Origin of the sequence: Rhodococcus sp. IEGM 1330 (assembly GCF_033142445.1) — a bacterium.
GTDB lineage: Bacteria > Actinomycetota > Actinomycetes > Mycobacteriales > Mycobacteriaceae > Rhodococcoides.
The window spans coordinates 225,249-282,919 of record NZ_JAWLSB010000004.1 but is presented as its reverse complement, the minus strand read 5'-3'; the positions used below and the strand labels follow the sequence as shown (position 1 = coordinate 282,919).

General features: G+C 65.5%; 51 protein-coding genes, 2 tRNA genes and 1 pseudogene (2 of these 54 cut by a window edge). 31 read left to right on the top strand and 23 right to left on the bottom strand.

Annotation, left to right across the window (positions count from 1 at the left end):
- Positions 1-1,542: the 5' portion of an aminopeptidase N gene (gene pepN, locus R4P57_RS12155; RefSeq protein ID WP_317803089.1), read on the bottom strand. Its footprint begins 1,032 nt before the window's first position; 1,542 of the gene's 2,574 nt are visible here — the first part of the coding sequence; the start codon lies at positions 1,540-1,542; its stop codon lies off the left edge, out of view.
- Positions 1,543-1,699: 157 nt separating this feature from the next.
- On the opposite strand from pepN, the gene R4P57_RS12150 reads away from it, so the two are divergent.
- On the top strand, positions 1,700-2,317 hold the full coding sequence (locus R4P57_RS12150; protein ID WP_317803088.1) for a DsbA family protein: 618 nt from the start codon (positions 1,700-1,702) through the stop codon (positions 2,315-2,317).
- A 76-nt stretch (positions 2,318-2,393) separates the two neighbouring features.
- Here R4P57_RS12150 and R4P57_RS12145 read toward each other — a convergent pair whose 3' ends face one another.
- Positions 2,394-3,056, bottom strand: coding sequence for a DUF429 domain-containing protein (locus R4P57_RS12145; RefSeq protein ID WP_317803087.1), 663 nt, complete (start codon positions 3,054-3,056; stop codon positions 2,394-2,396).
- A gap of 16 nt (positions 3,057-3,072) precedes the next feature.
- Here R4P57_RS12145 and R4P57_RS12140 point away from each other — a divergent pair, with 16 nt between their 5' ends.
- Both R4P57_RS12140 and R4P57_RS12135 read left to right on the top strand, forming a co-directional pair.
- Positions 3,073-3,552, top strand: a complete 480-nt coding sequence (locus tag R4P57_RS12140) for a ribose-5-phosphate isomerase (RefSeq protein ID WP_317803086.1) — start codon at positions 3,073-3,075, stop codon at positions 3,550-3,552.
- Positions 3,553-4,347, top strand: a complete 795-nt coding sequence (locus tag R4P57_RS12135; protein ID WP_317803085.1) for an Fpg/Nei family DNA glycosylase — start codon at positions 3,553-3,555, stop codon at positions 4,345-4,347.
- On the opposite strand, the gene R4P57_RS12130 is transcribed toward R4P57_RS12135, so the two are convergent.
- Both R4P57_RS12130 and R4P57_RS12125 read right to left on the bottom strand, forming a co-directional pair.
- On the bottom strand, positions 4,344-5,135 hold the full coding sequence (locus tag R4P57_RS12130) for a DUF1542 domain-containing protein (protein WP_317803084.1): 792 nt from the start codon (positions 5,133-5,135) through the stop codon (positions 4,344-4,346). The two genes, R4P57_RS12135 and R4P57_RS12130, sit on opposite strands and share 4 nt — an antisense overlap.
- Before the next feature lie 109 nt (positions 5,136-5,244).
- Positions 5,245-5,318: transfer RNA gene (locus tag R4P57_RS12125), tRNA-Gly, on the bottom strand.
- Between the two features lie 169 nt (positions 5,319-5,487).
- Here R4P57_RS12125 and R4P57_RS12120 point away from each other — a divergent pair.
- The 5 genes from R4P57_RS12120 (at position 5,488) to clpX (ending at position 10,052) form a co-directional block, all read left to right on the top strand.
- Positions 5,488-5,561 (top strand) — tRNA-Pro (locus R4P57_RS12120).
- Positions 5,562-5,673: 112 nt separating this feature from the next.
- Positions 5,674-7,053, top strand: coding sequence for a trigger factor (gene tig / locus R4P57_RS12115; protein WP_317803082.1), 1,380 nt, complete (start codon positions 5,674-5,676; stop codon positions 7,051-7,053).
- 100 nt (positions 7,054-7,153) lie between these two features.
- Positions 7,154-7,786 (top strand): ATP-dependent Clp protease proteolytic subunit, encoded by a 633-nt coding sequence (locus R4P57_RS12110; protein ID WP_032379221.1) that lies wholly within the window; start codon positions 7,154-7,156, stop codon positions 7,784-7,786.
- A gap of 46 nt (positions 7,787-7,832) precedes the next feature.
- Positions 7,833-8,474 carry an ATP-dependent Clp protease proteolytic subunit gene (locus R4P57_RS12105; protein WP_008715342.1) on the top strand — a complete coding sequence of 214 codons (642 nt, stop codon included), beginning with the start codon at positions 7,833-7,835 and terminating at the stop codon, positions 8,472-8,474.
- 297 nt (positions 8,475-8,771) lie between these two features.
- A complete protein-coding gene (gene clpX / locus R4P57_RS12100; protein WP_032379220.1) occupies positions 8,772-10,052 on the top strand; it encodes an ATP-dependent Clp protease ATP-binding subunit ClpX in 1,281 nt (426 codons plus the stop codon).
- A gap of 77 nt (positions 10,053-10,129) precedes the next feature.
- Here the strand turns inward: clpX and R4P57_RS12095 are convergent, their stop codons facing one another.
- The 3 genes from R4P57_RS12095 to R4P57_RS12085 all read right to left on the bottom strand — a co-directional run bounded on the left by R4P57_RS12095 (position 10,130) and on the right by R4P57_RS12085 (position 13,165).
- Positions 10,130-10,942, bottom strand: a complete 813-nt coding sequence (locus R4P57_RS12095) for an N-acyl homoserine lactonase family protein (RefSeq protein ID WP_317803081.1) — start codon at positions 10,940-10,942, stop codon at positions 10,130-10,132.
- 8 nt (positions 10,943-10,950) lie between these two features.
- Positions 10,951-12,309 (bottom strand): MFS transporter, encoded by a 1,359-nt coding sequence (locus tag R4P57_RS12090; protein ID WP_317803080.1) that lies wholly within the window; start codon positions 12,307-12,309, stop codon positions 10,951-10,953.
- A gap of 178 nt (positions 12,310-12,487) precedes the next feature.
- A complete protein-coding gene (locus tag R4P57_RS12085; protein WP_317803079.1) occupies positions 12,488-13,165 on the bottom strand; it encodes a TetR/AcrR family transcriptional regulator in 678 nt (225 codons plus the stop codon).
- Positions 13,166-13,275: 110 nt separating this feature from the next.
- Between R4P57_RS12085 and R4P57_RS12080 the strand changes: the two genes are divergently transcribed.
- Positions 13,276-14,163, top strand: a complete 888-nt coding sequence (locus R4P57_RS12080; protein ID WP_317803078.1) for a shikimate dehydrogenase — start codon at positions 13,276-13,278, stop codon at positions 14,161-14,163.
- Between the two features lie 56 nt (positions 14,164-14,219).
- Positions 14,220-16,049: a sugar phosphate isomerase/epimerase and 4-hydroxyphenylpyruvate domain-containing protein gene (locus R4P57_RS12075; RefSeq protein ID WP_317803249.1), complete on the top strand. Its 1,830-nt coding sequence runs from the start codon at positions 14,220-14,222 to the stop codon at positions 16,047-16,049.
- Positions 16,050-16,056: 7 nt separating this feature from the next.
- On the opposite strand, the gene R4P57_RS12070 is transcribed toward R4P57_RS12075, so the two are convergent.
- Genes R4P57_RS12070 through pcaH form a run of 6 tightly spaced genes read right to left on the bottom strand, consistent with a single transcriptional unit; the run spans position 16,057 to position 21,977 of the window.
- Entirely contained in the window at positions 16,057-17,268 is a 1,212-nt protein-coding gene (locus tag R4P57_RS12070) for an acetyl-CoA C-acetyltransferase (protein ID WP_317803077.1), read from the bottom strand.
- Positions 17,261-18,082: an IclR family transcriptional regulator gene (locus tag R4P57_RS12065; RefSeq protein ID WP_317803076.1), complete on the bottom strand. Its 822-nt coding sequence runs from the start codon at positions 18,080-18,082 to the stop codon at positions 17,261-17,263. The genes R4P57_RS12070 and R4P57_RS12065 overlap by 8 nt, the downstream gene beginning before the upstream one ends.
- Positions 18,079-19,260, bottom strand: coding sequence for a 3-oxoadipate enol-lactonase (gene pcaD, locus R4P57_RS12060; protein WP_317803075.1), 1,182 nt, complete (start codon positions 19,258-19,260; stop codon positions 18,079-18,081). Before pcaD ends, R4P57_RS12065 begins: the two co-directional genes overlap by 4 nt.
- A complete protein-coding gene (gene pcaB, locus R4P57_RS12055; protein ID WP_317803073.1) occupies positions 19,257-20,606 on the bottom strand; it encodes a 3-carboxy-cis,cis-muconate cycloisomerase in 1,350 nt (449 codons plus the stop codon). The genes pcaD and pcaB overlap by 4 nt, the downstream gene beginning before the upstream one ends.
- Positions 20,607-20,629: 23 nt before the next feature.
- Positions 20,630-21,268 (bottom strand): protocatechuate 3,4-dioxygenase subunit alpha, encoded by a 639-nt coding sequence (gene pcaG, locus R4P57_RS12050; protein WP_317803072.1) that lies wholly within the window; start codon positions 21,266-21,268, stop codon positions 20,630-20,632.
- Complete coding sequence (pcaH, locus tag R4P57_RS12045; RefSeq protein ID WP_317803071.1) at positions 21,261-21,977, bottom strand: protocatechuate 3,4-dioxygenase subunit beta; 717 nt, start codon at positions 21,975-21,977, stop codon at positions 21,261-21,263. Before pcaH ends, pcaG begins: the two co-directional genes overlap by 8 nt.
- Before the next feature lie 108 nt (positions 21,978-22,085).
- Here pcaH and R4P57_RS12040 point away from each other — a divergent pair, with 108 nt between their 5' ends.
- Together R4P57_RS12040 and R4P57_RS12035 are read left to right on the top strand one after the other, a co-directional pair.
- Positions 22,086-22,835: a CoA transferase subunit A gene (locus R4P57_RS12040; protein WP_183130118.1), complete on the top strand. Its 750-nt coding sequence runs from the start codon at positions 22,086-22,088 to the stop codon at positions 22,833-22,835.
- Positions 22,832-23,479 (top strand): CoA transferase subunit B, encoded by a 648-nt coding sequence (locus R4P57_RS12035; protein WP_317803070.1) that lies wholly within the window; start codon positions 22,832-22,834, stop codon positions 23,477-23,479. Before R4P57_RS12040 ends, R4P57_RS12035 begins: the two co-directional genes overlap by 4 nt.
- Here the strand turns inward: R4P57_RS12035 and fdhD are convergent.
- A complete protein-coding gene (gene fdhD / locus R4P57_RS12030) occupies positions 23,456-24,301 on the bottom strand; it encodes a formate dehydrogenase accessory sulfurtransferase FdhD (protein ID WP_317803069.1) in 846 nt (281 codons plus the stop codon). The two genes, R4P57_RS12035 and fdhD, sit on opposite strands and share 24 nt — an antisense overlap.
- 34 nt (positions 24,302-24,335) lie before the next feature.
- Complete coding sequence (gene malQ, locus R4P57_RS12025; protein ID WP_317803068.1) at positions 24,336-26,543, bottom strand: 4-alpha-glucanotransferase; 2,208 nt, start codon at positions 26,541-26,543, stop codon at positions 24,336-24,338.
- Positions 26,544-26,591: 48 nt separating this feature from the next.
- Between malQ and R4P57_RS12020 the strand changes: the two genes are divergently transcribed.
- The 13 genes from R4P57_RS12020 to proB all read left to right on the top strand — a co-directional run bounded on the left by R4P57_RS12020 (position 26,592) and on the right by proB (position 43,566).
- Positions 26,592-27,671 carry an FUSC family protein gene (locus tag R4P57_RS12020; RefSeq protein ID WP_317803067.1) on the top strand — a complete coding sequence of 360 codons (1,080 nt, stop codon included), beginning with the start codon at positions 26,592-26,594 and terminating at the stop codon, positions 27,669-27,671.
- Between the two features lie 101 nt (positions 27,672-27,772).
- The gene (locus R4P57_RS12015; RefSeq protein ID WP_317803066.1) at positions 27,773-28,204 is read left to right on the top strand and encodes an ATP-binding protein; all 432 of its coding nucleotides are present in this window, start codon (positions 27,773-27,775) and stop codon (positions 28,202-28,204) included.
- Positions 28,204-28,989, top strand: coding sequence for a SigB/SigF/SigG family RNA polymerase sigma factor (locus R4P57_RS12010; protein ID WP_037193137.1), 786 nt, complete (start codon positions 28,204-28,206; stop codon positions 28,987-28,989). The genes R4P57_RS12015 and R4P57_RS12010 overlap by 1 nt, the downstream gene beginning before the upstream one ends.
- A gap of 37 nt (positions 28,990-29,026) precedes the next feature.
- A complete protein-coding gene (locus R4P57_RS12005) occupies positions 29,027-31,018 on the top strand; it encodes an alpha/beta fold hydrolase (protein WP_317803065.1) in 1,992 nt (663 codons plus the stop codon).
- 9 nt (positions 31,019-31,027) lie between these two features.
- Positions 31,028-33,703 carry a valine--tRNA ligase gene (locus tag R4P57_RS12000; protein ID WP_317803064.1) on the top strand — a complete coding sequence of 892 codons (2,676 nt, stop codon included), beginning with the start codon at positions 31,028-31,030 and terminating at the stop codon, positions 33,701-33,703.
- Entirely contained in the window at positions 33,704-35,134 is a 1,431-nt protein-coding gene (gene folC / locus R4P57_RS11995; RefSeq protein ID WP_317803063.1) for a bifunctional tetrahydrofolate synthase/dihydrofolate synthase, read from the top strand.
- On the top strand, positions 35,131-35,520 hold the full coding sequence (locus tag R4P57_RS11990) for a DUF4233 domain-containing protein (protein WP_317803062.1): 390 nt from the start codon (positions 35,131-35,133) through the stop codon (positions 35,518-35,520). Before folC ends, R4P57_RS11990 begins: the two co-directional genes overlap by 4 nt.
- 69 nt (positions 35,521-35,589) lie before the next feature.
- The gene (gene ndk / locus R4P57_RS11985) at positions 35,590-36,003 is read left to right on the top strand and encodes a nucleoside-diphosphate kinase (RefSeq protein ID WP_032394582.1); all 414 of its coding nucleotides are present in this window, start codon (positions 35,590-35,592) and stop codon (positions 36,001-36,003) included.
- A 502-nt stretch (positions 36,004-36,505) separates the two neighbouring features.
- Positions 36,506-39,928 (top strand): translation initiation factor IF-2 N-terminal domain-containing protein, encoded by a 3,423-nt coding sequence (locus R4P57_RS11980; protein ID WP_411742352.1) that lies wholly within the window; start codon positions 36,506-36,508, stop codon positions 39,926-39,928.
- Positions 39,929-40,162: 234 nt separating this feature from the next.
- The gene (gene rplU, locus R4P57_RS11975) at positions 40,163-40,474 is read left to right on the top strand and encodes a 50S ribosomal protein L21 (RefSeq protein ID WP_032394581.1); all 312 of its coding nucleotides are present in this window, start codon (positions 40,163-40,165) and stop codon (positions 40,472-40,474) included.
- Between the two features lie 59 nt (positions 40,475-40,533).
- Positions 40,534-40,797: a 50S ribosomal protein L27 gene (rpmA, locus tag R4P57_RS11970; protein WP_032379202.1), complete on the top strand. Its 264-nt coding sequence runs from the start codon at positions 40,534-40,536 to the stop codon at positions 40,795-40,797.
- Positions 40,798-40,972: 175 nt separating this feature from the next.
- Positions 40,973-42,424: a GTPase ObgE gene (obgE, locus tag R4P57_RS11965; protein ID WP_317803060.1), complete on the top strand. Its 1,452-nt coding sequence runs from the start codon at positions 40,973-40,975 to the stop codon at positions 42,422-42,424.
- Positions 42,425-42,426: 2 nt separating this feature from the next.
- Complete coding sequence (gene proB / locus R4P57_RS11960) at positions 42,427-43,566, top strand: glutamate 5-kinase (protein ID WP_317803059.1); 1,140 nt, start codon at positions 42,427-42,429, stop codon at positions 43,564-43,566.
- Here proB and R4P57_RS11955 read toward each other — a convergent pair.
- The 5 genes and pseudogenes from R4P57_RS11955 to R4P57_RS11935 form a co-directional block, all read right to left on the bottom strand.
- Positions 43,539-44,405, bottom strand: a complete 867-nt coding sequence (locus R4P57_RS11955; protein WP_411742351.1) for a Sir2 family NAD-dependent protein deacetylase — start codon at positions 44,403-44,405, stop codon at positions 43,539-43,541. The genes proB and R4P57_RS11955 overlap by 28 nt on opposite strands.
- A 97-nt stretch (positions 44,406-44,502) precedes the next feature.
- Complete coding sequence (locus tag R4P57_RS11950; RefSeq protein ID WP_317803058.1) at positions 44,503-44,901, bottom strand: ectoine synthase; 399 nt, start codon at positions 44,899-44,901, stop codon at positions 44,503-44,505.
- Between the two features lie 40 nt (positions 44,902-44,941).
- A complete protein-coding gene (gene ectB, locus R4P57_RS11945) occupies positions 44,942-46,219 on the bottom strand; it encodes a diaminobutyrate--2-oxoglutarate transaminase (protein WP_317803247.1) in 1,278 nt (425 codons plus the stop codon).
- Between the two features lie 48 nt (positions 46,220-46,267).
- Positions 46,268-46,768: pseudogene (gene ectA / locus R4P57_RS11940) on the bottom strand (diaminobutyrate acetyltransferase); the annotation flags it as partial.
- 175 nt (positions 46,769-46,943) lie between these two features.
- Positions 46,944-49,061 carry a RecQ family ATP-dependent DNA helicase gene (locus tag R4P57_RS11935; protein WP_317803057.1) on the bottom strand — a complete coding sequence of 706 codons (2,118 nt, stop codon included), beginning with the start codon at positions 49,059-49,061 and terminating at the stop codon, positions 46,944-46,946.
- A gap of 107 nt (positions 49,062-49,168) precedes the next feature.
- On the opposite strand from R4P57_RS11935, the gene crcB (R4P57_RS11930) reads away from it, so the two are divergent.
- Positions 49,169-49,588, top strand: coding sequence for a fluoride efflux transporter CrcB (gene crcB / locus R4P57_RS11930; RefSeq protein WP_317803246.1), 420 nt, complete (start codon positions 49,169-49,171; stop codon positions 49,586-49,588).
- Complete coding sequence (crcB, locus tag R4P57_RS11925) at positions 49,585-49,959, top strand: fluoride efflux transporter CrcB (RefSeq protein WP_317803056.1); 375 nt, start codon at positions 49,585-49,587, stop codon at positions 49,957-49,959. The genes crcB (R4P57_RS11930) and crcB (R4P57_RS11925) overlap by 4 nt, the downstream gene beginning before the upstream one ends.
- Before the next feature lie 36 nt (positions 49,960-49,995).
- Here crcB (R4P57_RS11925) and R4P57_RS11920 read toward each other — a convergent pair whose 3' ends face one another.
- Genes R4P57_RS11920 through R4P57_RS11910 form a run of 3 tightly spaced genes read right to left on the bottom strand, consistent with a single transcriptional unit; the run spans position 49,996 to position 51,737 of the window.
- Positions 49,996-50,400: a VOC family protein gene (locus tag R4P57_RS11920; RefSeq protein ID WP_317803055.1), complete on the bottom strand. Its 405-nt coding sequence runs from the start codon at positions 50,398-50,400 to the stop codon at positions 49,996-49,998.
- Between the two features lie 9 nt (positions 50,401-50,409).
- On the bottom strand, positions 50,410-50,868 hold the full coding sequence (locus tag R4P57_RS11915; protein ID WP_317803054.1) for a helix-turn-helix transcriptional regulator: 459 nt from the start codon (positions 50,866-50,868) through the stop codon (positions 50,410-50,412).
- Positions 50,865-51,737 (bottom strand): ribokinase, encoded by an 873-nt coding sequence (locus tag R4P57_RS11910; protein ID WP_317803053.1) that lies wholly within the window; start codon positions 51,735-51,737, stop codon positions 50,865-50,867. The genes R4P57_RS11915 and R4P57_RS11910 overlap by 4 nt, the downstream gene beginning before the upstream one ends.
- Positions 51,738-51,831: 94 nt before the next feature.
- Here R4P57_RS11910 and R4P57_RS11905 point away from each other — a divergent pair, with 94 nt between their 5' ends.
- The 4 genes in view from R4P57_RS11905 to R4P57_RS11890 are tightly spaced (at most 15 nt apart) and all read left to right on the top strand, a layout consistent with a single transcriptional unit that may run on beyond the window.
- Complete coding sequence (locus R4P57_RS11905) at positions 51,832-53,097, top strand: aspartate aminotransferase family protein (RefSeq protein WP_317803052.1); 1,266 nt, start codon at positions 51,832-51,834, stop codon at positions 53,095-53,097.
- Positions 53,094-56,006, top strand: a complete 2,913-nt coding sequence (locus tag R4P57_RS11900) for an FAD-binding and (Fe-S)-binding domain-containing protein (RefSeq protein WP_317803051.1) — start codon at positions 53,094-53,096, stop codon at positions 56,004-56,006. Before R4P57_RS11905 ends, R4P57_RS11900 begins: the two co-directional genes overlap by 4 nt.
- A complete protein-coding gene (locus tag R4P57_RS11895; RefSeq protein ID WP_317803050.1) occupies positions 56,003-57,478 on the top strand; it encodes an NAD-dependent succinate-semialdehyde dehydrogenase in 1,476 nt (491 codons plus the stop codon). Before R4P57_RS11900 ends, R4P57_RS11895 begins: the two co-directional genes overlap by 4 nt.
- A 15-nt stretch (positions 57,479-57,493) precedes the next feature.
- Positions 57,494-57,671 carry the 5' end (the start) of a GntR family transcriptional regulator gene (locus R4P57_RS11890; protein WP_230596347.1) on the top strand. It continues 536 nt past the right edge of the window, so only the first 178 of its 714 coding nucleotides appear in the window; the start codon lies at positions 57,494-57,496; its stop codon lies off the right edge, out of view.

Below are 57,671 nucleotides of genomic sequence, written 5' to 3'. Positions count from 1 at the left end.
CTCGGCAGCGTCGAGGTCGAGTTCGACGCGGTCGGTGCGCACCAGCTTGCCGTCGACGTCGTCGTAGATGCCGACTGCGATGCGGTGCACGCGATGCTCGCCTGCACCCGGGGCCGCACCGGTCTGCAGCACCGAGAAGCGGGTGAACTTGCCGTCGGCGTCGACCTCGAAATCCGGGCTCAGCGTGTTCAGGCCGGTGGTGCGCAGCCACTGGGTGCCCCAGTCGGAGAGGTCGCGTCCCGACGACTTCTCCAGCGCGGCAAGCAGATCCGAGAACGTCGCGTTGGCGAAGGCATGATCGACGAAGTACGCCCGCAACCCGGCGAGGAAGTCCTCCTTGCCGACGTACGCCACCAGCTGCTTGAGCACACTCGCGCCCTTGGCGTAGGTGATGCCGTCGAAGTTGACCTCCACGGCCGCGAGATCGGGAATGTCGGCGGCGATGGGGTGCGTCGACGGCAACTGGTCCTGTCGGTAGGCCCAGGCCTTCTCGACGTTGGCGAAGGTGGTCCAAGCGTTGGTGTATTCGGTTGCCTCGGACTGGCACAGCACCGAGGCGAACGTGGCGAACGACTCGTTGAGCCACAGGTCGTCCCACCAGGTCATGGTCACCAGGTCGCCGAACCACATGTGCGCCATCTCGTGCAGCACGGTCTCGGCGCGACGCTCGTACGAGGCGCGGGTCACCTTGGACCGGAAGACGTAGTCCTCCAGGTACGTGACGGCACCGGCGTTCTCCATCGCACCCGCATTGAACTCGGGCACGAAGAGCTGGTCGTACTTGCCGAAGGCGTAGGGAGTGCCGAAGTTCTCGTGGTAGAAACCGAAGCCCTGCTTGGTCTCGGTGAACAGTCGTTCCTCGTCCATATGCTCGGCAAGCGATGCGCGGCAGTAGATTCCGAGCGGAATGGTGCCGTGGTCGTCGGTGTACGAGTCGGTCCACTCCGCGTACGGTCCGGCGATCAGCGCGACGAGGTAGGTGCTCATCAACGGTGTCGTGTCGAACACATGCTCGCCCGCTGCAGGCTCGGCACCGTGCGCGGCATTGGAGATGACGGTCCAGCTCTCCGGTGCGGTGACCTTCAGATCGAAGGTGGCCTTGAGGTCGGGCTGATCGAAGCAGGCGAACATGCGCTTGGCATCGGCGGTCTCGAACTGCGAGTAGAGGTAGACCGTGCCGTCCGACGGATCGACGAAGCGGTGCAGTCCTTCTCCGGTGTGCGAGTAGAGGCAATCCGCGTCGATGACGAGTTCGTTGTGCTCGGCCAGATTCTCGAGCGAGATGCCGGTCGACTCGTCGTAGCTCGCCGTATCCAACTCGGTGCCGTTGAGCGTCGCGGAGCGGATCGTGCTCGCGATGACGTCCACGAATGTCGACGCCCCGGCGGTGGCCGCGAACGTGATGGTGGTGAGCGAGCGGAACGTCTTCTCGCCCGGATTGCCCTCGCCGTCGGTGAGATCGAGAACGATCGCGTACTTCGTTTCCCCGATGATCGCCGAACGCTCGGAGGCTTGGTCACGCGTCAGGTTGGGAGCAACCACTTCAGTCGACACCTCTTCGTGTAGTTATGGATAGTGCCTTCCATCCCATCACGTCACGCGTACCCCGCGCTGGCCGACGGGCCGTGCGGAATGTCTGCGCGGTGGGCGGTTGTTACCCAATGAGAGACGTTGACCTCGACTTCCAAGGAGTAGGACAGTGGCCGGTTCAGGACAGAAAGACACTGCGGATTTTTGGTTCGACCCACTGTGCCCGTGGTGTTGGATCACCTCGCGGTGGATTCTCGAGGTGCAGCAGGTGCGAGACATCGATGTGAACTTCCACGTCATGAGCCTGGCAGTGCTCAACGAGGGCCGCGATCTGCCCGAGGAGTACGCCGCGATGATGAAGAAGGCCTGGGGGCCGGTTCGCGTCGCGATCGCCGCTGCCAAGCTGAAGGGTGACGAGATCCTCGACCCGCTGTACTCGGCCATGGGAACGCGAATTCACAACGAGGGCAACAAGGATTTCGACGTCGTGATCGCGGAGTCGTTGGCGGAACTCGACCTGCCCGGTGACCTTGCGAAGGCCGCCGAGAGCACCGACTACGACGAGGACCTGCGGACCAGTCATCACGCAGGTATGGACAAGGTCGGACCCGACGTCGGCACCCCGACCATCCACGTCAACGGTGTGGCCTTCTTCGGCCCTGTGCTCTCCCGAATCCCGCGTGGCGAAGAGGCAGGCAAGCTCTGGGACGCATCGGTGATCTTCGCGTCGTACCCGCACTTCTTCGAGCTCAAGCGCAGCCGAAACGAAGATCCGCAGTTCGACTGACAGCGCTACCCCTCGTGCGTGGAAATTCGTAGTAGCAGTCGAACTTTCACGCACGACGGGCGCTGGGTCGGTGCAGCTAGGCGACGATTCGATCCGACGGGTCGACGGTGCCGAACACTCGGTGCTCGCCGACGTGGAATCGCCTCGCCGACCACGCCGCTGCGGCCGCGTCGAGGAAGTCGTCGACGGCGGGCCCGGGCGGTAGATCCGCCAGGTCGACGTGTTCGCTCCAGCGCATCAGGGCGGCCAACCGCTGCCCGACGCCTCTGCCGGTCTTCTTCGACGCGAACGTCGTCGTCGGTGACATGGCGCGGAACGAGCATTCGGGATGTACCTCGACGTACCTGTCCCGGTCGAAGTCCGCATCCCGCCACGCCTTCACGGAAGGCAGGATATGCCACGTCTGCTTGCTGATCGCCTTGCCGGTGAGCTGCCGAGACACCGCACACGCGTCGGGATACGACTCGGCGGCGAGCACGTCGACGACCGGCGTGTGAAAGATGGAGCTTCGCGCACTACCGAGAAACGTCTTCGCCTCCAGTTCGCTGACCCGATAGCCGTGCTCGGGCAACGACAGCGGCATGTCGACACCCACCCGTGCGCAGTCCCGTGTCACCTCGAGCACCTCCGTCACCGACGCACACTCGGTCCATGTGAGGGTCGTCCCGGCAAAGAAGGCGACCACCCACGCGCCTTTCGCGCCGTCCACACCGGCGAATTTCTCGGCTTCGGAGTTCACCTGTCAGACTCTAGGCATGCGCGTATACCTGGGTGCCGACCACGCCGGCCTCGAGTTCAAGAATCAGATCATCGAACACCTGACGGCGACCGGGCACGAGCCCGTCGACTGCGGTGCCTTCGACTACGACCCCGTCGACGACTACCCGGCATTCTGCATCGACGCAGCACGCCGCGTCGTCGCCGACCCGGGTAGCCGCGGCCTGGTGCTCGGCGGTTCCGGAAACGGCGAGCAGATCGCAGCCAACAAGGTGCCGGGCGCTCGCTGCGCGCTGGCGTGGAGCGTCGAAACCGCCAAGTTGGCCCGCGAGCACAACGACGCCCAGCTCATCGGCATAGGTGGCCGCATGCACACCCTCCCCGAAGCCCTCGCCATCGTCGACGCCTTCCTCGGTACTCCGTTCTCGGGCGAGGAGCGCCACCAGCGCCGCATCGACATCCTGTCCGAGTACGAGCGCAGCGGCGAGGCACCCGCCGTGCCGGGAAAGCCCGCGTAGGTGCCCGAGGGGCACACCCTGCACCGACTGGCTCGGTTGCATCAACGTCGGTTCGGCGGGGCACCGGTCGAGGCGAGCAGCCCACAGGGGCGCTTCACCTCCGGTGCTGCGCTGATCGACGGTCTCGTACTGGAAAAGGCCGAGGCCTGGGGCAAGCATCTGCTGCACCGATACGAGTCCGACCTGATCGTGCACATCCATCTCGGCCTGTACGGGAAGTTCACCGAACAGGCTGTGCCGCTGAACGATCCGGTGGGTGCCGTGCGGCTGCGCATAGTGGGGGAGAAGTACGGTGCCGACCTCCGCGGGCCCACGGCCTGCGAGATCTACACCGAGGAGCAGGTCGACGCCCTGGTGGCGCGCCTGGGGCCGGACCCGCTGCGTAAGGACGCCGACTCCGACGCTGCCTGGGCGCGAATCTCCAAGTCGCGCACGGCAATCGGCACTCTGCTGATGGATCAGAAGGTGCTCGCGGGCGTCGGAAACGTCTACCGTGCCGAGATTCTGTTCCGCCACGAGATCAACCCGATGCGACCGGGCAAAGACCTCGACCGATCCGAGTGGGACGCGATCTGGTTCGACCTCGTCGAACTGATGAAGATCGGTGTTCGACGCGGTCGCATCATCACCATCCGGCCCGAGGACGATCACGGCGACACCTACGGTGCGCGGCGACCGCGCTCGTACGTCTACCGCAGGCAGGGATATCCCTGCCGGGTGTGCGGAGCCGACATCCTGCACTCGGTGATGCAGGCTCGGAACCTGTTCTGGTGCCCGGTCTGTCAGGCGACCTAGAACCCGCCGAAGTCGCCTCCACCGCCGAAGTCGCCTCCGCCGTCGAACATGCCCCCGCCCCCGTCGTCCATGGCACCGAATTCCGTGTCGCCGCCGCCGGAGTCACCGCCGCTGTAGTCGTCGCCGGACCCATCGCCGGCACCGTCGGCCCCCATGTCGTCGCCTGCCGCAGTCTCTTCCGGAACCCCGGCCATGCCGGAGAACATCGCCGAGAACAGGAACATCGAACCCATTCCCCATACGCCTGCGACCAGGGCCGGACGCCACCACGGCTCGGAGTACCAGCCCGCGGGCACCGGACGGCCCGCGACTCGGCCACCCGGGTAGTAGTTCGGGGTGCGATCGGACGGATCCGGTGATGCCGCGATCTCACGGCCCTCGAAGTCGACCTTGCGATCCTCGGTGACTCGACCCGCCTGCTGTTGGCCGTCGATGCCCTGCACCTCCGGGCCCGGATCCATGCCCATCGCCAGGCGCGCGGCACGGATGTAGTAGAGCCCCTCGAGCGCCGTCTGCTTGGCCAGTCGAGCCTGTTCGGGGGTAGTGGCCTGGTCGATCTGCGAACCGGCAGCGATGTTGCGTTCGGACGCGTCGGCCAGGGCCTGCTTGGACGGTGTGTCGGTGCCGATCAGGTTGTAGACCTGCCCGCCGAGACGTTCGATCGATTGGCGGGCATCGGCCTTGGCGTCGGCCAGCGCGGTTTCGGCCGCCGCAGCCGATCTCTTCTTGCTTCGCAGCACCAGCAGGGCCACTGCGGCGACGACGAGGATGATCAGGACTATTTCCACTGCGGGCCTTCCGCCGACGGTGCATGCCCGGTTCGTACGGACAATTCGGACACCGTCCAGGGTACGCGGACACGAAAAAGCCCCACACTGACAGTGCGGGGCTTTTCGATGGAGCCGATGACGAGAATCGAACTCGCGTAGCCTGTTTGGAAGACAGGGGCTCTACCATTGAGCTACATCGGCGTGCAAACAACAGTCGTGGGATCGCCAGTTCCGTCGCCTGCGTTTCAAGACTGTACCCAACGCCGCTGCCGGATTCCAAACCGGCATGCCGCGCCGGTTCGGCCGAACGCCTTCGGTGGGGCGCCGATGAGGGGCTACTATCGGTTGCTGTTCAATGGTGTGGGTACGACGGGGTGTGGCGCAGCTTGGTAGCGCATCCGCTTTGGGAGCGGAGGGTCGCAGGTTCAATTCCTGTCACCCCGACAAATGAGGGCCGCAGGCACGGTTCGCCGTGTTCGCGGCGAGCGAGGTAAGACCGCAAGCCAGCACCGTAAGCACCACCAGCAAGCAAGAATTACCAGAAGGAGCATGTTCCGTGAAGAGCACCGTCGAGCAGCTGAGCCCGACGCGAGTCCGTATCAACGTTGAGGTGCCCTTCGAGGAGCTCAAGCCTGATTTCGACCGCGCGTACAAGGCTTTGGCTCAGCAGATCCGCCTCCCCGGCTTCCGTCCCGGCAAGGCTCCGGCCAAGTTGCTGGAGGCTCGCGTCGGCCGTGGTGCGGTCCTCGAGCAGGTCGTCAACGACGCTCTTCCCTCCCGCTACTCCGAGGCCGTGACCAACGAGAAGGTCAAGGTCATCGGCCAGCCCGAGATCGAGATCACCAAGATCGAGGACGGCACCGAGCTCACGTTCACCGCCGAGGTCGACGTCCGCCCCGAGATCGATCTGCCCGACTACTCGACCATCAGCGTCGTCGTCGATCCGCTCGAGATCAAGGACGAGGCCGTCGACGAGCAGCTGCAGTCGCTGCGCCAGCGTTTCGGCACCCTGACCGGTGTCGATCGTCCCGTCCAGTCGGGCGACTTCGTCTCGATCGATCTCTCGGCCACTGTCGACGGCGAGAACGTGGAAGAGGCAACCGCGAGCGGACTGTCCCACGAGGTCGGCTCCGGCCAGCTCATCGAGGGACTCGACGACGCGATCATCGGCGTCTCCGCGGACGAGTCGAAGGAGTTCACCTCGACTCTGGTCGCCGGTGAGTACGCAGGCAAGGAAGCGGTCGTCACGGTCAAGGTCGTGTCCGTCAAGGAGCGCGAGCTGCCCGAGGCCGACGACGAGTTCGCTCAGCTGGCCAGCGAGTTCGACACGTTCGACGAGCTGCTCGCCGATCTGAAGACGCGAGTCGAGCGAGTTGCGAAGGTCGAGCAGGCCGGTCAGATCCGCGACAAGGTGCTCGAGACGCTGCTCGAGACGCTCGAGATTCCGGCTCCCGAGGCCGTCGTCAAGGCCGAGGTCGATTCCCAGGTGCACGAGGCCATCCACGGTCTCGACCACAACGAGGAAGCACTCGCCGAGCTGCTCGAATCGCAGGGTTCGAGCCGCGAGGAATTCGACAAGGACGTCAAGGAAGGTGCCGAGAAGTCGGTGCGTACCCAGCTCCTTCTCGATGCGATCGCCGAGGCAGAGAACACGCAGGTCGGGCAGGAAGAGCTCACCGAGCGGATCATCTTCCAGGCGCAGCGCTACGGCATGCCGCCCGAGCAGTTCATCCAGCAGGTGCAGCAGGCCAACCAGCTCGGTGCCGTGTTCGCAGACGTCAAGCGCGGTAAGGCCCTCGCATCGGTCGTCGAGCGCGTCACCGTGACCGACACCAACGGTGCCAGCGTCGATACGGCCGAGCTGTTCGGCAGCCCCGCCGATGCTCCCGACGAGGCCGAAGCAGCAGATTCTTCCGAGGGCGAACAAGAGAAGTAACGCTCACAGCGAACGACGGCGGTTCCGGGACTCCGGAGCCGCCGTCTTTCGTTAGTGTCTGTGTCAGGAACCAACGATTTGTTATGAAAAGGCAGGTACCGTGACTGTTCAGAATCCGGCGGCTTCGCACGAGCAGAGTCCCGTCATGACTTCGGCCGCAGCAGGCCTGAATCTCAGCGACTCCGTGTACGAGCGTCTGCTTCAAAACCGAATCATTTTCCTCGGTACCCAGGTCGACGATGACATCGCCAACAAGTTGTGCGCGCAGATCCTGCTGCTCTCCGCCGAGGATGCCACCCGCGACATCTCGCTGTACATCAACTCACCCGGTGGCTCGGTCACCGCGGGTATGGCCATCTTCGACACGATGGAATTCGCCGAGTGCGATATCGCCACCTATGGCATGGGTCTGGCTGCCTCGATGGGTCAGTTCCTGCTCTCGGCCGGAGCCAAGGGCAAGCGTTACGCTCTGCCGCACGCGCGCATCATGATGCACCAGCCCTCGGCCGGAATCGGCGGCAGCGCCTCCGACATCGCCATCATGGCCGAGCAGTTCGCGCACACCAAGCGTGAGATGGCCGAGCTCATCGCTCAGCACACCGGCCAGACCGTCGAGCAGATCACCGAGGACTCCGATCGCGACCGGTGGTTCACCGCGCAAGCGGCCAAGGAATACGGGTTCGTGGACCACGTCGTCAGCCGCGCGCAGCAGGCCGGCGGAATCGGCGAGTAAATCGGCCGGTACCGGCGACCTCGATCACTCACATCTTGGAGAAACGATGACAAACCTGTTCGATCCCAATCAGTTGCCGTCCTCGCGGTACATCCTCCCGTCCTTCGTCGAGCACTCCAGCTACGGCGTCAAGGAATCGAACCCGTACAACAAGCTGTTCGAGGAGCGCATCATCTTCCTCGGCGTCCAGGTCGACGACGCGTCGGCCAACGACGTCATGGCTCAGCTGCTGGTGCTCGAGGGACTCGACCCCGACCGGGACATCACCATGTACATCAACTCACCCGGTGGCTCGTTCACCTCGCTGATGGCGATCTACGACACGATGCAGTACGTCCGCGCCGATGTTGCGACCGTCTGCCTCGGCCAGGCCGCGTCTGCCGCCGCCGTTCTGCTCGCCGCCGGTACTCCCGGTAAGCGTGCGGCACTGCCCAACGCGCGCGTGCTGATTCACCAGCCCTCCAGCGGTGGCATTCAGGGCCAGGTGTCCGACCTGGAAATCCAGGCCGCCGAGATCGAGCGCATGCGTCGACTCATGGAGACCACTCTCGGCCGCCACACCGGCAAGGATCCCGACGTCATCCGCAAGGACACCGATCGCGACAAGATCCTCACCGCGGAACAGGCCAAGGACTACGGGATCATCGACACCGTGTTCGAGTACCGCAAGCTCTCCGCCCAGAAGTAGCAGACCGAGTACCACCGGTCGGACCGGTCAGGTCCGGCAGAAGATTCCGACGCCGGGTGTGAGTGTGAAACTCCGCCCGGCGGTCGCGATCGACGACCCGAATGCTGTATTCGGTGAAATCGGGTGGCGAATCACCGGAAACAACCCGCCCATGTTCGGCGAACACGGGTACCGTCGCATCCAAGAACTCGGTCGGCCGAAGTCGGCATGACGACAGACCGAGAAGTAGCCCACGAAGGTTTCGGCCACACCCGGTCGGCGTGGGTCGTACGCGGACAAGGAAGTAGGAACCTCCGAATGGCACGCATCGGTGACGGTGGAGATCTGCTGAAGTGCTCCTTCTGCGGCAAGAGCCAGAAGCAGGTCAAGAAGCTCATCGCTGGACCAGGGGTGTACATCTGCGACGAGTGCATCGACCTGTGCAACGAGATCATCGAAGAGGAATTGGCCGAATCGAGCGAAGTCAAGCTCGACGACCTCCCCAAGCCCTCGGAGATCAAGGACTTTCTCGAGAACTACGTGATCGGTCAGGATGCTGCCAAGCGCACGTTGGCCGTTGCGGTCTACAACCACTACAAGCGCATCCAGGCCGGTGACAAGGCGCGCGACGTACGAGGCGAATCAGTCGAACTGGCGAAGTCGAACATCCTGATGCTCGGACCGACGGGGTGCGGAAAGACGTACCTCGCTCAGACCCTGGCCAAGATGCTCAACGTGCCCTTTGCCATCGCCGACGCCACCGCCCTCACCGAGGCCGGCTACGTGGGCGAGGATGTCGAGAACATCCTGCTCAAGCTGATCCAGGCCGCGGACTACGACGTCAAGCGCGCCGAGACCGGCATCATCTACATCGACGAGGTCGATAAGATCGCGCGCAAGAGCGAGAACCCGTCGATCACGCGCGACGTGTCCGGTGAAGGCGTGCAGCAGGCGCTGCTCAAGATCCTGGAAGGAACTCAGGCCAGCGTGCCGCCGCAGGGTGGTCGCAAGCATCCGCATCAGGAGTTCATCCAGATCGACACCACCAATGTGCTCTTCATCGTCGCCGGTGCGTTCGCCGGACTAGAGAAGATCGTGTCCGATCGGGTCGGCAAGCGCGGGCTCGGATTCGGAGCCGAGGTTCGCTCCAAGGCCGAGATCGACACGCAGGATCACTTCGCCGAGGTGATGCCGGAGGACCTGATCAAGTTCGGTCTGATTCCCGAGTTCATCGGTCGACTGCCGATGATCGCGTCGGTGACGAACCTGGACAAGGAATCGCTCGTGACGATTCTGTCCGAGCCGAAGAATGCGCTGGTCAAGCAGTACCGCCGCTTGTTCGACATGGACGGTGTGGAGCTCGAGTTCACCGCCGAGGCCCTCGACGCAATCGCCGACCAGGCCATTCTCCGCGGAACCGGTGCACGTGGCCTGCGCGCCATCATGGAAGAAGTTCTGCTTCCGGTGATGTACGACATCCCGAGCCGCGACGACGTGGAGAAGGTCGTCGTGACTGCCGAAACAGTCAACGACAACGTGCTGCCGACCATCGTGCCGCGCAAGCCCGAGCGTCCGGAGCGCCGCGACAAGTCCGCCTGATACGCGCCGATCCACCAGCTGAACGACGAATCCCCGACCTCATCGCGCGGTCGGGGATTCGTCGTTTCTGGCTGTACTCAGCCGATGATCACCGCGTGCGCGCCGGGGGCGTCGGTCACAGCGGGAAATCGGCGTCGAACCAGTGGGTCGTGGCCGGGCACGACGATGCCGGTGCCGGCGGCGAGCTCCCGAATTCGGTCGAAGGCCCCGTACATGTCCGGCAGCGCATGCAGGATCGCGAACGGGCTGTCGTCCTCGAAGTTCTCGTAGAAATGACTGGCGTCGGAGGCCAACACCACCGGGCCGCGCTCGGTGTTCACTCTGACCACCTGCATGCCTGCGGTGTGTCCGCCGACGGCGTGGACGGACAGCCCGGGGAACAGGTCCAGATCGCCGTCGACGAGGTCGAGCCGAGTGCCACGATCGGCGGATTCGATGTGTTCGGTGTCGGCTCCCGAGTGCAACCACTGCTCTCGGGTGATGCGGGCGGCCCACGGCCCGGTCCAGTATTCGAGCTCTGTGCGCTGCACCACGTATCGCGCGGTCGGGAGCTCCGCGACGACCCCGGTGTGGTCGTAGTGCAGGTGGGTCAGGATGCAGGTGTCGATGTCGTTCGGTGTGAGGCCGAGTTCGCCGAGCAGATCGATGGGTGACCCGTGATAGTCGAGCCCGTCCATCGGTTCCGCTGTGGCCGGGGAAATTCCGGCGTCGATCAGCACCGTGCGGTTCTTCGAGAGGGCGAGCCACACGTAGTAGGCCACCGTCTGGCTTTCGGTGCTGCGCTCGTCACGTTGGTGAAAGAGATTGCTGCGCAATGCTGTTCGGCTGGCATACTGCAGGGCGAGCACCGTCCAGGTGCCCGCCGCTGCAGGTCGAAGTGCGTCGATCACGATCGCGGTCAGACCGATGCGACGCGCGCGCCGTCGGTGGTGCGGGTCGGAACACCGAGCTCGTCGGTGGGGGTACGGAAGGTCTCCTTCGAAGTCGCGACGATGGCCACGTTGATGGTGCAGAAGACCGCGGTGACGATCGCGACGGGTAGCCACGCACCGACCTCGGCTCCGGCGATCGCGCCTGCGATGGTCGGCGCGAACCCTGCGATGGCGAAACCGATCTGGGTTCCCAGCGCGGTTCCGGTCAGACGAACCCGGGCCGGGAACATCTCACCGTAGAACGAGGGCCAGACACCGCCGGTGGCGCTGTGCACGAACCCGAACATCACGATGCCGAAGGCGAAGATGAGGACGTAGTTGCCGGTCGAGATGGACCACAGGTAGCCGAACATCAGGATCGCGCAGCCGATGGAGCCGAACAGGAACACCGGCTTGCGTCCGATGCGATCCGACAGGGCACCGAAGAAGGGCAATGCGACGAGTGCGACGACGTTGGCGAGAACGCCGACCCACAGCATGGGGGTGCGTTCGAGGCCGACGGTGTTCACGGCGTAGGACAGTGCGTAGACGGTGAATATGGTGCTGACGGAGGCGATCACGGCGGCCAGCATGACGCGGACCACGGCCGGTCGATGCTCGCTGAGCAGTTCGGCCACGGGCAGGCGCTGCGGTTCGGTGGAGGCCACTTCTTGCTCGAAGACCGGGGTCTCGTCGAGCGAACGGCGGATCACGAAGGCGGCGACGACGACGAAAGCGCTGAGGAAGAACGGGATTCGCCAACCCCAGCTGAGCAGTGCTTCCTCGGGGAGCATGGCGACGGGCAGGAACACCGCGGTGGCGAGAATCTGTCCGCCCTGGGTGCCACTGAGGGTGAAGCTGGTGAAGAACGCACGCCTGTTGTCCGGGGCGTGTTCGAGCGTCATCGAGTTCGCTCCGGCCTGCTCACCGCCTGCGGAGAATCCCTGGCACAACCGAAGCAGCACCAGGATGATGGGCGCAGCGATGCCGATGGATTCGTACGAGGGCAGGACACCGACGCCGAGGGTGGCGATACCCATCAGCAGGACGGTGGCGACCATGACCTTCTTGCGTCCGTAGCGATCACCGATGTGGCCGAGGACCAGTGCGCCGAGCGGACGTGCGAGGTATCCGACGCCGAAGGTGGCCAGGGCGAGCAGGGTGCCGGTCGCCGGGTTGGAGCCCGGGAAGAACACGCGGCCGAAGACGAGTGCGGCTGCAGTGCCGTAGATGAAGAAGTCGTAGTACTCGAGGGCGCTTCCGACCCATGCGGCTGTCGCCGCTTTGCGCGGGTTCGCCCCGGGGCGAAGCGGCGTCGGGTGGGTGCCAGGGGTGTGCGAATCCATCGTTCTCGTGTCTCTCTTCGTGAGGCGGGGGAGCGTAGGCGCTGGTCGACGACGCGTTCTCGGCGATCGGACCACTAATGTACTAAATGGTTAACACCGGGTGCCTCTGAATACTGAACGTGATCCATGCCACGTGTCAACCCCTGACGTGACGAGGCCTACCGGAAAAACGCGAACGTCAGCGAGAAGCCGAGGTCAGGAACGCGATGATCATGTCGCCGAGCATCGAGCGCAGACGGTTTCGATGCTGGGGGTCGGTGAGGTCGCGGCCGAAGAGAGCCTCGAAGGTGTACCGATTCGACAGACGGAACACGCAGAAGCTGCTGATCGTCATGTGCACGTCCAGGGCATCGACGTCCGTGCGGAACACGCCGTCCGCCTGTCCTCGCGCCAGGATGCTCGACAGCAGTTCCGCGGCGGGATTGCCGAGGTTGTTCAGTGCCTCGGACGTGGAGATGTGTTCGCCGCGAAGGATGTTCTCCGTGGAGACCAGGCGGATGAAGTCGGGATTCTCCTCGTGATGGTCGAACGTCAGTGATGCGATGGCGCGAATGGCTTCGACCGGCCCGAGGCCCTCGACGTCCACGTCTCGTTCCCGCTCGCGAATGCGCAGGTACGACCGTTCGAGTACGGCCTTGTACAGGCCTTCCTTGTCGGTGAAGTAGTAGTACAACATCCGCTTGGTCGTGTGCGTGCGCTCGGCGATCTCGTCGATGCGTGCCCCTGCGAAGCCCTTGTCCGCGAACTCCTCGGTGGCCACCTCGAGGATGTTGTGCCGGGTCAGGTCGCTGTTGCGTCGACGCTTGACGGTGGGTCCGCTGCTGTCGTCGGACGTATCGGTTGCGCGCGGAGCCATGGATCAACTCTATCGGCGCCGATTGCGGCGAAAGGGTTGGGCGCGAGGCGGGGGCGTAGTACCGTCGAGCTAATTCACCAATTCGTACATTAAGGCTCGAGGAGATCGACATGCCGGAATCCCTGCTCTGTGGACTGATCGGGACGGGTATCGGCAAGTCGCTCACACCCGCGATGCACGAACGAGAGGGCGCCGAGCACGGGCTTACCTACCAGTACCGGATCATCGACCTGGACAGCCGTGGATTGACCGCCCTGGACCTTCCCCGTCTCGTCTCGACCGCCGGGGACCTCGGATTTCGAGGACTCAACATCACGCACCCGTGCAAACAACGCGTCATCTCCACTCTCGATGCGCTCTCCGAGGACGCCGCCCGACTCGGAGCCGTCAACACCGTGGTGTTCGCCGACGGCCGAGCCGTCGGACACAACACCGATTGGTCCGGATTCGATCGCAACTTCGGCCGCGGCCTACCCGGTGCCGACATCGGTGACGTGGTGCAACTCGGGGCCGGGGGAGCAGGGGCAGCCGTTGCCTATGCGATGGCCCGCCGCGGCGCAGGCAGGCTCACTCTCGTGGACGCCGATCCGCTTCGGGCACAACAACTCCGGGAATCCTTGTCGGCTATGTTCCCGGATGTCGAGATCCTGTCGGCAGGCCTCGACCGTCTCGCCACCGTTCTCGAAACCGCAACCGGCCTGGTGCATGCGACCCCGATCGGAATGGTCGAACATCCAGGATCTGCTGTGCCCGAGTCACTCCTGCATCCGAGGATGTGGGTCGCCGAGGTCGTGTATCGACCGGCCGAGACCGAATTGCTCGCGGCTGCATCCCGGGCTGGGTGCCGAACGCTCAGCGGAACCGGAATGGCGGTGTTCCAGGCCGCCGACGCCTTCGAGATTTTCACCGGACGCACCGCCGACGCCGATCGAATGATCGCGCACATGAGCTCGCTGATCGCACTGGAGGATCGTGCGACCGCAGGTGCTCTCGCGTGACACACATCGCCACGTCGGTGGCCACGGTGTCGCTCAGTGGTTCGCTGGACGAGAAGATGCGCGCCATCGCAGACGCCGGGTTCGACGGTTTCGAGGTGTTCGAGCCGGACTTGATCAGCTCACCGGACCTTCCCGAGGACATCGCCAAGAAAGCAGCCGACCTCGGTCTGACCCTCGATCTCTATCAGCCCTTTCGCGACGCCGACTCGGCCGACCCGGAACAGTTCGCCCGCAATCTCGTTCGCGCCGAACACAAATTCGACGTGATGGAACAGCTGGGGTGCGATCTGCTGTTGGTCTGCTCCTCGCCGCTGGCCGGTGCCGTGCGTGACGACGCCCTGCTGGTCGAACAGATGGCAACCCTCGCCGAACGTGCGCATCGGCGCGGAATGCGACTGGCGTACGAGGCGTTGGCGTGGGGTGCCCACGTGAACACCTACCGCCATGCCTGGGACATCGTCCGGCAGGTCGATCATCCCGCGCTGGGAACGTGCCTGGACAGCTTCCACATCCTTTCTCGCGGTGACGATTCCGCAGGCATTCGCGAGATCCCCGGCGAGAAGATCTTCTTCCTCCAGTTGGCCGACGCCCCGCACCTGGTGATGGACGTACTGCAGTGGAGCAGGCACCACCGGTGCTTCCCCGGGCAGGGCAGCTTCGATCTGGCGCGCTTCGGTGCCGATGTCGCGGCGTCCGGGTATTCCGGCCCGTGGTCGCTCGAAATCTTCAACGACGTCTTCCGGCACTCCGACACCGGCCGCACGGCATCCGACGCGCATCGGTCGCTGCTGTACCTCCAGGAGCAGGTGCGCGGCGTCGAAACACCCTCGGCCGGCAACGATCTGTTCGCGCCGCCGCCGCCGGGTCCGATCGAGAACGTCGTCTCCCTGCGGATTGCGGCAGGGCCGGCGAAGGCAGCGCAGCTGGGCACCACACTGCGGCACCTCGGCTTCGATCTGACCGCGGCACACAGCGAACACGGACTCAGCCTGTTCACCCAGGGTCCGCTGGCCGTCGCCGTCGACACCACCGTGGACACGCTGTGGACCGCACCGGGCGTCCCGGCTCACCTACCGGCGTTGGCCCAGATCGGTATTCGCAGCGAGCGCCCGGATCTGTGGCTGACTCGGGCACGCGCACTGGGAGTCACCGCGTCCACCGTCTCCATGCCCGGTGTGGCAGACGCGACCGACGCAGTGGTGCGCCTGGCCGTGACCGGTGCGACGTCGCTGGACCTACGCACCCGCGACAGTGCGGGCGCGTGGCAATCGGCATTCGATCTGGTGCCGAGGGTGGTGGAAGAGAACCGGGCGTGCGTCTCGCACGTGGATCACATCGCACTCGCCGTGCCTGCCGAGAGCTGGGACGGCGTGATGCTGCTACTGCGCTCTGTGTTCGGCATGGTGCCACACGAGGGCCAGGACGTCGTCGACGCGATAGGCCTGGTACGGAGCCGAGCCCTCACCCTCGCCACCGCCAACGGCACGATCAGGCTCTCGCTCAACATGGTTCCCGGCCGCCCGTCCGACTCGGACCCGCTGCCCGCGGCCCGGCGCGGAGGCGTCGGACATGTGGCGTTCGGGTGCGAGGACATCTACGCCGCTGCGAGTGCAATGACCGAACGCGGGCTCACCCCGCTGCGGATCTCACCCAACTACTACCGCGATCTCGACGCGCGATTCGGACTCGGCCCCGAGACCCTGGACGCGATGCAGCGTCTGGGGATCCTGTACGACGCGGACGCGACCGGCGGTGAGTTCTTCCACTTCTTCACCGAAACCGTGGGCGACGACCTGTTCTTCGAGGTGGTCCAGCGAGTGGGTGGCTACGAGGGCTACGGGGAGACCAATTCGGCTGTGCGGTTGGCGGCGCAACTGCAGTACTGACCGGTGATCAGCCGATTCGCTCGAACACCGCAGCAAGTCCCTGGCCGCCGCCGATGCACATCGTCTCGAGTCCGTAGCGGACCTCTCGGCGGTCCATTTCGCGCAACAGTGTTGCCAGAATGCGGGCTCCGGTGGCACCGACGGGATGGCCGAGCGAGATGCCCGAACCGTGTGGGTTCAGCCGCGGATCGTCGGGGTCGATGCCCCAGGACCGGGTCACGGCGAGAGCCTGAGCGGCGAAGGCCTCGTTGAGTTCGATGACCCCCATGTCGGCAAGGCTCAGGCCGAGCCGGCCGAGCGCCTTCTCGCTCGCCGGGACCGGTCCGATCCCCATCGTGCGTGGGGCAACGCCTGCGACACCCCATCCGGCGAGTCTGGCCAGCGGCCGAAGTCCCAGTGCAGCAGCTTTTTCCGGGGTGGTGACGATCGCGAGGGCAGCACCGTCGTTCTGTCCGCTGGCGTTTCCTGCGGTGACGGTCGACTCGGGGTCCATCGACGCACGGATCGCCTTCAGCTTCGCCAGTGACTCCAGGGTGGTGTCGGCTCGCGGATGCTCGTCGGTGGTGACGAGCATCGGATCCGATCTGCGTTGGGGGACCGACACTCCCACGATTTCCTCGGCGAACACACCGCTGTTCTGCGCGGCTACCGCGCGTCGGTGGGACTGGACTGCGAGTGCGTCCTGATCGGCGCGGCTGATGGAAAATTCCGCGCGCAGGTTCTCTGCGGTTTCGATCATGCCGCCGGGCACCGGAAAGTTCTTGCCGCCCGCGGTCACTCGCGCCCGGGCGAGTCGGTCGGACAGGGCCACGGCCTCGGCCTTGACGCCCCAGCGCATGCCGGTGGCGTAGAACTCGGTCTGACTCATACTCTCCACACCGCCTGCCAGAACCAGATCGTTGCCGCCGGACTGCACCTGCATGCACGCCTGCAATACCGCTTGCAGCCCGGAGCCGCAGCGGCGGTCGACCTGCATCCCGGGGACGTCGATACCCAGATCGGCATCGAGTGCCGCAATGCGTCCGATGGCGGGGGCGTCACCGTTGGGTGACGCCTGGCCCAGGATGACGTCGTCGATGTCGGCACCGGAGATGCCCGTTCGGGCAACGAGTTCGGAGATGACAGTGCTGGCCAGGGCCTGGGCGGATATGTCTCGGAACTGACCGCCGAAGCGACCGACCGGTGTTCGAAGGGGTTCGCAGATCACGGCGTCAGGCATGGGTGTTTCCTCGCTTGTCGTTGGGGCCGGCACTCACCCGGAGCAAATCGGTCTCGATGGCGCGGGTGGCGTCGAGCAAGGCCGGGAGTAGTTCTGTGCGGACTGCATCGGCGGAATGGCGGGCAGCTTGAGTCGAGACGTTCGCCGCGGCGACCACTGCGCCGTGTCCGTCGTGGATGGGAGCTGCGATGGAGCGCAACCCCTCTTCGAGTTCCTGATCCACCAGGCAGAAGCCCTCGGTCCGCACTCGTGCGAGTTCGCGTCCGAGCGCGTCGGCAGTGGTGATGGTCTTACCGGTGAGAGGAGTCAGGCGCACCCGATTCAGGTAGGCCGCGAGTTCGTCGGCAGGCAGTCCGGCCAGCAGCACGCGACCCATCGATGTTGCGAACGCGGGGAACCGGGTGCCTATGTTGATGCCGACGGTCATGATGCGGCTGACCGGAACACGGGCGACGTACACCACGTCGTCACCGTCGAGAATCGAGACCGAGGACGACTCGCGCACCCGTTCGGCGAGAGCCTCGAGGTGCGGCCCCGAGACTTCCGGGAGCGACAGGCTCGACAGGTAGCTGTAGCCCAGCTCGAGCACTCGAGGGGTGAGCCAGAACATCGAGCCGTCGGTACGGACGTAGCCGAGTTCGACGAGTGTGAGCAGGAACCGCCGGGCCGTGGCCCGGGTGAGGTCGGTTGCTCGGGCGACATCGGAGAGTGTTCGACGCGGATGCTCGGCGTCGAATGCTCGAATCACGGCGAGGCCGCGGCCGAGCGATTGAACGTAGTCCGAGGACGGCGGCGGCGAATCCGCGGAGTTCACGAGGTACCGGATTCGGTCTCGGCCGAGGTCTCGGCGATGGCCGCGTTCGCGAGACCGAATGCGCTGTTGCTGTTCGGAACTCCCGCGTACACCGCGGTGTGCAGGAACACCTCCGCCAGGGTGTCCGGCGCCGTGCCTGCTCGCAGGGCTGCCCGGATGTGCATGTCGAGTTCGTGTTCATTGCCCACGGCCGTCAGGATCGCCAGGGTCAGCAGCCTGCGGGTGTGGTGATCGAGTCCTGGGCGATTCCAGATGTCACCCCATGCGGTGCGGGTGATGAAATCCTGGAACGGTGCGGTGAAGTCGGTTCGTGCGGCGATGCTGCGGTCGACGTGCGCATCGCCGAGGATGCTGCGCCGCACCGCCATACCGGCATCGTGGGCCGCTGCGCGTCCGACGGCAAACGCATCCGATCCGATGTGTGCGGCAACGGCCGCGGTGACGGGCCCGGCTTGCTCGACGTTGGCCAGATGTGCGGCCGGGTCGAGAACCCGAAACGTCGATCCGATGACGCCGTCGGCGATGATTTTCAGGTCCTCGGGGGTGGTCGAGGGATCCTGCCGGCCCGCGATCACCAGGGTCGGAGCGGTGATGCGGTTCAGATCCGAACGAGAATCCCAGTGCGACAACGCCTCACAGCATGCTGCGTATCCCTCGTCGGACGTGTCGGCGATCATCCGGCGATGCCGGTCGACGAGATCGGCGTCGCGAGCGGCAAGTTCGGGGGTGAACCAGCGCTCGAGTACGGCGTCGGCCAGCGACGCCGTTCCGGCCGCTCGGACCGCTGCGGCCCGCTCGAGCCATTGCGCCGGCTCGCCGAATTTCGCCGAGGTGCACAGCAATGTCAGAGTCCGCACTCGCTCCGGGCGATGGATGGCGATCCACTGCGAGACCGCACCGCCGAGGGACAGGCCGACGAGGTGCACACGGGTCAGATCGAGTGAATCCAGCAGCGCCACCACGTCTTCGGCGAGTTCGGCCACCGAATAGGGACCGGGTGGGACCGGAGACCGGCCGTGCCCGCGAAGGTCGACGGCGAGAACGTGTACGGAGGCGGAGAGCGTTCCGATCTGCGGGTTCCACATCGATCGATCCGAGCCGAGCGAACCGATCAGCACGACGGTCTCCGCGTCGGGGCCGGGCCCCTCGGTGCGTTCGTGAGCAAGTGCGACGGTCATCGTGAATCCTTCGATTCTGTGGTGTGTTCGGTGTCGAGGGCACGCTCCGCGAGGATCGCGTCGACCAGCTCGGGTGCGTGGCCGAGATACGCGGCCGGGTCGAGTAGTTCGCGCACCGTCGACGGTGGGAGGAATGCCGTGATGGCAGGGTCGCTGTCCAGCGGCGCTCCCGCCGCGCATCGGGCAGTGACTATCTCGCGGGCCTGCTCGGTGTGCGCGGCCAATGCCGCGGTGACACGTTCGGCGAGGAGAGCTCCGCCCGTTGCGTCGAGATTGCGAGCCATTTCTTCGGCATGAACGTGTAACCCGCTCAAGCTCTGCGAGAGTCGATGGGCGGCACCACCGGTGAGGCGCAGCAGATCGGTGATCGTCTCCCATTCGGCGTGCCACGCTCCCGCGGCGCGCTGATGTTCGTGGTCCATGTTCGACAGCACCGTGGCCACAGCACCCGGTACTCGCCGGGACGCAGCGCGAGCGGTGACGGCGGCAACGGGATTGCGCTTGTGCGGCATCGCCGATGATCCGCCCGGCGCGTCCTCCGAGACCTCGCCCAGCTCGGTTGCGGACATCGACACGATGTCCTGGGCGATCTTGCCGATCGTTCCTGCCGCGACGCCCAAGGAGCACGCGATATCGGCGATCGCGGTGCGGTCGGTGTGCCAGGGCGCGTTCTGTCGCGCCAAGCCCAGTTCGACGGCAAGCGCCGCGGCGATGGCTGGTCCGTGTGGGTACACGGCCGCGAGAGTGCCTGCAGCCCCGCCGTACTGGACGGTGCATGTGCGTCGAACGGCAGCGACCCTGGTCCGCGCGCGGCGCAGCCCCGAGAACCAGTTCGCAGCCACCAGGCCGAAGGTGGTGGGCAATGCCTGCTGGCCGAGAGTGCGGGCCGCCATCGGGGTGGTCCGGTGGGCCAGGGCGAGACCTCGCGCTGCGGCACTCGCAGCGTCGAGCGAGGCCTCGATCACACCGAGCGCATCGCGGGAGACAAGCATCAGCGCGGTGTCCATGATGTCCTGGCTGGTGGCCCCGGGATGCACTGCCGTGGCAGGAACCTCGGCCTCGGCAACTTCGTTCCGAAGGATCTTCACCAACGGGATCACCGGGTTGCCCCCGGCCGCCGCATCCGCTCCGAGCCTCGCGATGTCCAGCTGCGCCCCGAGTTCGGTCGCAGCAGTGGTGACGACCTCGGCGTGACCGACCTCCACGAGACCGACCGTGGCCGCGGCCCTCGAGAGCGCCGCCTCGACGGCGAACATCGCTGTCACCCAGGCCCGGTCGCCCACGAGCGGCGCAACCTCATCGCTACCGAACGTCGGATCGAACAGTGCCCCTCGTTCGGATTCCATCGTCCCCTTTCGCCAATCGTGTGTCACAGCGCGAAGAACGGAGTCTCGTCGCCGTCCGGATCGGTGTTCTGCAGCACGATGTCGAGGTGATATCCACCGTGCACCGGTGCTGCGACGAGTCTGGCACGCTTGTGCTCCGGCATGGCGGACAACACCGGATCGACCGCATTGGCCTCGGTTTCGTCGGGAAAATACACTCGCGTCACGGCTCGATCGAGCATTCCACGGGCAAAGATTCCGACGTCGATGTGCGGTGCCTCCACGGCGCCGTTCTCGGCGGGCAGCGGCCCCGGCTTGATCGTCGTGATCGACATCGTTCCGGTCTGGTCGGCGAATGCTCTCCCGAAGCCGCGAAAGCCCGCGGTGCGCGACGGCACCGCGCCGCGCGGATCGTCGGAGTGATCGAACCGGCCGTCGGCATCGGCCTGCCAGGTCTCGATCATGGCGTCGGACATGGGGTTTCGGGCTCCGTCGATCAGGGTGAACGAGACGGTGATCTCACCGTCGGTGCCCTGCGGTACCACGCTCTCACCGTCGGGCCACAGCAGTCCGATATGAACGTAGGGGCCCACAGTCTGGGACGGCGTCTGTCCGAACGGTGCGGTGGTGACGTCGGCGCCGGTGACCACCGGGTAGCGCGGGGCGAACTCTGATTCAGTCATCGTGATCGTCTTCCTCGAAGGGGGTGGCGTCCCGGCCGCGCAGCACGATGTCGAATCGAAATCCGAGGGCCCAGTTGTCCTGTGTCGCTTCGTAATCGAACGTGCTGATCATTCGGGCACGCGAGTCTTCCGGCGCGGCGTTGAAGATCGGATCCTGGAAGAACATGGGGTCGTCCGGGAAGTACATCTGGGTCACCAGTCGCTGAGTGAACGCCTGGCCGAACAACGAGAAGTGAATGTGGGCGGGCCGCCACGCGTTGTGGTGGTTGCCCCACGGATACGCGCCCGGCTTGATCGTGGTGAATCGATACCTGCCCTCGGTATCGGTGAGTACGCGACCGGCACCGTCGAAGTGCGGATCGAGCGGTGCAGGCCACCGATCCCCGGTGTGACGGTATCGACCGCCTGCATTGGCCTGCCACACCTCGACGAGGGTGTTCGGAATCGCTTTGCCGTCGCTGTCGAGCACGCGGCCGTGCACGATGATCCGCTGCCCCTGTGCCTCACCGTTGTTCGCCAGGGTGAGGTCTGCGTCGGCGGCGGTCACGCGTCCCTCTCCCAGCACCGGTCCGGTGATCTCGGTGAGTCGCTGGGGGAGCAGGGTCAGCGGCTGCGCGGGATGCCGAAGGGCGGTGGTCCGGTACTCGGGGAAGTCGAGCGGGGCATGGACCCCCGATTGATCCCGATACTCGGGCGGGAGATGAAGCATCGAAGGTTCCTCACGATTGTGGTGATCTACGCAACAGCCAGAATAGCGATCTGTTCGCATTGTGGCAACCTGTTCATATTCCGCACAGAATGCGGTAGCGTGCGTCTCATGTTGGACAAAGTCGTGGCCAGCGCCACCGAAGCCGTAGCGGACATTCCCGACGGATCGTCGATCGCCGTCGGCGGATTCGGATTGGTCGGAGTGCCGGAGATCCTCATCGACGCGGTGCTCGCGCAGGGCGCGACCGATCTGGAAACCATCAGCAACAACTGCGGAACGGATGGCTTCGGCTTGGGAGTGTTGTTGGCGCACCATCGCATTCGCCGGACCATCAGCTCGTACGTCGGATCGAACAAGGAGTTCGCGCGGCAGTATCTCTCCGGCGAACTCGAAGTCGAATTGACTCCGCAGGGCACCCTCGCCGAGCGATTGCGAGCCGGCGGTGCCGGTATACCGGCGTTCTTCACGCCCGCAGGGGTCGGAACTCAGGTCGCGGACGGCGGATTGCCGCTGCGCTACGACGGTAGCGGCGGAATCGCACTGGCCAGTCCGCCCAAGGAGACTCGTGAATTCGACGGTGTCACCTACGTGATGGAACGCGGAATCGTCGCCGACTACGCGCTCGTGCACGCCTGGAAGGGCGACCGCCACGGCAACCTGGTGTTCCACGCCAGCGCGCGAAACTTCAACCCGCCTGCCGCCGCGTCGGGGCGCATCACCGTCGCGCAGGTCGAGCATCTCGTCGAGCCGGGCGAGATCGGACCCGACGAGGTTCACACCCCGGGTATCCACGTGCAGCGGGTGGTCCACGTCGGACCGGTCGAGGTCGGCATCGAGCAGAGGACGGTACGAGCATGAGCGAGAAGATGACCCGCGAGCAGATGGCGGCTCGGGTAGCCCAGGAACTCGGCGACGGTCAATACGTCAATCTCGGCATCGGCATGCCGACTCTCGTGCCCAACTACATCCCCACCGACGTCTCGGTGATCCTGCATTCGGAGAACGGAGTGCTCGGCGTCGGACCGTATCCCACCGAGGACGAACTCGACGCCGAGATCATCAATGCGGGCAAGGAGACCATCACGGTCCTTCCCGGTGCGTCCTACTTCGATTCCGCACAGTCGTTCGGAATGATCCGTGGCGGCCAGGTCGACGTCGCCGTGCTGGGGGCGATGCAGGTCAGTGCCACCGGTGATCTGGCGAACTGGATGATTCCCGGGCACATGGTCAAGGGGATGGGCGGCGCGATGGATCTGGTGCACGGAGCGCGACGCGTCATCGTGATGATGGAGCACGTCTCTCGCAAGGGTGAGCCGAAGATCCTCGAGCGCTGCACCCTGCCGCTCACCGGAAAGGGCTGCGTGCACAGGATCATTTCCGACATGGCCGTTCTCGACGTCACCGCGAACGGCCTACGTCTCGTCGAGACCGCGCCGGGTGTGTCCGTGGACGAGGTCAGGAACGCGACCGCAGCCGAACTACTGGTCGACGCCGCCGTCTGAGACGAGAACGCGGTCGGCGTGGGAGTAGATGTTCATCGACCGACCGCGGAGGAAGCCGATGACCGTCAGGCCGGATTCGGTCGCGAGGTCGACCGCCAGCGAGGACGGGGCCGAGACCGCCGCGAGAATCGGTATTCCGGACATCACCGCCTTCTGGGCCAACTCGAACGAGGCGCGGCCGCTGACCATCAGCACCGTGCCCTGCAGGGGAATTCGATCGTTTGTCACCGCCCAGCCGACGACCTTGTCGACGGCGTTGTGGCGTCCGACATCCTCACGCAGAACGAGCATCTCGCCGTCTGCGGTGAACAGGGCTGCGGCGTGCAGACCGCCGGTCGCATCGAAGACCTTCTGCGCAGACCGCAACGTGTCGGGTAGCCCGGAGAGGGTCTCCGACGTCACGACGACGGAATCAGCCACGGGGGAATGCTTGGTGCGCAATCGAATTGCGTCCAACGATCCCTTGCCGCACACCCCACACGAGGACGTCGTGTAGAAGTTCCGCTCGACGCCGGTCTCGGGCGGAGCGACACCCTCGGCCAGGGTCACGTCGAGGACGTTGTAGGTGTTCGCACCCTCGTCGTCGACCCCGTCGCAGTAGCGAGCCGCTGCGATGTCGGCTCCCGAGGCGATCACGCCTTCGGTCAGCAGGAAGCCGTGAGCGAGCTCGACGTCGTGGCCGGGTGTTCGCATGGTGACGGCCAGCGCCTTGCCGTCGACCCGCAACTCGAGCGGCTCCTCCACCACGAGGGTGTCCGGGCGTTCGACGCGGTGCTCACCCCGGAGTCGGACGACGGGCCTGCGGGTAGTGATGCGACCCATCAGTATCGGCTGAATTCGCGGTGACGTCGGTGACTCATTCTTCGATTGTGGACCCCGGTGCCGCCGGGCCGTCGACTCGGTCGGCCATTGCGCTCACCAACGAGACGATGCGGGGGTGGTCGACGAGATCGTCGACGAGCACTCGCTTGCCGTTCGCGTCGGCCAACGGGATCTTCCAGTTCTCGTACTGGGTTTCGTCGGTACCGGGCTGGTTCTGAATGCGATGTTCTCCGACGGCGTCGACGAGAGCGACGCCGATCAGCAGGGACGGGCTGCGCTGGACGAGGCGATGCAGAGCTTCCACCGTGTCGTGGTTGTCGGCGTCGGCATCGAGTAGTCCGCGCTCGCGCGCCAGGTCGAGAACGGCCTCGCGTTTGCGCGCGTCGACCTCCTTCTCGGAATCGATATCGCGTTCGAGCAGGCCGAGACGTGACCGCAGGTCGATGTGTTCGCCGTCGAGGTATCCGGCCGTCGGCGGCAGATCGTGCGTGGTCACCGACGTCAGACACAGGCTGCGGTATTTCTCCGGCGGGATCGGCCCCGATTCGTCGGCCTCGAACCACAGGATCGAGGTGCCGAAGATGCCGCGTTCGGTGAGGTACTCCTGCACCATCGGCTCGAAGACACCGAGATCCTCACCGACCACCACCGCGCCGGCGCGCTCGGCCTCGAGGGCCAGGATGCCGATCAGAGCGTCGTGGTCGTACTCGACATACGTTCCGCCACCGGCGTTCTCGGCCTCCTGCGGAATCCACCACAGGCGGAACAGGCCCAGGATGTGGTCGACGCGGATGCCGCCGGCATGACGAAGGATGGTGCGCAGCATGTCGCGGTACGGGACGTACGCCAGCTCGCGGAGTCGGTCGGGATCCCACGGGGGTTGGTTCCAGTTCTGGCCCTGCTGGTTGAAGTTGTCCGGCGGCGCGCCCACCGTGACTCCCGACGCCAACACGTCACCGAGCGCCCAGGCATCGGCTCCGCCGCGCGCCACGCCCACGGCGAGGTCGTGCATGATGCCGATGTCCATACCGGCATCGAGTGCCGAGCGTTGCGCGGCGGCCAACTGCTCGTCGCAGATCCACTGCAGCCACATGTGGAAGTCGATGCGCTCGGCGAGCTTGGTGCGTTGCTCGAGCACGAAGTCGGTACGCGGGTGTGCTGCTCTGTCGGTCCACGCCGAATTCTCGGGCCCGAACTTCTCCGCCAGCGCGCTCCACACCGCGAAATCGCGCAGTCCGGAACCCTCGCGTTCGACGAACGCGCGGAATGCGGACTCGCGGGCCGGGCTCCGTTCTACCGTGTGAACACGTTCCAGCGCACGCAGTTTCGCCTTGAAGGTCGAGTCTCGATCCAGCTTTCCGGTTCGCTTGTTGGCCTTGTCGAACCGCTTCGCTGCTTTCTGGACCTTGCCGAACTGTTCCGGCGACAGCAGCGCGGTTTCGCGGATGTTCTCCACTCGGATGTAGAGCGAGTTGAAGAACCGGCGGGTGGTCGGCAGGTAGGGCGACGCCTCGACCGGTGTGGTGGGTCGGTCGGCGTGCAGCGGATTGACGAGCAGGTAGTCGAACCCGTGCTCGCGGCCGGCGATGTCGGCCATGTCCTCGAGATCACCGAGATCACCGATTCCCCATGATCGTGTCGATCGCACCGAATACAACTGGGTGAGCAAACCTGTCCGCTGCCTGTCTGCCAGTTCTGCGTTGGGTGACAACGACTTCGGAGTGACCACCACGACCGCGTCCGATGTTCGGACCGTGTTGTCCTCGCTGATGGTCGTCGCGGTCAGGCTGTGCCAACCGAGCGGTGCACTGCCGGGAACGACGAACGTGGCGCGACCGATGAGGCGGCCGTCGACCTCACGGGGATCGACCCAGACCTCGGCCTGGGTCACCTCGATGGTCTCGCCGTCCTCGGAAACCATCGAGACCTCGACCGGATTGCCGTGTGGCACATGCACCCACACCACGGCATCGGTGCCCTGGGTGGCCACCACCACCGGCGGCAGCAGGCGCCGCCACGGCGCGTTCTCGATGTCGGCAAGAGCTCGGTCGACGTCCTCGGTGGATTCGGTTGCGTAGCCGCGCGCGGCGAGCACCTGACGCAGGGTGTCGTCGCTCACGTCGTGTTCGGTGTCGTCCCAGCCTCGGTACGAGGTCGATGTGCCGAGACGTCGGGCGAGAGAGCGAAGTGCCTGCGAGTAATCCACAGCGTCGATCGTGCCAGGTCGCCGCGCCCCCGTCATCCGGGCCGGGCGGTTTGGGGTCGACCGGGGTTGGGTAGGCGGACCGGGATGAGGTGGACGCGACAGTCGGTCTCGCGCGATAGGACGATCGAGTCGCTCGTGGTGTCCGCGAAGATGGCGGGTGCCGCAGCGGCGGCATGGATTCTGGCCACCGAACTGCTGTCTATGACGCAGCCTTTCCTCGCTCCGTACGCGGCGGTGTTCCTGATCGGCGTGACGATCAGCCGAAGCCTGCGATCGGCGGCCGAGCAGATCGCCACGGTGACCGCCGGGGTACTCGTCGCGGCACTCGTGGTTCTCGTCGTCGGCGAGCCGAGTGTGGCCCTGGCCGTCAGCGTGTTCATCGGGGCTCTCGTCGGCCGTTGGTCGAAATTCGGTACGAGCGGAATCTGGATACCGGTGACCGCACTGCTGGTGGTCACGTACGGATCGGCATCCGATCCGGTCGCCCTGCTGGACAGGATCATCGAACTGGCAGTCGGAGCCGCAGTGGGTGTGGCGGTGAACGCACTTGCAGCACCGCCGCTGTACTGGCGGGAATCGCAGCACGCAGTGGAATCGGTGTCGTCGGCCGCGGGATCTCTGCTGCGGGATGTCGCCCGGGGTCTCGACCTCGAGCCGGACCGATCCACTGTCGACGACCGGCCCTCGCAGTGGCGAGCGCGGAGCGACGCCGTTCGAGCCGAGGTGCGTCGCGCACAGGCCGCGTTGATGTGGACCGAGGAGAGCGCTCGCGGAAACCTTCGCCGGTCGGCGGTACCCACCCGAGTGAGCCATCGATGGTGGAAAGCCACGGTCGGTGCCATCGACGCCAGTTGGACCGAATGCGCAGAATTGATCGACGCAGCCGCCGTCGGACTCGATCCCGTTCCGCCGTTCGACGCGCTCGAAGACGACGTCCGGGTCGTCGGCGCCGGCTTCGTTCGTGCCCTGGCGGACGTCGTCGAGTGCCGGTGCGATGCGCGCCGTACTCAGGCGGACGTGGTCGATCGTGTCGCCGCTGCGGAGGAGGCGTTGGCCACGCTCGTGCACACGGTGGTCGCGTCCGAGCAGGAATCCACCGGAGCGACGATGAGCGCGGGCAGGCTCGTGGGGCCGGCAACGGCATCGCTGCGAGCGCTCACATGAGGCCTGTGTTTCTACCGACTGCCAGGATTGAAACGCCGGGTGCTGGGTAGTCTGTCTCGGCGAACGGTAAAACGACTGCTCGGCGACGATGGGAAGTGCGGATGGCTGGGGTCAGCAAGATCGAAGAACTGGAGCGAGGTTCCGGTGCACCGGTCGAGCTGAGGGTGCGCGCAGAGGCCGACCAGCTTCCGGTGGTTCGCGCCGTCGCCGAAACCCTCGCAGTGCTCAGCGACTTCACGCTCGACGACATCGCCGATGTGAAGTTGGTCGTGGACGAAGTGTGTTCACAGCTGATCAAGGGCTCGGTCACCGATGCAGAGCTCTCGTGCACGTTCGCAGTGAGCGACTCCGGAATCCGGATTGTCGTCACCTCCACGCTGGCACCCACGTCGGTGCCGAAGAAGGACAGCTTCGGCTGGCACGTGCTGCAGACGTTGACCGACGCGATCGAACTGCGCGCCGACGACGCGGTCGAGGGCCAGGCGGGTCGCGCGGTCGCGATCGACGTGGTCAAGCGGAGGAGCAAGGTCTAGTGCCTGTGCCGCACGAACGAAGCACACGGCGGGAGTCCGACGATTACAGCGACGTTGTCGCCCTGATCCAGCAGATGCAGGCGCTCGACGAGAATTCACCGCAGCGCCGAGTGCTGCGCGATCGCATCATCACCCGCTGCCTACCTCTCGCAGAACACATCGCGCGCCGCTTCGGCGGTCGCGGCGAAGCGCACGAGGACCTCTTGCAGGTCTCACGTCTCGGTCTGGTGAACGCAGTCGACAGATTCGACATCGAACGTGGATCGGATTTCGTGTCGTTCGCCGTGCCCACGATCATGGGCGAGGCTCGCCGCTATTTCCGCGACGCGGGATGGTCGGTCCGGGTGCCGCGGCGCATGAAGGAACTGAACTCGATGATCTCCCAGGCGGTGGGATCGTTGTCTCAGAAGCTCGGTCGCGCTCCGACCGCCAGTGAGATCGCCGCCGAACTCGGGATCGACGTCAAGGAAGCCTCGCAGGCATTGCTTGCGCGCAGCGCATATCAGACCGTCTCCGTCGACTCGGTGGTCAGCGAGGATCGGTTGCCGCTGATGGACACCCTCGGTGCCGACGATCCCGAACTCGAGAAGATGGAGAGCTATCTCGCGGTGCGCCCCGCACTCGAGAAGTTGCCCGAGCGTGAGCGTCGAATCGTCGTGCTCAGATTCTTCGGGTCGATGACCCAGACGCAGATCGCGGAGAAGGTGGGGATTTCGCAGATGCACGTCTCGCGAATCCTGGCTCGAACTCTCGCCCAGCTACGCGAGGATCTCGGCGAGGACTAGCGTGCCGCCGTACCGCCGGTGCCGTTAGGCTCGCTGGATGAGCATGTACGACGACGTCGACGAGTACATCGGAGCACGTAGGGTCACGGGCCTGGCGGCATCGCACGATTTCTCGCGAGCGGTGATCGTGATTGCCGCACTGGATGATTCGCGGACCGAGTATCGAACGTCGTTGTGGGAGATCGATGTCGACGGTGGTTCGCCGGCCCGACGCCTCACGCACGGCGAGTGGGGTGAGAGCGCTCCGGTGTTCACCCCGGCTGGCGATCTGTTGTTCTCCCGCCGATCGAGCAAGGACGATCCGGCCCGGCTGTGGATTCTGCCTGCCTCGGGCGGCGAGGCGCGAGTGCTCGAGACTCGGTCCGCCGGTCTGAGCGAGGTCCGAACCGCCCGTTCCGGACACGGGCTCGTCGGGTTCTCGCCGGTGTTCGGATCGTCGAGCACCGACGAGGACGACGACGCCCTGCGCACCGAGCGCAAGGCGAACAAGGTGGATGCAATCCTCCATACCGGGGTTCCGGTGCGTTTCTGGGATCACGACCTGGGTCCTGCGACGCCGCATCTGTTCGCGGGATCGGCAGACGGTTCCAACGGACTGCGCGATCTCACCCGAGACGCAGCAGGCGGGCTGCAGGAGGCGGCGTTCGACATCGGTGCCGACGGTTCGTTCGTCGTGTCCACCTGGGCCGTCCCCGGCGCTCTGGCGACCGTGCGGACGGTGCTGGTGCGCATCGACACCGCGACGGGGGAGCGCACCACGATCGTCGACGACGTCGATGCCGACCTGGGCGCGCCGGCGATCTCGCCCGATGGCGAGTCCGTCGTGTTCGTGCGTGAATCGCTCTCCACCCCCGAGGACGCGCCGCGAATGACGCTGCAGCGCTACGATTTCGGGTCTTCTTCGGTCGTCGATGTCGCGCCCGGCTGGGATCGGTGGCCGGTCGACCCGGTGTGGCTGCCGGACGGGTCGGGGCTATTGGTCACCGCTGACGACGACGGCCGGTCCCCGATCTTCGTCGTCCGCGAGGGCGCGGAGCCGCGTCGGCTGACGAACACGAACGACGCGTACACCCATGTTCACGTGTCCTCGGACGGAACCAGGGTGCTGGCACTCGCCGCGTCCTATCTGGCCGCCCCGCACCCGGTGTCGATCGACTTGTCCGACGGCACCGTTCTCGACCTCGACACCTCCATCGAACGCTGCCCGTTGCCAGGATCTCTCACCGAGATCGACACCGTCGTCGACGACGGCACCCGGGTGCGCGGTTGGCTGGCATTGCCCGAGGGTGCCTCGGACGCGGCACCCGCGCCGCTGCTGCTGTGGGTGCACGGTGGTCCGCTCGGCTCGTGGAATACCTGGTCGTGGCGGTGGAATCCGTGGCTGATGGTCGCCCGCGGGTACGCGGTGCTGCTGCCGGATCCGGCCCTGTCCACCGGATACGGCCAGGAGTTCGTGCAGCGCGGCTGGGGAGCGTGGGGCAATGCCCCGTTCACCGACCTGATGGCGTTGACCGATGTCGCAGCCGCGCGATCCGACATCGACGACACCGACACCGCGGCGATGGGCGGATCCTTCGGCGGCTACATGGCCAACTGGATCGCCGGGCACACCGACCGGTTCGACGCCATCGTCACCCACGCGAGCCTGTGGGCGCTCGATCAATTCGGGCCGACCACCGATGCTCCGTACTACTGGGCGCGCGAGATGTCTCCGGAGATGGCGGTGGAGAACTCCCCGCACCTGTTCGTCGCGGATATCGCCACGCCGATGCTGGTCATCCACGGCGACAAGGACTATCGAGTGCCGATCGGCGAGGGCCTACGGCTGTGGTACGAACTGCTCAGCGAATCCGGCCTGCCCGCCGACGACGAGGGCAACACCGACCATCGTTTTCTCTACTTCCCGGCCGAGAACCACTGGATTCTGAGTCCTCAGCACGCCAAGGTCTGGTACGAGGTGGTGCTGGCATTCCTGGCGGAGCACGTGCTGGGCGAGAGGGTGTCGATGCCTCGAATCCTCGGCCACTAGAATCGACCGGTGACCAGTTCAGCGCCAGAGCACTCAGAGAACCCCGCCGATTCGATCGACCTGCCCAAGAGCTGGGATCCCAGTGCGGTCGAGGCGGAGCTGTACCGGTCCTGGGTCGACGCCGGGTACTTCGAAGCCGACGCCACCAGCGGTAAGCCGCCCTACTCCATAGTGCTGCCCCCGCCCAACGTCACGGGCAGCCTGCACATGGGCCACGCTCTTGACCACACGTTGATGGACGCGCTGAGCCGTCGCAAGCGGATGCTCGGGTACGAGGTGCTGTGGTTGCCGGGCATGGACCACGCGGGTATCGCCACGCAGACCGTGGTGGAGAAGCAGCTCGCCGCCGACGGAAAGACCAAGGAAGAGTTCGGCCGCGAGCTGTTCATCGACAAGGTCTGGGACTGGAAGCGTGAATCGGGCGGAACCATCGGTGGGCAGATGCGACGCATCGGCGACGGTGTCGACTGGAGCCGAGAGCGCTTCACCATGGACGACGGCCTGTCCGAGGCCGTGCAGACCATGTTCAAGCGGATGTTCGACGACGGTTTGATCTACCGCGCGGAGCGACTGGTCAACTGGTCTCCGGTGCTGCAGACCGCCATCTCCGACATCGAGGTCAAGTTCGAGGACGTCGAGGGCGAACTCGTCTCACTGCGATACGGCTCGCTCGACGATTCCGAGCCACATGTCATCGTCGCGACCACCCGAGTCGAAACGATGCTCGGCGACACCGCAGTTGCGGTCCACCCCGACGACGAGCGGTACAAGGCTCTCGTCGGCACCACCCTCGAGCACCCGTTCACCGGACGGCAGATCCCGATCATCGCCGACGACTACGTCGACCCCGAATTCGGCACCGGCGCAGTGAAGATCACCCCGGCTCACGACCCCAACGACTTCGAGATGGGGGTGCGGCACTCGTTGCCGATGCCCTCGATCATGGACAAGGCAGGCCGCATCGCCGATACCGGAACGCAGTTCGACGGGATGGATCGCTTCGAGGCGCGTGTGAAGGTTCGTGAAGCACTGGCCGAGCAGGGCCGCGTCGTCGCCGAGAAGCGCCCCTACCTGCACAGCGTCGGTCACTCCGAGCGCAGCGGTGAGCCGATCGAGCCGCGCCTGTCGCTACAGTGGTGGGTCAAGGTCGACACCTTGGCGAAGGCGGCCGGTGACGCAGTGCGTAACGGCGACACCGTCATTCACCCCAAGAGTCAGGAACCGCGCTGGTTCGCGTGGGTCGACAACATGCACGACTGGTGCATCTCGCGTCAGCTCTGGTGGGGTCACCGGATTCCGATCTGGTACGGACCCGACGGCGAGACCGTCTGCCTCGGACCGGGGGAGAGCGCACCCGAGGGCTGGGAGCAGGATCCCGACGTCCTCGACACCTGGTTCTCGTCCGGGCTGTGGCCCTTCTCGACGATGGGGTGGCCCGACGCCACGGCCGATCTCGAGAAGTTCTACCCCACCGGTGTTCTCGTCACGGGATACGACATCCTGTTCTTCTGGGTCGCCCGCATGATGATGTTCGGCACCTACGTCGGGGCGGACGACGCGATCACCGCAGGCAAGCAGGGGCCGCAGGTTCCGTTCCGAGATGTGTTTCTGCACGGCCTGATTCGTGACCAGTTCGGCAAGAAGATGTCCAAGTCGCGCGGCAACGGAATCGATCCTCTCGACTGGGTCGATCGTTTCGGTGCCGACGCACTGCGCTTCACCCTCGCGCGCGGCGCGAACCCCGGTGCCGACATGTCCGTCGGCGAGGACCACGCGCAGTCCTCGCGCAACTTCGCCAACAAGTTGTTCAACGCCACCAAGTTCGCCCTGATGAACGGCGCGGCACCGGCAGATCTGCCTGCCCGTGCCGAGCTGACCGACGCCGACCGGTGGATCCTCGACCGACTCGAACAGGTTCGGGCAGAGGTGGACTCGGCGTTCGATCGTTACGAGTTCAGCAAGGCCTGCGAGGCGCTCTATCACTTCGCCTGGGACGAGGTCTGCGACTGGTACCTCGAGATCGCCAAGGTGCAGTTCGCCGACGACGCCATCGCCGTCACCACGCGCGGGGTTCTCGGTAACGTCCTCGACGCTCTGCTGCGCCTGCTGCATCCGGTGATTCCGTTCGTCACCGAAACGCTGTGGAAGGTGCTCACCGGTGGCGAGTCGCTGGTGATCGCGGCGTGGCCCACTGCCGCCACCGAGTCGCTGGATCCTGTTGCGGCACAACGTATCGAGGACATGCAGCGGCTCATCACCGAAATTCGTCGGTTCCGCAGCGATCAAGGACTCAAGCCGTCCCAGAAGGTGGCGGCCCGCATCGTCGGAGTCTCCGAGTCCGATCTGGACGGGCAGATTTCGGCGGTCACCGCACTGGCTCGACTGACCGAGCCTGCCGAGGACTTCGCCGCCACGGCCTCGGTCGAGGTGCGCCTGAGCAAGGCCACCGTGGTCGTCGAACTCGACACCTCGGGCACCGTCGACCTCGTCGCCGAGCGGGCCCGACTGGTGAAGGATCTCGCCGCTGCGGAGAAGGAACTTGCGCAGACCACCGGCAAGCTCGGCAACGAAGCGTTTCTCGCGAAGGCACCGGATGCGGTGGTGGACAAGATCAGAACACGCCAGACGATCGCGGGCGAAGAAATAGCACGCATCTCGGCGCGGCTCGAATCGATGGGAACCTAAGTGACCGAACCCGACGCCGCCCTGCCACTACCTCCGCCGAGTCCGGTCGATCTGGCCGAGCTCGCTCTCGTGGAGGCCGAGCTCGACAAGCGTTGGCCGGAAACGAAGATCGAACCGTCGACGGCTCGGATCTCGGCGCTGATGGACCTGCTCGGCTCGCCGCAGAAGGCGTATCCGTCGATTCACGTCGCCGGCACGAACGGTAAGACCTCGGTGACCCGCATGATCGATGCGCTCCTCACTGCGTTCCATCGGCGCACGGGCCGCACCACCAGCCCGCACCTCCAGATGGCGACCGAGCGGATCAGCATCGACGGGCGGCCCATCTCGCCGCGGCTCTACGTCGACACCTACAACGAGATCGCACCGTTCGTGGACATGATCGACGCGCAGTCCGAGGCTGCGGGCGGACCCCGAATGAGCAAATTCGAAGTGGTCACGGCCATGGCGTTCGCGGCGTTCGCCGAGGCCCCGGTCGAGGTTGCCGTCATCGAGGTCGGACTCGGTGGGCGTTGGGACGCCACCAACGTCGTCGACGGTGAGGTTGCCGTCATCACCCCGATCGGCCTCGATCACGTCGAGTTCCTCGGCGACGATCTCGCCGGGATCGCGGGGGAGAAGGCGGGGATCATCAAGAAGGCACCGGAATCGCTGGTGCCGCGCGACACCGTCGCGATTCTGGCGAAGCAGCAACCCGAGGTCTCCGAGGTCCTGTTGCGGGCAGCAGTGCAGGCGGACGCTGCGGTGGCGCGGGCTGGATCGGAATTCACCGTGCTCGGCAGGCAGATCGCCGTGGGTGGCCAGCAACTGGAACTGCAGGGGCTCGGCGGGGTGTACACCGACGTCTTCCTGCCGTTGCACGGCGAACATCAGGCGCACAATGCCTCGCTCGCACTCGCGGCGGTGGAGGCGTTCTTCGGTGCCGGTCCGGATCGCCAACTCGATCAGGACACCGTGCGCGGCGCGTTCGCAACGATCGTCAATCCGGGTCGGCTCGAGCGGGTGCGCAACGCCCCGACGGTGTTTCTCGACGCCGCGCACAACCCGCACGGGGCAGCAGCGCTTGCCGCCGCCCTCACCGACGAATTCGACTTCCGCAAACTCGTCGGCGTCGTCAGTGTCATGGCGGACAAGGACGTCGGAGCGATTCTCGACGCACTGGAACCGGTGTTCGACGACATCGTCGTCACCCACAACGGGTCGGCGCGGGCGATGGACGTGGACGCGTTGGCCGACATCGCGGTGTCCAAGTTCGGCGACGAACGCGTCGTGGTGGCGTCGACCCTGCCCGATGCCCTGGAAACGGCGATCGGGTTGGCCGAGGAAGTCGCCGAGCCGGGGGAGGCCGTGTCCGGTGCCGGAGTCGTGGTGACCGGATCCGTGGTGACCGTCGGTGCAGCTCGCACTCTGTTCGGAAAGGACCCCGCGTGAGCGAGACAGAGTTCAGACCACCCACGAACGACCCGTGGAAGGGGTTCCGCGGTGTCGTGGCCGGCACCCTCGTGCTCGAAGCCATCGTGACGCTGCTCGCGCTGCCGGTGGTGGCGACCCTCGGCGGCGGTGCGACCTGGTTCTCGACGACGTACATCGTGGCGCTGGCCGTCGTGATGATCCTGGCAGCGGGTAAGCAGGGGGAGCCATGGGCGATGAAGCTCAACCTGATTCTCCAGCTGTTCGTTCTGGCCGGGGCCGTGTTCCACCTCTCCATCGGAGCCGTCGGCCTGATCTTCATCGCGGTCTGGCTGTATCTGCTGTACCTGCGCCGTGACATCACCGAGCGGATCCGACGAGGAATGCTGCCGGGGCAGCGTGACTGACAGGGGAAACCCGTCGGTTTCGGCGATGCGGCGCGCGCCGCATCGCCGTGTTCGATTACTGTCGTCGACGTGACCGACCGCACCCTTGTACTCATCAAGCCCGACGGAGTTGCCCGGCGTTACGTAGGAGAGATCCTCGGCCGCGTGGAGAAGAAGGGTCTGAGCATCGTCGCACTCGAGCTCAAGACCGTCTCCCGCGAATTGGCCTCGGCTCACTATGCGGAGCACGAGAGCAAGCCGTTCTTCCCCGAACTCCTCGAGTTCATCACGTCCGGACCGGTAGTGGCGGCAGTTCTCGAAGGCCCCCGCGCCATCGCTGCCTTCCGCCAGATCGCAGGCGGCACCGACCCCGTGGCCAAGGCGGTTCCCGGCACCATCCGCGGTGACCTCGCCCTCGACGGTCAGCAGAACCTGGTCCACGGATCGGATTCCGTGGAATCGGCCGAGCGCGAGATCGCACTCTGGTTCCCCGGCCTCGCCTGACGGTTCCGCCTTCTACAGAAAAAGCCAACGTTCACGTAGCCACGTCGCATCCGCTCGGAACCCGATCGGTGCGGCGTGGCGAGTACGCATCACAGCGTGTGGGATACTCGACGGAGATCGACTCCACTGCACCAGTACGTACAGGTTTCACGCTCCACCCGAAGCCCAGGCTTCACGGAAGTTCGCTAGACCGGTGTCGTGGATTCGATCGGATGACTGTCGTCTATCCGCTGCCCGTCATCGCAGATGCTCGAACGAGAGACAGGCTCGTTCGCGTTCTTGCTTGATGATCAGGCGCTCGGATCGCCGGTACCCACCATCCAGCCAGGCACTGCACACGCTGTCGTCGACCACCGAGAACTACGAAGTGGTCATCGGCTCGGGTGCGGAGCGAGACCGAACAGCTGACGTCCAACCCGACGTGAGTACACAAGGATTGCCCTCGCGTGGCCGCGTCACACCCGAAGTCGGATGGACGCGCCCGGGGGCCCGAGGAGACTACGTGGCCGATCAAAGCCCGCCCGAAGATGTACAGAACGAAAACGCAGGACGTACGGAGCCCCCCGGCCCGGTGTCGTCTGTGGAAACCGACGCGGTGTCGTCTGCGCAACCCGACACCATCGAGCTGCCGACCAGGCTGCGCGTCCACGCACTGGCCAAGATCCTGGGCGTCACCAGCAAGCAGTTGCTGGTCACCCTCGGTGAGCTCGGCATCGAAGCGCGCAGTGCTCAGTCGAGCCTGAGCCGTGACGTTGCGGAGTCCGTTCGTGATTCGGTCAACGCGCCCGCAGCGCCGACAGTCGATTCGTCGGCTGCCGAGCCGACTCCGGTGCCTGCTGCCGATGAGCCCGCAGGCCAGGTTCCGTGGTCCGAGCCACAGCTGTTCACAAGTGCGCCCGCACCGGAGCCGAAGGCTGACCAGCCCGCAGCAACGACCGACCAGCCCACAGCGACGACATTCGCCACCCCACTGTTTCTGCAGCCTGCCGCAGTCGAGGACCCGGCGACGGAATCGACGGAGTCACCGGCGGAGCCCCCGGCTCGGCGTCGCCGCAGCCGCAAGGCCGCGCCCAAGGACGACGTGGCGAACACCGAGAGCAGCGCTGACACCGACAGCAGTGAGTCCGCAGTGACGCCTGCGACCGGTGCACCCGAGATCTCTGCCGTCGCGACCGACCGGTCCTCGTCTTCCGAGGCCGACGATTCGTCCGCCGCCGAGAGCTCGACCGACGGTGACGGCGACGACGATCAGTCTCAGCCTCGACGCCGTCGGCGCGGCCGCCGTGGCCGCGGCCGAGGTCGCGGCGAGCAGTCCTCGGACGAGAACTCGAACGACGACAATTCGAACGACGACAATTCGAACGACGACGATTCCGAGGACGACTCCGATACCGAAGAGTCGACCGACGCGGAATCGAACGGCAACGCAGACTCGGACGAGTCCTCGGCAGGTGACGAGCAGCAGTCGAACTCGGGACGACGCTCGCGTCGATCACGCACTCGCAGCCGTACCTCGGACCGGCAGAACTCGGATTCGACCGACTCCGCCGACGACACGCGCACCGCAGACTCCTCGGCCGAGGACGGCGACGACGAGTCCGATTCGGGTGCCCAGGACAACTACGACGACTCCGACAACGGAGACGGCTCCAGCCGTCGTCGCCGTCGTCGTCGCCGGCGCAAGACCGGAGCCGAGGCCGCTGCCGAGGGCGCGTCGTCCGAGGACGATCCGCCCAACACGGTCGTGCACGAGCGTGAGCCACGCAACAAGAGCCGGGCACCCCGGGACGAGGTCCAGGGCATCACCGGTTCGACGCGACTCGAGGCCAAGCGTCAGCGCCGCCGCGACGGGCGCGATGCCGGCCGTCGTCGGCCGCCGATCCTCACCGAGTCCGAGTTCCTGGCGCGCCGCGAATCCGTCGACCGCGTCATGGTCGTGCGCGAGAAGGCGACACCGGATCACCCGCTGACCACACAGGTTGCCGTGCTCGAAGACGGTGTGCTCGTCGAGCACTTCGTCACCAGCAGTGCCACCGCGTCGATGGTCGGCAACGTCTACCTGGGCCGCGTACAGAACGTGCTGCCCAGCATGGAAGCAGCCTTCATCGACATCGGCCGTGGCCGCAACGGTGTGCTGTACGCAGGCGAGGTCAACTGGGACGCTGCAGGGTTGGGCGGAAACTCACGGAAGATCGAGCAGGCTCTCAAGCCGGGCGATCAGGTTCTCGTCCAGGTCAGCAAGGACCCGGTCGGGCACAAGGGTGCTCGCCTGACGACGCAGCTGTCGCTCGCGGGTCGCTTCCTCGTCTACGTGCCCGGTGGCAGTTCCACCGGCATCAGCCGCAAGCTGCCCGATACCGAGCGCAAGCGGCTCAAGGAAATCCTCCGCGACATCGTGCCTCCCGAGGCGGGCGTCATCATCCGCACCGCAGCGGAGGGCGTCAGCGAAGAAGAGCTCGCACGGGACGTGACTCGCCTGCAGGCGCAGTGGGCCAGCATCGAAGAGCGCTCGGCCAACGCCGAAACCGGCAAGGGCGTGCAGCCGCAGACGCTGTACGAAGAGCCCGACATGCTCGTCAAGGTCATCCGTGACCTGTTCAACGAGGACTTCTCCACGCTGGTCATCGAGGGCGACAAGGCGTGGACGACGACGTCCAACTACGTCGAGACCGTGGCCCCGGACATGATGGAGCGGCTGCACCGATACGAGGCCGACGGCAGTTCCGTGGACGTCTTCGCCGCGCACCGCATCGACGAGCAGCTGGCCAAGGCCCTCGATCGCAAGGTCTGGCTGCCCTCCGGCGGCACCCTGGTGATCGATCGCACCGAGGCGATGACCGTCGTCGACGTCAACACCGGCAAGTTCACCGGTTCGGGCGGCAACCTCGAAGAGACGGTCACCCGCAACAACATCGAGGCGGCCGAGGAAGTCGTTCGCCAGATGCGTCTGCGAGACATCGGCGGCATGATCGTGGTCGACTTCATCGACATGGTGCTCGAGTCCAATCGCGATCTCGTACTGCGGCGACTCACCGAGTCTCTCGGACGTGACCGGACTCGCCACCAGGTTTCCGAGGTGACCTCGCTCGGACTGGTGCAGATGACCCGCAAGAAGCTCGGTACGGGTCTCGTCGAAGCGTTCTCCACCACGTGCGAGCACTGCCAGGGTCGCGGCATCGTCGTGCATCCGTTCCCCATCGACGCCAAGCCGGACAACGACGGCGGTCGGTCGAACTCGTCGCGTTCGGAATCCAGCAACTCGGGAACGAGCAGCAGGCGTCGACGTGGCAAGGACAACAAGGCCGACGGCAACGACCGGTCGGACGGCAACGACCGGGCCTCCTCGAACGCTCAGGAAGACGGTCACGAGCACCCCGTGGTCGATCCGTCGATCAAACGGGCGCATCCGGTGGCACTGGCCATGGCGGCGCATCACGACGACGTGGTGGCCGATGTCAGCCCCGCCGATGTCGAGACACCGGCACCGGCCGAAGTTCCCGGCGACGCCGTGGTGACCGTGGTCTCCGCCGACGATGTAGAGGTAGCGGCCGCTGCGGTAGCCGATGCGGAGACGAACGTCACGGCAGCCGAGGCGGCCACCGAGACTCAGGCCGACCAGCCTTCCGCCGAGCCGTCCGTGCCGGTGGCACCCAAGGCTCGACGCGGACGGCGGGTGGCTCGCAAAGCTGCCGCGCCGACCGGCGCAGCGCCCGACGCGGGCATGGTCATCGTCGTACCCGCAACGGACGACCGGGTGGACGCCACGTCCTCCGACCAGGCCGGGACGGCACCCGACGAAGCGTCAGCACCGCTCACGGCGGCGGCCGAGCAGCCCGTGGAGCCGGTGGAGGTGCCTGCGGCACGTCCTCGCAGACGGCGCGCAGCAGCGCGGCCTGCAGGTCCTCCGGTAGACATCGATGCCTAGCGGCTCAGGCAGTTTGACCCTGGCCGTCTCTCTGCCGTAACCTTGATAAGTCGCTCCCGGTGACACCGTTCTGCTGTGCCGTAGTGGTCCTGCAGGAAACAACGGTTCTCGAGCGGGCCGAGATGATCATCATCCCGGCCGGCCGATAGGGAGCAAGCAAACACGTTTTACCAGACCAGTCGTGTTGCCATGTGCAACGCGAGCAAGTTCGAAGAAGCAAGGGGTAGCCCTCCGATGGCAACGTACGCGATCGTCAAGACCGGCGGAAAGCAGTACAAGGTCGCTGTTGGTGACCTCGTCAAGGTCGAGAAGATCGAGGGAGCGCCCGGCACTGCTGTCTCGCTTGCTCCGGTCCTCGTCGTAGACGGATCCGACCTGACCACAGATGCAGACAAGCTGGCGAAGATCTCGGTCGCCGGTGAGATCGTCGAGCACACCAAGGGCCCGAAGATCCGCATCCACAAGTTCAAGAACAAGACCGGATACCACAAGCGTCAGGGACACAGGCAGAAGCTCACTGTCCTCAAGGTCACCGGCATCAAGTAACCAGGTCTCTCCAGATCTGCGTTCTCCCAAGCTGATTCACCCCGAGGAGGGTATGCAACATGGCACATAAGAAGGGTGCATCAAGCTCCCGTAACGGTCGCGACTCGAACGCTCAGCGCCTCGGCGTCAAGCGTTTCGGCGGCCAGACCGTAGGTGCAGGCGAGATCCTGGTTCGTCAGCGCGGCACGCACTTCCACCCCGGCGTCAACGTCGGCCGCGGCGGCGACGACACCCTGTTCGCACTCGCCCCGGGCGCAGTCGAATTCGGTGCCAAGCGCGGTCGCAAGACCGTGAACATCGTTCCGGTCGCTGTAGAGGCCTAGTCCTTCTGCAGCGCTCGCGCTCACGATGGGCGACGCGACTGGGCAACTGCTCGAGTCGACCATCCACGGCGTACGTTCACAGCTCCCGATAGGGGCGGACCAGGGTCATGAGACCGGTCCGCCCCTATCGCTTTTTTTCTCCCGCTTTTTCTTTCAGAAAGGATCGAAGACAGCTATGTCACGATTCATCGACCGCGTGGTGCTGCACGTCAGCGCCGGCAAAGGTGGCAACGGCTGCTCTTCGGTTCACCGCGAAAAGTTCAAGCCTCTCGGTGGCCCGGACGGTGGTAACGGAGGACAGGGCGGCGGAGTCGTTTTCGTCGTCGACAGCAACGTCCACACCTTGCTCGACTTCCACTTCTCCAGCCATGCCAAGGCAGGCAACGGAACTCAGGGCATGGGTGGCAACCGCGAGGGTGCCAACGGCGAGGACCTGATTCTCAAGGTTCCCGACGGCACCGTCGTGCTCGACAAGAAGGGCAACGTGCTCGCCGACATGATCGGCGAGGGAACACGTTTCGACGCCGCACCAGGCGGCCGCGGTGGCCTCGGCAACGCAGCTCTCGCATCGAAGGCCAGGCGTGCGCCCGGATTCGCGCTGCTCGGCGAAGAGGGCATCGAACGCGAACTCGTCCTCGAACTCAAGTCCGTCGCCGATGTGGGCCTCGTCGGTTTTCCGTCGGCGGGTAAGTCGTCGCTGGTCTCGGTGCTGTCCGCAGCGAAGCCGAAGATCGCCGATTACCCCTTCACCACACTGGTACCCAACCTCGGAGTGGTCTCCAGCGGTGACACCACCTTCACCGTCGCCGACGTTCCCGGGTTGATCCCCGGAGCGAGTCAGGGCAGAGGTCTCGGCCTCGACTTCCTGCGTCACCTCGAACGGTGTGCTGTTCTCGCACACGTCGTCGACTGCGCCACACTGGATCCCGGCCGCGACCCGATCTCCGACGTCGACGCCCTCGAAGCAGAATTGGCCGCATACAAGCCGGCTCTGTCCGGCGATGCCAGCCTCGGTGACCTGGCCGATCGGCCCCGCATCGTGGTGTTGAACAAGGCCGACATTCCGGAGGGTGCCGAGCTCGCCGAGATGGTCACCGCCGAGTTCGAGTCTCGTGGCTGGCCCGTGTACACCATCTCCGCGGTGACGCGTGCCGGTCTCAAGCCGCTGACGTTCGCGTTGGCGAAGCTCGTCGAGGACTACCGCACTGCGCATCCGGCTCCGGAGCCGCGGCGTCAGGTGCTGCGCCCGGTCGCTCGGAACGACGACAGCTTCAAGGTCGTCAAGGATCCGGATATCCCGGACGGCTTCATCGTTCGCGGTATCCGACCCGAGCGGTGGGTGCGCCAGACGCAGTTCACCAACGACGAGGCCGTCGGCTACCTCGCCGACCGTCTCGCGCGGCTCGGCGTCGAGGACGCACTCATCAAGGCCGGCGCTCAGCCCGGTGCTTCGGTCACCATCGGCGACGTGTCGTTCGACTGGGAACCGCAGACTCCGGCCGGCGTCGAGATCACGATGACAGGCCGTGGGACCGATGCCCGTCTCGATCAGGTCGAGCGCATCGGCGCATCCGAACGCAAGCATGCCCGCCAGGTACGTCGCGGGCTCGATACCGAACAGGAGTAGACGTGGTGGCGGTGCGTGAATCCGGTTCGCCCGCAGAGGCTCTCACCGATACCCGTCGCACGATCGCCGATGCCAAGCGCATCGTGGTCAAGATCGGTTCCTCGGCTCTCACCAGCCTCGACACCGGTCTGGATCTGGGTCGCCTCGATCTGCTCGCCGACGCCATCGAATCTCGGATGCGCAGCGGCACCGACGTGGTGGTCGTGTCTTCCGGTGCGATCGGCGCAGGGATGGCACCGCTCGGCCTGACGAAGCGTCCACGAGACCTGGCGACCAAACAGGCTGCTGCGAGCGTCGGTCAGCTCGCTCTGGTTCATGCGTGGAGTTCGTCGTTCCATCGGTACGGGCGCACGGTCGGACAGGTTCTGCTGACAGCCGAGGACATCGCGCGACGAACCAACCATCGCAATGCTCAGCGCACCCTGGATCGGTTGCGCTCACTCGGTGCCGTGGCCATCGTCAACGAGAACGACACGGTCGCCACCGCGGAAATCCGGTTCGGCGACAACGATCGCCTGGCTGCTCTGGTCGCCCACCTCGTCGGAGCGGACGCACTGTTCCTGCTCTCGGACGTGGACGGGTTGTACGACGGTGATCCCCGCAAGGGCAAGGCGACACTGATCCCGGAGGTGACCAGCCCCGAGGATCTCGACGGCGTCGTCGCCGGTTCGGGGGGAGCGCTCGGCACCGGGGGAATGGCGTCCAAGCTGTCCGCTGCGCGTCTCGCGGCCGACGCCGGTGTTCCCGTGCTGCTGGCTGCGGCATCCGATGCTGCTCATGCTCTGACAACGTCCGAGGTGGGTACCGCGTTTGCTGCCCGGCCTGCGCGGTTGTCGGCGCGCAAGTTCTGGGTCCGTCACGCCGCCGATGCCGCGGGAGAACTGCACCTCGACGCGGGGGCCGTGCGCGCGGTGGTGGAGCGGCGTCGGTCGTTGTTGTCCGCTGGTATCACGTCGGTGACGGGATCTTTCCACGGCGGCGACGTGGTCTCGTTGGTCGACCACGGCGGCGTACTGGTGGCTCGCGGCGTTGTCGCATACGACTCGGGGGAGCTCGTCGGGATGCTCGGGCGGTCGACGGGGGAGTTGGCCGCGGAGCTACAGCGCCCGGTGGTTCATGCCGACGATCTGGTTCCTGCCTGATCGACGTCGTCGGCCAACGCGGTCGCCACCTCCGAGCAGCCGGCATGCACTGTGAGAGAAGCAAATTCGTCGCCGCGGGTGGTACCGCGGTTGACGATGACGATGGGCTTCGACTTCTTCGACGCGTGCCTGACGAACCGCAGGCCCGACATCACGGTCAGCGAGGATCCGAGCACCAACAGCGCGTCGCTTCGGTCGACGAGATCGTATGCCTCGGCGACACGCGGTTTGGGAACGCTCTCACCGAAGTAGACGATGTCGGGTTTCAGTACCCCCGAACACGATTCGCAGTCGACCATTCGAAAGTGCGCGGTCGAGGAAATGATCGCGTCGGCGTCGGGGGCGATCTCGACGCCCTCCGCGGGTGCAACCGACTCGAGGAATCCGGGATTGGCACGATCGAGTCGTCGACCCAGCTCGAAACGCGAGATCAATCGCTCGCAGTTCAGGCAGCGAACTCGGGCGTAGACGCCGTGCAGGTCGATGACGTTCCGGCTGCCCGCCTTGGTGTGCAGCATGTCGACGTTCTGGGTGATGACGCCGGTGACGACTCCTGCCCGTTCGAGTCGGGCGAGTGCTCGGTGGCCGTCGTTGGGCACCGCGGCGTCCATGTGTCGCCACCCGACGTGGTTGCGTGCCCAGTAGTGCCGACGAAACTCGGCGTCGCCGATGAACTGCTGGAAGGTCATCGGGTTGCGGGGCGGTGACTGCGGGCCACGATAATCGGGAATCCCCGAGTCGGTGGACATGCCTGCGCCACTGACGACGGTGACCGTCCTGCCGTCGAGCAGCGAAGTCAGCTGCTCGTACAGTGCCGCGGACACAGGGGATGCATTCACTTCGTCCAGGGTAGCGACCGATCGGAGTACGGGCTACCGACGCAGACGGCCCGCACGGACGCGTGAGCGTCGATGCGGGCCGTGAGAAACTGCGGTGTTACGCGGGTACCTCGATGAGGGGGTACACGCCGTTCTCGTCGTGCGTCTCGTTGCCCACCACGGGAGGATTGAACACGCACAGCATGCGCATCTGGGTGCGCGGCTCGACAGTGTGGCGTTCGTGTCCGTTGAGCAGGTACATCGATCCCGCACCGAGTTCGTACGTTTCTCCGGTCTCGCGGTCGGTGAGCGTTCCCTCGCCCTCGATCAGCCAGACGGCCTCGACGTGGTTGGCGTAGTGGAAGTTGTTCACCGTGCCGGCTTGGATCGTGGTCTCGTGGAACGAGAATCCGACCTTGTCGCCGCCGAGAATGATTCTCTTGCTGCGCCAGTTGCCGTCTTCACTCGAGATGTCACGGTCGGTGCCGGTGATCTCCTGTGTGGTGCGAACGATCATACGATGTCCTCCTTCGATATCGGTGCGTGCGAACGGGTCTCTAGGACAGGACCTTTGCCACTGCAGTTTCGATGATGTCCAGGCCGCGGTCGAGCTCGTCGATCGTCGTGGTCAACGGGGGAAGAAGCTTGACCACCTCGTCCTTGGGGCCTGCGGTCTCGACGAGGAGACGCTCGTCGTAGCACAGCTGAGAAACCTTGCCGGCCAACTCGGCGTCGTCGAACACCAAGGCCTGGACCATGCCGCGGCCACGAGTGGAGATGCCGTCGAACTTGGCGCACAACTTGATGAATCGATCCTGGATGTGCTCGCCCTTGGTGAGGGTTTCCTTCTCGAACGTGTCGTCGGACCAGTAGTGGTCGATAGCTGCCTTGGCCGTCACGAACGACGGGTTGAAGCCGCGGAAGGTGCCGTTGTGCTCACCCGGTGCCCAGACGTCCAGCTCGGGCTTGAACAGTGTCAGCGCCAGCGGCATGCCGTAGCCGCCGATGGACTTGGACAGCGTCACGATGTCCGGGGTGATGCCGGCTTCCTCGAACGAGAAGAACTGGCCGGTGCGTCCGCAGCCCATCTGCACGTCGTCGACGATCAACAGGATCTCACGTCGCGAGCACAGCTCGGCCAACGCGCGCAACCACTCTGGGCGCGCGACGTTGATTCCGCCCTCACCCTGGATGGTCTCCACGATCACCGCGGCCGGACGGTTGAATCCACTGCCCGAGTCGTCGAGAACGCGCTCGAACCACTGGAAGTCCTCGGTGACGCCGCCGAAGTAGTTGTCGTACGGCATCGGAGTGGTGTGCACCAATGGGATTCCGGCGCCAGCTCGCTTCATCGAGTTGCCGGTGACCGACAACGCGCCGAGTGTCATGCCGTGGAATGCGTTGGTGAAGTTGATGATCGCCTCGCGGCCGGTGACCTTGCGAGCGAGCTTGAGCGCTGCCTCGACGGTGTTGGTGCCCGTCGGTCCGGGGAACTGAACCTTGTAGTCCAAGCCGCGGGGGTCGAGGATGTTCTTCTTGAACGACTCGAGGAACTCGCGCTTGGCCACAGTGGACATGTCGAGACCATGGGTGATGCCATCGCTGGTGATGTAATCGACCAACGCGCTCTTGATCATGTCGTTGTTGTGGCCGTAGTTGAGTGCTCCTGCGCCACCGAAGAAATCGAGGTAATCGTTGCCGTTCTCGTCGGTGATCACCGAGTTCTTCGCGGTGGTGAACACAGCGGGCCACTGGCGGCTGTAGCTGCGCACTCCGGACTCGACGGTCTCGAACACATCGGGCTTCTCTGTTGTAACGGTGTTCTTTTCGGTCATGTTCTGCTTGTTCCTTTCGTAATTCCGCGATGCGTCGGGCCCTACCGTGTAGAGCTCCTCGGCTTCGTGGCTATCAGGGAAATCGTTGGGCGCGAACAAATCCGACCTGACGATGTCGGTTCCTCGCTTGCGTGCGAGGCTCGTGAAGGTTGCGATGGACGCTTCGTTGTCCGGGCTGATCGTCGTTTCGAGATGCGTGATGCCCTGTGGCTCGAGGCGGTCGAGCAGCTCCATCAGCATGCGACCGGCAAGTCCCTTGCCACGCTGGTCCGCATCCACGGCGACCTGCCACACGAACAGAGTGCGCGGGGCGTCTTGGCGGATGTATCCGGTGACGAAACCGACTGCGCGGCCGTCGATGTCGGATACGACTGTGGTGGCCGCGAAATCACGGCACCACAATACGTACGAGTAGCTGGAATTGAGATCCAGAACTCGCGAATCTCTTGCGATCTCCCAGAGCCGGACTCCGTCGGAGATCTGTGGCTTACGAAACTTCACTGCGTCCGGCGCAGTGAATGGGGTACCTCTCAGCAATGCGGGCTTCATAGGAAATACAAACGTAACAAGGTCGCCGAGGCATATCGAGTGCGCCGGGAAATCGACCCCGGAATCGGACATGCTTCCCCAGGTTAACCGCCGAATGTGATGGTGCTCACACGATCGGTGCCCGGCAGGCGTTACCCAGAAATGCGCGGTATAAACCCCGGTTTGCCGAGAATTGCTATTTCGGCGTTGCCAAGGCGAACGGCAACACCGCCGAAGCGCCCGCTGACGTCAGAGCAGACGTGGCACAGGTGAACGTCCACCCGGTGTCGGTCAGCAGATCGATCAACAGAATCGGCCCTGGCACGGACGATACGTCCGGAACCTCCCACGAGTCCACCAGCCCGGCGACCCGAAACGCCGAATTGGCGGCTGATACCGGCGGATGATCGGGCCTGACCTGCATCACCCCGAGATCCTGCAATTTGCCCACGGACGCCAATCGCGCGGCGATCGACCGCACCAGGAGCGGGTGGGTAGGGGAGTCGAGAGCCAGAACGGCAGTGGGTCGCTGCTTCCAATCCCAGTTGGCGAGCACGGTGATGCATGCCTTCTCCAATGCATCGGTGGCCGGAGCATCGGGTGCATCGAGCAGGGCACGCAGGCGGCTACCCCAGCCCAGGTCGGTGAGCCGGCCCAGTACGCGCCCGGGTTCGTGTGGGTCGGCGATCTTGCCCGAGAGCGAGACACCCAGCTTCTTCATGCCGCTGGGCCACTGCTTTCTGGGCTGCAGGTCGATGCCCGGCCGATCCAGTCGTGCCCTCGCCGAGTCGACCGAGGCCGCATCCACCGTTGCCGACAAGTACTCACCCGTGCAGTTGTCGCACCGCCCGCATCTGTCGGATTCGCTACCGGGTGCGCCCAGATCCGGGTCGTCGAGTTGCCTCCGCAGGAACTCCATCCGGCAGCCGTCGGTGCCCTGGTAGTCGATCATTGCCTGCTGTTCGCGGTCCCTGGCCTGTTCGAGACGCTCGTAGCGGGCCGCGTCGTATGTCCACTCCTCCCCGGTGGCCATCCAACCGCCACGAACGCGTCTGACCGCGCCGTCGACGTCGAGAACCTTCAGCACCATCTCGAGCCTGCTGCGATTGAGCTCGACGAGAGGCTCGAGCGCCTGCGTCGACTGTGCCTTGTCGGTGTTCAAGGCATCGATGACCTGCCGCACCAGATGCTCGCGGGGGAACGCGACGGAGGCGAAGTAGCTCCAGATCTGCCGATCCTCGTGGCCGGGAAGCAGCACCACATCGGCTCGCTCGGTAGCGCGACCGGCTCGGCCGACCTGCTGGTAGTACGAGATCGGAGACGACGGTGCCCCCATGTGGACGACGAAGCCGAGGTCGGGCTTGTCGAAGCCCATGCCCAGTGCGGACGTGGCGACCAGGGCCTTGACTCGGTTGGCCAGCAGGTCGCCCTCGAGCGATTCGCGCTCGGTCGGGTCCGTCTGACCGGTGTACGACGCCACGACGTGCCCCTGATCGGTCAGCAGCGCCGCGAGATCCTTCGCCGCAGAGACCGTCAGGGTGTAGATGATTCCCGAACCGGGCAGCGTCTTCAGGTGATCGCCGAGCCACGCCGCCCGTTCGGTGGCGTTGTCGATCTTCACCACCGCCATGCGCAGAGAGTCGCGTGCGAGCCCGCCGCGCAGGACGAGCGTGTCGCCGCCGCCGACACCCAGCTGCGCCGCGACGTCGTCCACCACGCGGTCGTTCGCCGTCGCCGTGGTCGCGAGCACGGGGATACCGTCGCGCAACTCGGCGATCAGGGTGCGAATGCGTCGATAGTCCGGCCGGAAATCGTGGCCCCAGTCCGACACGCAGTGCGCCTCGTCGACAACCACGAGCCCGGCGTCACCGGCCAGGGACGGCAATACCTGATCGCGGAAATCCGGATTGTTCAACCGCTCCGGACTGACCAGCAACACATCGAGCTCGCCCGACGCGACCTGCTGGTGGATGTCGTCCCACTCGGTCATGTTCCCGGAGTTGATTGTCGCCGCACGGACGCCTGCCCGCTCGGCGGAGGCAACCTGGTTACGCATCAGCGCCAACAGCGGAGAGACGATCACCGTCGGACCCAGGCCCTGTGCGCGCAGCAGCTTCGCCGCGATGAAGTAGACCGCCGACTTGCCCCAACCGGTCCGCTGCACCACCAGCGCCCGCCGCCGGTGCACGACGAGGGCCTCGATGGCCGTCCACTGGTCTTCCCGCAGCACCGCATCCGGGCCGGCGAGTTCGCGCAACAACTCCTCGGCGCTCTCGCGCAAGTTCCCGGTCGTGGGCTCCGTGGTCGTTGTCATAGGCTCCATCGTGCAGTAAGCATCCGACATCACACACGGGCCGGTCGGAAACGGTCGGAACGTGCAGCTCGAGAGGATCAGCGGTGGTCGATCCCGATTCCGATTCGATGCCGGCCGACCAGGGACCCGTGCACCGTCACTTGTGGGCACTGGCAGTGGTGTTCATCGGCGGAGTGGCGGGTACGGCTCTCCGCTACGTGATCGAGGAGCAGCTCCCGCATTCGGCATCGCAGTGGCCGACAGCAACCTTCGGTATCAACATCGCCGGTGCATTCGTGCTCGGCCTGCTGCTCGAGTCGCTGGTTCGCGGCGGACCCGATGCAGGAGTTCGGCGCAGGCTGCGGTTGCTGGGAGGTACCGGGTTCTGCGGCGCCTTCACCACGTACAGCACCTTCGCCCTCGAGACGGTGGAAGGGTTCCGGAGTGGGTTCACCGGGCTGGCACTGGCCTACGCAGTGGTCAGCGCTATTCTCGGAATACTTGCGGCCTGGGCCGGAATCGCACTGGCAGGCAGGGTGGTTCGATGATCGCGCTGTGGATTGCGGCGGCCGGCGGGCTGGGGTCGGTCGTTCGCTTCTTCGTCGATGCGGAAGTGAAGTCACGTCTCGCGGCGCGGACGAGCTTCCCATGGGCGACAGTCGGCATCAACGTGTCCGGGTCGTTCCTGCTGGGCGTGCTGGCCGGATGGGTGATGTTCCGAGCCGGCTCGACCGACGTCCAAGCCGTCATCGGCACCGGGTTCTGCGGCGGGTACACCACGTTCAGCACGGCGAGTGTCGAGACCGTGCGGTTGCTACAACAAGGGCGTCGACGCGATGCCGCCGTCAACGCGACAGCCACCCTGCTCGCGTCCGTACTGGCGTGCGGCGGCGGCCTGGCGCTCGCGTCGTCGATATGACGCGAGCGCTGGCCTGGTTCGTTCCGCGGGCTGCACTCACGCCTGACTGACGCGCACCATGTTGCCGGCAGGGTCACGGAATGCCGCGTCGCGCGCACCCCACGGCTGACTCGTCGGTTCCTGCAGAATCTCGGCGGTGCCTGCCGCGCGAATTCTCTCGAAGGCCGCGTCGAGGTCGTCGGCACGAAACAGCAGGCCCGGAAGCTCCCCCTTGGCGAGCAAGGCCGCGATCTGATCGCCGAGTTCCTGCGAGCGGCCCGCGTGGGGCTGCGACAGAACGATCTCGATCTCGGGTTGATCGTTGGGAGACAGAGTGATCCAGCGGTAGCCGTCGTTGGCAACCTCGCTCTTGACCTCGAGTCCCAGAGCATCGCGGTAGAACGCCAACGAGGCATCGGGGTCGTCGGTGTAGACGTGTACGTGGCTCAGTGAAAGTGTCATGGGGAAAGGCTAGGACGCCCCGGCCGTCGATGCTTCTTCGATTCTGCTCGGTTCGGTGGCAGCAACGGTGCCCCGCATCGGCCGACCCAGAATCATGGCCGTACACGTCGGCACCGCCTGGCTGCCACGGTGGTCGCGGGCGCGGTACGCGCTCGGTGTCTCGCCGACGATCTCGGTGAACCGCGAACTGAACGATCCGAGACTGGTACAGCCCACCGCGAAGCACGCCTCGGTGACGGTCACATCGCCGCGGCGCAGCAAGGCCTTGGCGCGTTCGATCCGTCGAGTCATCAGATGTGCGTAGGGCGTCTCACCGTAGGCCTCGCGGAAGCGGCGACTGAAGTGGGCTGTGGACATCAGTGCCGTTCGAGCCAGCGTCGGCACATCGAGAGGTTCGGCGAATTCGCGATCCATCCGGTCGCGCGCGCGGCGCAGAAGTCGGAGCTCCTCGAGGCCGGGGGCGTTCATCCTGTGGCCGCATCTCGCAGCGCGTCGATGTCGTCTCGAGTGCCCGAGGACGCGCTCGCACCCGGCCTTGTCGCGGCGAAAGAGCCTGCAACACAGGCCCATTCGACTGCCGCGCGCGGGCCGTCGAACCAGGACGCGGCCAGTGCTCCGGCAAATGCATCGCCGGCCCCGGTGGTGTCGACGGCGTCGACGCGCGGCGCGGAGACCGCGAACGATTCCGATCCGCGATATCGAGCGCCTCGGGCACCGAGTGTGGTGATCACGTGCGTCACCTCGTTCACTCGGTCTCCGAGACAGGCTTCCTCGGCTTCGTTGACCACGAGCACGTCGGTGGCCGCCACCAGGGCGTCGGGCAAATACTGAACCGGTGACGGGTTCAGTATCGTCACCACGCCGCGAGAGCGTGCGTACTCGAATGCGGTCACCACGGTGTCGAGTGGGATCTCCAACTGGCACAGGAGAATATCGGCGTCGGAGATGACGGCGAGGTCGTCGTCGGTGAGGTCGTGAACGCGTTCGTTGGCCCCGGGGACCACGACGATGCTGTTCTCGGCGTGATCGTCGACGGTGATGGCGGCGATGCCGCTCGAACCTGCTGTCGTGCGCAGCGCGCGATCGTCCACGCCCGCGCTCGACAGTGTCTGTCGCAGTGTCTCACCGAATTCGTCGTCTCCGACCGCTCCGATGAACGCCACCGAAACACCGGCTTTGGCGGCGGCAATGGCCTGATTGGAGCCCTTGCCGCCCGGTGAGGTGGTGAACGATGTGCCCAGCACGGTTTCGCCGGGATCGGGCAGGGCAGGCGTCCTGGTGATCAGATCCATGTTGACGCTGCCGAGAACGACGATGCGGGGGTTCGAAGCGGACACCGACGAACTGTATCGCTCCGACGGTTCGACCCGTCCCCGAACTGCCAATTGCAGATTGTTGACAATCCTCATTCGGTGCGTGACGATGGCAGGCATGACAGCGTCGACTCGCACTCACCTCAGCCCGGCACTCAAGCAGGCGACCCCGATCGTCGTCGATCACGGAAAGGGCAGCTGGATCATCGGCACGGACGGGCGCAAGTACCTCGACTTCACCACCGGTATCGGCGTCACCAGCACCGGGCACTGCCACCCCCGTGTGGTCGAGGCCGCCCGCGAGCAGGTGGGCAAGATCATCCACGCGCAGTACACAACTGTCATGCATCAGCCACTGCTGGCACTGACCGACAAGCTCGGCGAGGTCTTGCCTGCCGGGTTGGACAGCGTGTTCTACGCCAACTCCGGCTCCGAGGCCGTCGAGGCATCGATTCGGTTGGCGCGCATGGCGACCGGACGTCCCAACATCATCGCGTTCCACGGAGGGTTCCACGGACGCACGGTTGCGGCTGCGTCGTTGACCACTGCGGGCACCAAGTTTCGCTCCGGATTCTCACCGATCATGGGCGGAGTGCACATCGCGCCGTTCCCGTACGCCTTCCGGTACGGCTGGGACATGGACACCGCAGTCGCTTTCGCGCTCAAGGAACTCGACTACCTGCTGATGACGATGTCCAGTCCCGCCGATACCGCTGCGTTCATCATCGAACCGGTACTCGGCGACGGCGGTTATCTGCCTACGCCTCCGGAGTTTCTCGAGGGACTCCGCGAACGCGCGGACACCCACGGGATCGTTCTCATCGTCGACGAGGTGCAAGCAGGCGTCGGCCGCACCGGAAAGTTCTGGGGCCACCAGCATTCGACGATCACGCCCGACATCGTCATCACCGCAAAAGGTCTGGCCAGTGGATTTCCCATCTCGGCGATCGCGGCATCGACCGAGTTGATGGGCAAGGCGTGGCCCGGATCGCAGGGCGGCACGTACGGGGGCAATGCCGTCGCCGCTGCGGCGGGTGTCGCGACGCTCGACGTCGTGCGTGAGGAAGGTCTGGTCGCCAACGCTGCCGTGCAGGGCCGAGTGCTGCTCGACGGCCTGCTCGCACTGAAGTCCGAACATTCTGCCATCGGTGATGCACGTGGACTCGGCTTGATGCAGGCACTCGAATTCGTCGACAGCGCAGGCAATCCCGATGCTGCGGCGGCTCTACGCGTGCAACAGGGTGCGATCTACGAAGGGTTGTTGCTGCTCACCTGCGGCGCGCTCGGCAACGTGGTCCGGATCATCCCGGCGCTGATCGTGAGCGACGACGAGATGCGGCAGGGCCTCGACGCGTTGTCGCGCACGCTGAAGAACGTGCTGTGACGGCTGCTTCCGTTCGGTCTCCAGTTCCAGCACTCGTGCAGCGAGTGCTGGAGTTGGGAATCGAGATCGACGACTCGTCTCGGCGGCTCGCCGAGTACTCCTACGACGCCTCGAACTACCGCATCCCGCCTGCTGCCGTTGTGTTCCCGCGCAGTGCGGACGACGTGTCCACCGTGGTGTCGCTGTGCGCCGCAGCCGGAATCGCTGTCGTGGGCCGCGGCGGCGGAACGTCCATGGCAGGCAACGCGATCGGCCGCGGAATCGTGCTCGACTTCTCCCGCTACATGAATCGCGTGATCTCCGTCGACACCGACTCTCGGACTGCGGTGGTGGAACCGGGAATCGTGATCTCGGAGTTGCAGCGTGAGCTGGCGACGCGCACGTCGGGGGCGTTCACGTTTGCACCCGACCCGTCCAGCAAGACACGCGCGACCGTCGGCGGGGCGGTCGGCAACGACGCGTGCGGTAACCACTCGGTGCGCTACGGACGAACGGCCGACCACACGGTGGCCATGGACGTGGTGACTGCCGACGGGCACCTACTCCGGGTGACCCGTAGCGGTGTGGAAGCAGTGCATTCGGAGGATGCGGCGGCAACCGATGAGGCCGAACGTATCTCGCGCGAGCTGCAGTCGCTGGCGGCCGACAACCTCGCGCTCTTCAGAGTCGAGCTGGGCCGCATACCGCGTCAGGTCTCAGGATTTCACCTCTCGCATCTGCTGCCCGAGAACGGCTTCGACGTCGCGCGTGCACTCGTCGGAAGCGAGGGCACGTGCGCGGTGATCGTCTCGGTCACCGTCGCCGTCGTGCCCGTACCGCCTGCTGCGCTGTTGCTCTGCCTCGGATACGACGACGTGGTGGCCGCTGCAGCCGACGTGATGGCCATTCTCGAGTTCTCGCCTGCCGCGGTGGAGGGTATCGACGACAACATCGCCCAGACTATGGAGTACCGGCGCGGACCGGACTCCGTCCGCGGTTTGCCTGCGGGAAACGCCTGGCTCTACGTCGACCTCGACGGAGCCGACACCGCCGAGGTGGAGAACAAGGCCGCCCGTCTGCTCGAGGCGCTCGGTCGTCTCGGCCGCGTCAAGGAAGGCCGCATCGTCACCGACCTGGCCGACAGAACAGCGCTGTGGCGAGTACGTGAGGACGGCGCGGGTCTGGCGACCCGCCTGTCGAGCGGAGTCGAGTCCTGGGGTGGCTGGGAGGACGCGGCCGTCGCACCCGAGAACCTGTCCGCCTATCTCGCCGACCTCAACGTGCTTCTGGCCGAACACGATCTGACCGGCGTGATGTACGGACACTTCGGTGCCGGCTGCATGCACGTGCGCATCACGTTCGATCAGCGCACCGACGCCGGGCGACGGGTGATGTACGACTTCCTGCGCGCCGCTGCGCGGGTGGTCGTCAAGCACGGCGGCAGCCTGTCGGGCGAACACGGCGACGGCAGGGCTCGCTCGGAACTGCTGCCGGTGATGTACTCACCCCGCATGCTCGACGCGTTCGCGCGGTTCAAGCGCATCTGGGATCCCCGCGGGATTCTCAACCCGGGGTCGATCACCGATCCGGAACCGATGATGGACAACCTCATGCTGCAGGGCATCCCGCAGCGGGAATGGAAGACGACCTTCGATCTGCACCAGATCGGAACGCGGGCAGATCTGGATCCCTTCGTGCACGCAACTCAGTCGTGTGTCGGCGTCGGCAAATGTCGCACAGCGTCGGGAGGCGTCATGTGCCCCAGTTTTCGCGCGACCGGCGACGAGAAGGATTCGACGCGGGGTCGGGCCCGGGTATTGCAGGAGATGGTGCGCAGCTCGCCGACCGTTGCCGACGGATGGGCCTCGAAGGACGTGGCCGAATCACTCGATCTGTGTCTCTCCTGCAAGGCCTGTTCGTCGGATTGTCCGGTCGGAGTGGACATGGCGACGTACAAGTCCGAGTTCCTCGATCATCACTATGCGGGGCGACTGCGGCCACTCTCGCACTATTCGCTGGGCTGGTTGCCCCGCTGGCTGAAGGTGACGCAGCGAACGGCACCGCTGCTCAACCGTCTGCTCACCCCGCGCATCGCGGCGCTGGCGGCTCGGCTCGGTGGGCTGACCACCGAGCGGCCGTTGCCGCGCTTCGCATCGGCGAAGGAGCTGGCTCGCGAAATACGGATCGGCGGCGGCCGCGGCGCCGATGTCGTGTTGGTCGTCGACACGTTCACCCAGGGCTTTCGCCCCGAGGTCGCGGGCGCGGCGCAGCGTGTGCTCGAGGACTCCGGCCGCAGCACCGAATGCCGGACCGACGTGTGCTGTGGTCTGACCTGGATTTCGACGGGCCAGCTGAAGGCCGCCCGCAAACACCTCACGAAAGCCGTTACTGCACTGGACGACGGCACCGACCGGCCCATCGTCGTCACCGAACCGAGCTGCGCAGCGGCGTTTCGCAAGGACATGCCGGAGCTGGTTCCCACTGCGGCCGCGAGACGGGTCGCGGCGCGGGTGCAGAGTTTCGCGGGAGCGGTGATCGATCAGGCCGCCGCCGGGTGGGTGCCCTCGGCCGAGGTTCCCGATTCGGTGACGGTACAGACTCACTGCCACGAATACGCGGTGTTCGGCAACGCCACTCAGCGCACGGCATTGGCCTCAGTCGGTATCGAGGCGGTGCGCGAGGCCACCGGATGCTGCGGGGTGGCAGGCAATTTCGGCTTCGAGGCTCGGCACTACGAGCTCAGCATGGCCGTCGCCGAGCAGGCCCTCGCCCCAGCGGTTCGTGCCGCCGAGCCCGACACCCCGATTCTGACCGACGGATTCTCCTGCCACATGCAGGTGCGTCAACTCACCGGTGACCTGACGAGCGATGCGTCCGTGCACCTGGCGCAGATACTCGATCCACGTTCGACGAAAGGACCGCGGCCATGACCGCCAGTTCGACCACCAGCCTCACTCGTCCCACCATCACTGCTCCGACCGAACTGTTCATCGGAGGCGCATGGACCGCCGCAGCGTCCGATGCCCGGTTCGATGTCATCGATCCCGCCAGCGGCGAGGTCATCGCCAGGGTCGCCGACGGCAGCATCGACGATGCCGAGAACGCCATGGCCGCAGCGGTCGACGCCGCCGCCGACTGGGCCGCGACGCCGCCGCGTGCACGCAGCGAAATCCTCCGCACAGCATACGAATTGATCATGGCGCGGTCGGAGGAGCTCGCTGCGATCATCACCGCGGAAATGGGAAAGCCCCTGGCCGACGCTCGTGGTGAGGTCGCTTACGGTGCCGAGTTCTTTCGCTGGTTCTCCGAGGAGGCGGTACGCATCTCGGGCGATCACACCCTCACCGGAGATGGGAAGAACCGCATCGTGGTCACCCGCGCACCGGTGGGACCGTGCATTCTCGTCACTCCGTGGAACTTCCCGTTGGCCATGGGAACTCGCAAGATCGGCCCGGCGCTGGCAGCAGGCTGCACCGTGGTGTTCAAGCCGGCCGAGCAAACGCCGCTGACAGCACTGGCCCTGGCCGGAATCCTGCACGACGCGGGTGTTCCGGCAGGAGTGGTCAATGTCGTGACCACCACCGACGCGTCGGGTGTCGTGGGCTCGTGGATGAGCAGCGGCGCGGCCCGCAAGATCAGCTTCACCGGATCTACTGCGGTGGGCAAGATTCTGCTCGAACAAGCTGCATCGACGGTGATGCGTACCTCGATGGAGCTCGGCGGCAACGCACCCTTCATCGTCATGGACGACGCAGATCTCGCACGCGCCGTCGACGGTGCGATGGTCGCCAAGATGCGCAACATGGGTGAGGCATGCACCGCCGCCAATCGATTCTTCGTACACCGAAGTGTCACAGCGCAGTTCGCGGACAAGCTCGCCGAGCGCATGGGTGCGCTGTCGGTGGGAGCCGGTAGTGCGCACGGAACCGAGGTGGGTCCGCTGATCGACGACGCGGGCCGCACCAAGGTGCAGACACTCGTCGACGACGCCCTCGGGCGCGGCGCACGTGCGATCGTCGGGGGAGAGGCCCCGAACGGACCCGGCTACTTCTACCCGCCGACGGTCCTCACGGATGTCGACGCGGCGTCGGATCTGATGTCACAGGAAATCTTCGGACCGGTGGCAGCGATCGTCCCGTTCGACACCGAGGACGAGGTGATCGCCCTCGCGAACGACACCGAATGGGGACTCGTCGGATATGTCTTCACCCAGGACATCGACCGTGCTCTGCGGATGGGGGAGCGCCTCGAGGTGGGCATGGTCGGCCTCAACACAGGTCTGGTGTCCAATCCGGCTGCGCCGTTCGGTGGCGTCAAACAGTCCGGACTCGGCCGCGAGGGCGGAAAAGTCGGAATAGACGAATTTCTGGAGTACAAATACTTCGCCATTCCCCGAGGCTGAGAAAGGTTTTCGATCATGCCCAGTTCGAGACGACTGACGCCCATCGACGCACGCAACACGTCGATGGTCATTGCCGACCAGATTCGCGACCGCATCATCGACGGGTCCTACGCTCCCGGGGAACAGATCAACGAGGCCAACGTCGCCGCGGAGCTCGAGATCTCGCGGGGACCGGTGCGGGAGGCGCTGCAGC

Excerpts from the sequence above, each read along its gene's own strand:
- R4P57_RS12140 (WP_317803086.1), top strand. The coding sequence starts at position 3,073 with ATGCGCGTATACCTGGGTGCCGACCACGCCGGCCTCGAGTTCAAGAAT.
- R4P57_RS12105 (WP_008715342.1), top strand. The coding sequence starts at position 7,833 with ATGACAAACCTGTTCGATCCCAATCAGTTGCCGTCCTCGCGGTACATC.
- clpX (WP_032379220.1), top strand. The coding sequence starts at position 8,772 with ATGGCACGCATCGGTGACGGTGGAGATCTGCTGAAGTGCTCCTTCTGC.
- R4P57_RS12090 (WP_317803080.1), bottom strand. The coding sequence starts at position 12,309 with ATGGATTCGCACACCCCTGGCACCCACCCGACGCCGCTTCGCCCCGGG.
- R4P57_RS12085 (WP_317803079.1), bottom strand. The coding sequence starts at position 13,165 with ATGGCTCCGCGCGCAACCGATACGTCCGACGACAGCAGCGGACCCACC.
- R4P57_RS12080 (WP_317803078.1), top strand. The coding sequence starts at position 13,276 with ATGCCGGAATCCCTGCTCTGTGGACTGATCGGGACGGGTATCGGCAAG.
- R4P57_RS12075 (WP_317803249.1), top strand. The coding sequence starts at position 14,220 with ATGCGCGCCATCGCAGACGCCGGGTTCGACGGTTTCGAGGTGTTCGAG.
- R4P57_RS12070 (WP_317803077.1), bottom strand. The coding sequence starts at position 17,268 with ATGCCTGACGCCGTGATCTGCGAACCCCTTCGAACACCGGTCGGTCGC.
- pcaD (WP_317803075.1), bottom strand. The coding sequence starts at position 19,260 with ATGACCGTCGCACTTGCTCACGAACGCACCGAGGGGCCCGGCCCCGAC.
- pcaB (WP_317803073.1), bottom strand. The coding sequence starts at position 20,606 with ATGGAATCCGAACGAGGGGCACTGTTCGATCCGACGTTCGGTAGCGAT.
- pcaG (WP_317803072.1), bottom strand. The coding sequence starts at position 21,268 with ATGACTGAATCAGAGTTCGCCCCGCGCTACCCGGTGGTCACCGGCGCC.
- pcaH (WP_317803071.1), bottom strand. The coding sequence starts at position 21,977 with ATGCTTCATCTCCCGCCCGAGTATCGGGATCAATCGGGGGTCCATGCC.
- R4P57_RS12040 (WP_183130118.1), top strand. The coding sequence starts at position 22,086 with ATGTTGGACAAAGTCGTGGCCAGCGCCACCGAAGCCGTAGCGGACATT.
- R4P57_RS12035 (WP_317803070.1), top strand. The coding sequence starts at position 22,832 with ATGAGCGAGAAGATGACCCGCGAGCAGATGGCGGCTCGGGTAGCCCAG.
- fdhD (WP_317803069.1), bottom strand. The coding sequence starts at position 24,301 with ATGGGTCGCATCACTACCCGCAGGCCCGTCGTCCGACTCCGGGGTGAG.
- malQ (WP_317803068.1), bottom strand. The coding sequence starts at position 26,543 with ATGACGGGGGCGCGGCGACCTGGCACGATCGACGCTGTGGATTACTCG.
- R4P57_RS12020 (WP_317803067.1), top strand. The coding sequence starts at position 26,592 with ATGAGGTGGACGCGACAGTCGGTCTCGCGCGATAGGACGATCGAGTCG.
- R4P57_RS12015 (WP_317803066.1), top strand. The coding sequence starts at position 27,773 with ATGGCTGGGGTCAGCAAGATCGAAGAACTGGAGCGAGGTTCCGGTGCA.
- R4P57_RS12005 (WP_317803065.1), top strand. The coding sequence starts at position 29,027 with ATGAGCATGTACGACGACGTCGACGAGTACATCGGAGCACGTAGGGTC.
- rplU (WP_032394581.1), top strand. The coding sequence starts at position 40,163 with ATGGCAACGTACGCGATCGTCAAGACCGGCGGAAAGCAGTACAAGGTC.
- rpmA (WP_032379202.1), top strand. The coding sequence starts at position 40,534 with ATGGCACATAAGAAGGGTGCATCAAGCTCCCGTAACGGTCGCGACTCG.
- obgE (WP_317803060.1), top strand. The coding sequence starts at position 40,973 with ATGTCACGATTCATCGACCGCGTGGTGCTGCACGTCAGCGCCGGCAAA.
- R4P57_RS11950 (WP_317803058.1), bottom strand. The coding sequence starts at position 44,901 with ATGATCGTTCGCACCACACAGGAGATCACCGGCACCGACCGTGACATC.
- ectB (WP_317803247.1), bottom strand. The coding sequence starts at position 46,219 with ATGACCGAAAAGAACACCGTTACAACAGAGAAGCCCGATGTGTTCGAG.
- R4P57_RS11935 (WP_317803057.1), bottom strand. The coding sequence starts at position 49,061 with ATGACAACGACCACGGAGCCCACGACCGGGAACTTGCGCGAGAGCGCC.
- crcB (WP_317803246.1), top strand. The coding sequence starts at position 49,169 with ATGCCGGCCGACCAGGGACCCGTGCACCGTCACTTGTGGGCACTGGCA.
- crcB (WP_317803056.1), top strand. The coding sequence starts at position 49,585 with ATGATCGCGCTGTGGATTGCGGCGGCCGGCGGGCTGGGGTCGGTCGTT.
- R4P57_RS11920 (WP_317803055.1), bottom strand. The coding sequence starts at position 50,400 with ATGACACTTTCACTGAGCCACGTACACGTCTACACCGACGACCCCGAT.
- R4P57_RS11915 (WP_317803054.1), bottom strand. The coding sequence starts at position 50,868 with ATGAACGCCCCCGGCCTCGAGGAGCTCCGACTTCTGCGCCGCGCGCGC.
- R4P57_RS11905 (WP_317803052.1), top strand. The coding sequence starts at position 51,832 with ATGACAGCGTCGACTCGCACTCACCTCAGCCCGGCACTCAAGCAGGCG.
- R4P57_RS11895 (WP_317803050.1), top strand. The coding sequence starts at position 56,003 with ATGACCGCCAGTTCGACCACCAGCCTCACTCGTCCCACCATCACTGCT.